The 42,175-nt window shown below is 73.4% G+C and carries 34 protein-coding genes and 1 riboswitch (1 of these 35 running past the window's edge); of the genes, 13 read left to right on the forward strand and 21 right to left on the reverse strand.

Annotated elements, in window-relative coordinates; genetic code table 11:
• The 3 genes in view from ABZ883_RS13835 to ABZ883_RS13845 are tightly spaced (at most 1 nt apart) and all read right to left on the reverse strand, a layout consistent with a single transcriptional unit that may run on beyond the window.
• Positions 1-113 carry the start of a DUF3710 domain-containing protein gene (locus ABZ883_RS13835; protein ID WP_360905823.1) on the reverse strand. The gene continues 655 nt to the left of window position 1, outside the view, so the window shows 113 of its 768 coding nt (coding positions 1-113); it begins with the start codon at positions 111-113; its stop codon lies beyond the left edge, outside the window.
• Between the two features lies 1 nt (position 114).
• Complete coding sequence (dut, locus tag ABZ883_RS13840; RefSeq protein WP_360905824.1) at positions 115-639, reverse strand: dUTP diphosphatase; 525 nt, start codon at positions 637-639, stop codon at positions 115-117.
• Positions 636-1,238: a PaaI family thioesterase gene (locus ABZ883_RS13845; RefSeq protein WP_360905825.1), complete on the reverse strand. Its 603-nt coding sequence runs from the start codon at positions 1,236-1,238 to the stop codon at positions 636-638. Before ABZ883_RS13845 ends, dut begins: the two co-directional genes overlap by 4 nt.
• Positions 1,239-1,334: 96 nt before the next feature.
• On the opposite strand from ABZ883_RS13845, the gene ABZ883_RS13850 reads away from it, so the two are divergent.
• On the forward strand, positions 1,335-2,219 hold the full coding sequence (locus ABZ883_RS13850) for an SDR family oxidoreductase (RefSeq protein WP_360905826.1): 885 nt from the start codon (positions 1,335-1,337) through the stop codon (positions 2,217-2,219).
• 26 nt (positions 2,220-2,245) lie between these two features.
• Entirely contained in the window at positions 2,246-2,698 is a 453-nt protein-coding gene (locus ABZ883_RS13855; protein WP_360905827.1) for a DUF3093 domain-containing protein, read from the forward strand.
• A 16-nt stretch (positions 2,699-2,714) separates the two neighbouring features.
• Here ABZ883_RS13855 and ABZ883_RS13860 read toward each other — a convergent pair whose 3' ends face one another.
• From ABZ883_RS13860 to ABZ883_RS13875, 4 genes are all read right to left on the reverse strand, one after another.
• Positions 2,715-3,473: a hypothetical protein gene (locus tag ABZ883_RS13860; RefSeq protein WP_360905828.1), complete on the reverse strand. Its 759-nt coding sequence runs from the start codon at positions 3,471-3,473 to the stop codon at positions 2,715-2,717.
• A gap of 15 nt (positions 3,474-3,488) precedes the next feature.
• Positions 3,489-3,788: a DUF4193 domain-containing protein gene (locus tag ABZ883_RS13865; protein ID WP_319659100.1), complete on the reverse strand. Its 300-nt coding sequence runs from the start codon at positions 3,786-3,788 to the stop codon at positions 3,489-3,491.
• 408 nt (positions 3,789-4,196) lie between these two features.
• Complete coding sequence (locus ABZ883_RS13870; RefSeq protein WP_360905829.1) at positions 4,197-5,363, reverse strand: HAMP domain-containing sensor histidine kinase; 1,167 nt, start codon at positions 5,361-5,363, stop codon at positions 4,197-4,199.
• A 129-nt stretch (positions 5,364-5,492) separates the two neighbouring features.
• Positions 5,493-6,146, reverse strand: coding sequence for a response regulator transcription factor (locus ABZ883_RS13875; protein WP_360905830.1), 654 nt, complete (start codon positions 6,144-6,146; stop codon positions 5,493-5,495).
• Between the two features lie 445 nt (positions 6,147-6,591).
• Between ABZ883_RS13875 and ABZ883_RS13880 the strand changes: the two genes are divergently transcribed.
• On the forward strand, positions 6,592-6,765 hold the full coding sequence (locus ABZ883_RS13880; RefSeq protein ID WP_319659104.1) for a hypothetical protein: 174 nt from the start codon (positions 6,592-6,594) through the stop codon (positions 6,763-6,765).
• 77 nt (positions 6,766-6,842) lie between these two features.
• Here ABZ883_RS13880 and ABZ883_RS13885 read toward each other — a convergent pair whose 3' ends face one another.
• Positions 6,843-7,643: an inositol monophosphatase family protein gene (locus ABZ883_RS13885; protein ID WP_360905831.1), complete on the reverse strand. Its 801-nt coding sequence runs from the start codon at positions 7,641-7,643 to the stop codon at positions 6,843-6,845.
• Positions 7,644-7,684: 41 nt separating this feature from the next.
• Entirely contained in the window at positions 7,685-8,818 is a 1,134-nt protein-coding gene (locus ABZ883_RS13890) for a ferrochelatase (RefSeq protein ID WP_360905832.1), read from the reverse strand.
• Between the two features lie 184 nt (positions 8,819-9,002).
• Between ABZ883_RS13890 and ABZ883_RS13895 the strand changes: the two genes are divergently transcribed.
• The 3 genes from ABZ883_RS13895 to sepH all read left to right on the forward strand — a co-directional run bounded on the left by ABZ883_RS13895 (position 9,003) and on the right by sepH (position 12,947).
• Positions 9,003-10,250, forward strand: coding sequence for an MFS transporter (locus ABZ883_RS13895; protein ID WP_360905859.1), 1,248 nt, complete (start codon positions 9,003-9,005; stop codon positions 10,248-10,250).
• A complete protein-coding gene (locus tag ABZ883_RS13900) occupies positions 10,207-11,529 on the forward strand; it encodes a D-arabinono-1,4-lactone oxidase (protein WP_360905833.1) in 1,323 nt (440 codons plus the stop codon). The genes ABZ883_RS13895 and ABZ883_RS13900 overlap by 44 nt, the downstream gene beginning before the upstream one ends.
• A 341-nt stretch (positions 11,530-11,870) precedes the next feature.
• On the forward strand, positions 11,871-12,947 hold the full coding sequence (gene sepH, locus ABZ883_RS13905; protein ID WP_360905834.1) for a septation protein SepH: 1,077 nt from the start codon (positions 11,871-11,873) through the stop codon (positions 12,945-12,947).
• 153 nt (positions 12,948-13,100) lie between these two features.
• Here sepH and ABZ883_RS13910 read toward each other — a convergent pair whose 3' ends face one another.
• Positions 13,101-13,943: a sulfurtransferase gene (locus tag ABZ883_RS13910; protein ID WP_360905835.1), complete on the reverse strand. Its 843-nt coding sequence runs from the start codon at positions 13,941-13,943 to the stop codon at positions 13,101-13,103.
• Positions 13,944-14,069: 126 nt separating this feature from the next.
• Here ABZ883_RS13910 and ABZ883_RS13915 point away from each other — a divergent pair, with 126 nt between their 5' ends.
• Complete coding sequence (locus tag ABZ883_RS13915) at positions 14,070-14,852, forward strand: VOC family protein (protein ID WP_360905836.1); 783 nt, start codon at positions 14,070-14,072, stop codon at positions 14,850-14,852.
• Between the two features lie 47 nt (positions 14,853-14,899).
• Here ABZ883_RS13915 and ABZ883_RS13920 read toward each other — a convergent pair whose 3' ends face one another.
• The gene (locus ABZ883_RS13920) at positions 14,900-16,318 is read right to left on the reverse strand and encodes a hypothetical protein (RefSeq protein WP_360905837.1); all 1,419 of its coding nucleotides are present in this window, start codon (positions 16,316-16,318) and stop codon (positions 14,900-14,902) included.
• Positions 16,319-16,472: 154 nt separating this feature from the next.
• Between ABZ883_RS13920 and ABZ883_RS13925 the strand changes: the two genes are divergently transcribed.
• The 3 genes from ABZ883_RS13925 to ABZ883_RS13935 all read left to right on the forward strand — a co-directional run bounded on the left by ABZ883_RS13925 (position 16,473) and on the right by ABZ883_RS13935 (position 26,541).
• Positions 16,473-21,641, forward strand: coding sequence for a hypothetical protein (locus tag ABZ883_RS13925; protein WP_360905838.1), 5,169 nt, complete (start codon positions 16,473-16,475; stop codon positions 21,639-21,641).
• Between the two features lie 42 nt (positions 21,642-21,683).
• Positions 21,684-21,980 carry a WXG100 family type VII secretion target gene (locus tag ABZ883_RS13930; RefSeq protein WP_360905839.1) on the forward strand — a complete coding sequence of 99 codons (297 nt, stop codon included), beginning with the start codon at positions 21,684-21,686 and terminating at the stop codon, positions 21,978-21,980.
• 91 nt (positions 21,981-22,071) lie between these two features.
• Positions 22,072-26,541 (forward strand): FtsK/SpoIIIE domain-containing protein, encoded by a 4,470-nt coding sequence (locus ABZ883_RS13935; protein ID WP_360905840.1) that lies wholly within the window; start codon positions 22,072-22,074, stop codon positions 26,539-26,541.
• A gap of 59 nt (positions 26,542-26,600) precedes the next feature.
• Here ABZ883_RS13935 and ABZ883_RS13940 read toward each other — a convergent pair whose 3' ends face one another.
• The 6 genes from ABZ883_RS13940 to ABZ883_RS13965 form a co-directional block, all read right to left on the reverse strand.
• Positions 26,601-27,212 carry a hypothetical protein gene (locus ABZ883_RS13940; protein ID WP_360905841.1) on the reverse strand — a complete coding sequence of 204 codons (612 nt, stop codon included), beginning with the start codon at positions 27,210-27,212 and terminating at the stop codon, positions 26,601-26,603.
• A gap of 48 nt (positions 27,213-27,260) precedes the next feature.
• On the reverse strand, positions 27,261-27,536 hold the full coding sequence (locus ABZ883_RS13945; RefSeq protein WP_360905842.1) for a hypothetical protein: 276 nt from the start codon (positions 27,534-27,536) through the stop codon (positions 27,261-27,263).
• Positions 27,537-27,706: 170 nt separating this feature from the next.
• Positions 27,707-28,357: a thymidine kinase gene (locus ABZ883_RS13950; RefSeq protein ID WP_360905843.1), complete on the reverse strand. Its 651-nt coding sequence runs from the start codon at positions 28,355-28,357 to the stop codon at positions 27,707-27,709.
• A 43-nt stretch (positions 28,358-28,400) separates the two neighbouring features.
• The gene (locus ABZ883_RS13955) at positions 28,401-29,591 is read right to left on the reverse strand and encodes a nucleotide pyrophosphatase/phosphodiesterase family protein (protein WP_360905844.1); all 1,191 of its coding nucleotides are present in this window, start codon (positions 29,589-29,591) and stop codon (positions 28,401-28,403) included.
• Positions 29,591-30,175 (reverse strand): DUF5998 family protein, encoded by a 585-nt coding sequence (locus ABZ883_RS13960; RefSeq protein ID WP_360905845.1) that lies wholly within the window; start codon positions 30,173-30,175, stop codon positions 29,591-29,593. Before ABZ883_RS13960 ends, ABZ883_RS13955 begins: the two co-directional genes overlap by 1 nt.
• A gap of 28 nt (positions 30,176-30,203) precedes the next feature.
• Positions 30,204-32,933 carry a GNAT family N-acetyltransferase gene (locus ABZ883_RS13965; RefSeq protein WP_360905846.1) on the reverse strand — a complete coding sequence of 910 codons (2,730 nt, stop codon included), beginning with the start codon at positions 32,931-32,933 and terminating at the stop codon, positions 30,204-30,206.
• A gap of 133 nt (positions 32,934-33,066) precedes the next feature.
• Between ABZ883_RS13965 and ABZ883_RS13970 the strand changes: the two genes are divergently transcribed.
• On the forward strand, positions 33,067-33,348 hold the full coding sequence (locus ABZ883_RS13970; RefSeq protein ID WP_360905847.1) for an HPr family phosphocarrier protein: 282 nt from the start codon (positions 33,067-33,069) through the stop codon (positions 33,346-33,348).
• A 213-nt stretch (positions 33,349-33,561) separates the two neighbouring features.
• Here the strand turns inward: ABZ883_RS13970 and ABZ883_RS13975 are convergent, their stop codons facing one another.
• Positions 33,562-34,254, reverse strand: a complete 693-nt coding sequence (locus ABZ883_RS13975) for a GntR family transcriptional regulator (RefSeq protein ID WP_360905848.1) — start codon at positions 34,252-34,254, stop codon at positions 33,562-33,564.
• A 248-nt stretch (positions 34,255-34,502) separates the two neighbouring features.
• Complete coding sequence (locus tag ABZ883_RS13980; protein WP_360905849.1) at positions 34,503-35,288, reverse strand: M23 family metallopeptidase; 786 nt, start codon at positions 35,286-35,288, stop codon at positions 34,503-34,505.
• A 14-nt stretch (positions 35,289-35,302) separates the two neighbouring features.
• Positions 35,303-35,466, reverse strand: a riboswitch (cyclic di-AMP (ydaO/yuaA leader).
• Between the two features lie 289 nt (positions 35,467-35,755).
• Here ABZ883_RS13980 and ABZ883_RS13985 point away from each other — a divergent pair.
• The gene (locus ABZ883_RS13985) at positions 35,756-36,607 is read left to right on the forward strand and encodes a methyltransferase domain-containing protein (protein WP_360905850.1); all 852 of its coding nucleotides are present in this window, start codon (positions 35,756-35,758) and stop codon (positions 36,605-36,607) included.
• A 71-nt stretch (positions 36,608-36,678) separates the two neighbouring features.
• On the opposite strand, the gene ABZ883_RS13990 is transcribed toward ABZ883_RS13985, so the two are convergent.
• Positions 36,679-38,049 (reverse strand): pitrilysin family protein, encoded by a 1,371-nt coding sequence (locus ABZ883_RS13990; RefSeq protein ID WP_360905860.1) that lies wholly within the window; start codon positions 38,047-38,049, stop codon positions 36,679-36,681.
• Between the two features lie 17 nt (positions 38,050-38,066).
• Positions 38,067-39,419 carry a pitrilysin family protein gene (locus ABZ883_RS13995; protein WP_360905851.1) on the reverse strand — a complete coding sequence of 451 codons (1,353 nt, stop codon included), beginning with the start codon at positions 39,417-39,419 and terminating at the stop codon, positions 38,067-38,069.
• A gap of 205 nt (positions 39,420-39,624) precedes the next feature.
• Here ABZ883_RS13995 and ABZ883_RS14000 point away from each other — a divergent pair, with 205 nt between their 5' ends.
• A complete protein-coding gene (locus ABZ883_RS14000; protein WP_360905852.1) occupies positions 39,625-42,075 on the forward strand; it encodes a DNA topoisomerase IV subunit A in 2,451 nt (816 codons plus the stop codon).
• The last annotated feature ends 100 nt before the right edge of the window (positions 42,076-42,175 follow it).

Genomic DNA, 42,175 nt, shown 5'->3' on the forward strand with positions numbered 1-42,175 from the left:
CGGGACTCCATGGAGTCGTCCGACTCCTCGGCGTCTTCGGCCAGCTCGTCAGGGCTCTCGGCCTCGAGCTCGTCGAGGGCGTCTTCGCGCTCCTTGCGACGACGACGGAACACGTCACTGTCCTTCCCGGTCAGCGATGACCGATGCGTATCCATGGCCGGACGGACCGACCGGCGGGCCGTCCACCGCGGCATGACCCCCCGTGGAGCCGAAGCCCCCCGTCGCCCGTACCGAATCGGGCAGTTCCGCCACCTCGTGGAAGCGGACCCGCTCGACCTGCTGGACGACCAACTGCGCGATGCGGTCCCCCGGGGCGAACCGCACGGTCTCGCGCGGGTCCAGGTTGACCACGATCACCTTGATCTCCCCACGGTACCCGGCATCAACCGTTCCTGGGGCATTCACGAGTGCCACTCCGCACCTCGCGGCGAGGCCGGAGCGCGGATGCACGAAGGCCGCGTACCCCTCCGGCAGGGCGATCGAAACGCCCGTCGGCAGCACCGCCCGCTCACCGGGGGCCAGCTCCGCCGCCCGGGTGGTGACGAGGTCGGCGCCGGCGTCGCCGGGGTGCCCGTACGAGGGAATCGGGACGTCCGCGTCGAGCCGTCTGATCAGCACGTCCAGCGGCGGGCGGCTCACGGGTTCACCTCGACGGCGCGGGCGGCTCCGGCCCGGCCGGGATCCCCGACGACGGCCCGGATCTCCTGCGCGCGGCCGTGCTCGGTGAAGTGCGCGGGCTTGACCTCGACGAACAGCGCGTCCGCGCGCACCGCGACTTCGCCGTCGGGGCCGCCGATCCGGCCCGTGGCGGTGCAGTAGATCTTGCGCCCGGCGACCGCCGTGCAGCGCGCGTCCAGGTGGAGGGTGGCGCCGACGGGGACGGGCCGGACGTACTCGGTCTCCAGGCGGCCGGTGACCGCGATCCGGCGCAGCAGCCAGTTGAGGGAGCCCAGCGTCTCGTCCAGCGCGGTCGCCAGCACACCGCCGTGCGCGAGGCCGGGAGCGCCCTGGTGCGCCGGTTGTACGGTGAACTCGGCGGTGACCGAGACGCCCTCGCCGGCGCGCGCCTCCAGGTGCAGGCCGTGGGGCTGGGCCCCGCCGCAGCCGAAGCAGTGCTCGTAGTGCGCGCCGAGCGGTTCGCCGGGCGCGGGCGCGTCGGGGTGCCGCCGGGGCGGCGACGCGTCCTGCGGCGGCGTCAGGCCCGGGCGGGCCGGGACGTCGGGTGTGGCTCCGTTCACGCGGGAGACCCTACCCTCCTGCGGGATCCTTTCCCGCCGCCCGCCCGTTCTCCCTCCGGCCACGCGGCACGTGTCCCCCATCCCTTGGAGCACCCCATGACCCCCAGGTCCGTCGTCGTCACCGGAGCCGGATGCGGGATCGGCCTGGCGATCACGCTCGAACTGGCCCACGCCGGCTACGACGTCATCGGCACGGTGCGCACCGAGGAGAAGGCCGAGGCCCTGCGCGCGGCCGTGGCCAGGACCGGTGCGTCGGTGCGCACGGTGCTGCTGGACGTCGCGGACGCCACGTCGTCCGTGCGCGCGTTCACGGAGATCGCCACGGTGACCGACGGGGGTCCCTGGGCGGTGGTCAACAACGCCGGCATCGCGCAGCCCGGCGCGATCGAGGACGTCGACGACGAACAGGTGCGCCAGCAGCTGGAGATCAACCTGGTGGCACCGGCGCGCATCGCCCGGCTCGTGCTGCCGACCATGCGCGCCCGGCGCGCGGGCCGCATCGTGAACATCTCCTCGGTCTCCGGCCGGGTCTCGACGCCGCTGCTCGGCTGGTACTGCGCGAGCAAGCAGGGCCTGGAGGCGGTCACGGACGCGCTGCGCATGGAGGCCGCGCCGTTCGGGGTGAAGGTGGTGCTGGTCGAGCCCGGGTCCTTCGGGACGGACATCTGGGAGCGCGGCGCCTCACGGCTGCCGCAGGGCACCACGTCGCCGTACCGCGACCAGTACGAGGGTGTCGAGGACCGGCTGAAGCGCGAGCTGCCGGGCCCCCGCCCGGTGGCCCGCACGGTCCTCAAGGCGCTGTCGGCGCCCCGCCCGCTCCCCCGCTACCTGGTGGGCAACGACGCCCGCTCCTCGGCCGTCCTGAACGCCGCCCTGCCGACCGCGGCCACCGACTGGGCCAAGCAGGTCGCCGTCGGCCTGCGCACGGCGCCGCGCGCCGCGCAGGCCCTGTCGCGCCTGCGGTCCCGCGGCGGGTACTGACCGGGCGGCATGACAAGCTGGGTGGCATGACCGGCATGACCTATGACGAGCGGCTGACCGCGCCGCGTTCGTGGTGGCTGCTCGCCTTCGGCGCGGGTGTGTCCCTGGCGCTGATCCTGCTGCCCTTCGGGGCGCTGCCGCTGCTGGGCGGCCTCGTCGGGGGCACGGCGGCCGGAGCGGTCGCGGTGAGCTCGTACGGCTCGGCGCGGCTGCGGGTGGTGGCCGGGTCGCTGGTCGCGGGCGACGCACGGATCCCGGTGGGCGCGCTCGGCGAGGCGACCGTGCTGGACCACGAGGAAGCGCTGGCCTGGCGCTCGTACAAGGCCGATCCGCGCGCGTTCATGCTGCTGCGGTCGTATGTGCCGACGGCCTTGAGGATCGAGGTCACCGACCCCGCGGATCCGACGCCCTATCTGTACCTCTCCACCCGGGCCCCCGAGCGGCTGGCCGCCGCGCTGCGGGAGGTGCGGACCGCCTGAGGCGTCCGCGGCGGCCTCAGCCGTCCGCGCCGGGCTCGCCGGCCCCCAGGGCGGACGGCGGCTCCTCGGCGGAGAGCAACGCCCAGGGCACCTGCCGTTCGCGCAGGTCCTTGCGGATCTGCTCGGCGAGTTTCCTGGTGTCGCGCCGGTTCATCACGGCGCCGACGGCCGCGCCGACCATGAACGGGGCCAGCGTCGGCAGATTGCGCAGGCTGCGCTTCATGAGCTGCTGGCGCAGCTCGCGCTTCATCCGGCCGCCGAGCGCCACGTTCAGCGTGGACGGCTTGGAGAAGTCGATCCCGCGCCGCTCGGTCCACTCGGCGACGTACATCATCGCGCGCTGCCGCAGCGTGCCCGGGGCGCGCAGCCCGTAGACCTCGTGCAGCTCGGCGATGAGCTTGTACTCGATCAGGGCGACCCCGATCGTCTCGCTCGCCAGTTCGGCGGGCATGGCGGGCGGAGTCGGCAGCATGGCGGCGGCGCCGATGCCGGCGCCGACCGTCGCGGTGCCCATCGTGGCGGCGTTCACGAGCTTGTCCGCCAGCTCCTCGGGCCCGAGCCCGGGGAAGTGCCGGCGGAGCGTCTCCAGGTCCCGTACGGGTATCCGCGGGGCCGCCTCGAGGAAACCCTCGGCGAGGGTCGTCAGTGCCGCCCTGGCGCGGGCACGCCCGCGGGCGGCACGGCTCGGAGGCCCGGCCTGGGCGTCGTCGACCGCCGGTTCCTCCGATGCGCCCGCGAGCGAGGCCGCGCGGCCTCGCTCGTCGTCGCTGTCCACGATCCCGGTGTCCCGTCAGGCCGCGCAGTCGCGGCAGATCGGGTTGCCGTTCTTCTCCGAGGCCAGCTGGCTGCGGTGGTGCACAAGGAAGCAGCTCATGCAGGTGAACTCGTCGGCCTGCCGGGGCAGGACCCGGACCGAGAGCTCCTCGTTGGAAAGGTCGGCACCGGGCAGTTCGAGGGACTCGGCCTGGTCGAACTCGTCGACGTCCACCGTGGACGTGGACTTGTCGTTCCGGCGGGCCTTCAGTTCCTCGATGCTGTCTTCGTTGACATCGTCGTCGGTCTTGCGTGGTGTGTCGTAATCAGTAGCCATGTATCGCTCTCCCCCTCTGGGTGTCTGCGGTGTCTCCAGCGCACGTAACGCATGGGAGGCCGGTCTTGTGCCCGGCCCGAAGCGGAGATTTTGCCTTACATCAAGTGCCGTTACTCAATCGACACCCAACCGCACCCCCGAAGAGGTGATCGGATCCACTGCCGGTCATGACCGGAAAGGGCCGTGTTGTCGCACCTTGCTCACGCCTCCACGTGTACTTCCCGTGATCATGACCTGCGGAAACATGGATTTTTCCGCTCTTTTCCCGGACTTGCGATCACGCAGCGTACCCGCGGCCGGAATCGTATGTGTAATCGCTCACAGCATGCCGCCGCCGGGATCAGACCGCAAAATTCAGCGCAAAGCGAACACGGCCCCGGGAGTGTCGAGGAACGCCTCCCGGGTACCTCAGACGGGGATCGCGACCCGCATGACCAGGCCACCTCCCTCGCGGGGCACCGCGGAAATGGTGCCTCCGTGGGCCCGGGCCACCGAGCGCGCGATCGACAGGCCGAGTCCCACGCCCTTGTCGCTCCCGGTCCGTTCGGTGCGCAGCCGCCGGAACGGCTCGAAAAGGTTGTCGATCTCGTACGCCGGGACGACAGGGCCGGTGTTGGTGACCGTCAGCACCGCGAGACCCGGTTCGAGGCCCGCGGTGACCTCGACCCAGCCGTTCTCGGGGACGTTGTAGCGGACGGCGTTCTGCACGAGGTTGAGCGCGATGCGCTCCAGCAGCACGCCGTTGCCCTGCACCACCGCCTCGTGCAGTTCGCTGCGGAGCGCCACGCCCTTGGCGTCGGCCTCGCTGCGGGTCTGCTCCAGGGCCTGGGAGGCCGCCTCGGCCACGTCCACGGGCTTGCGGTCCACGATCTCGTTGTCGCTGCGGGCGAGCAGCAGGAGGCCCTCCACGAGCTGTTCGCTGCGCGTGTTGGTCGCCAGCAGGGTCTTCCCCAGCTGCTGGATCTCCGGACCGGCCGCGGAGTCGGACAGCTGGACCTCCAGCAGGGTCCGGTTGATCGCCAGCGGGGTCCGCAGCTCGTGGGAGGCGTTGGACACGAAGCGGCGCTGCGCGTCGAAGGACCGCTCCAGCCGTTCCAGCATCTCGTCGAAGGTGTCGGCGAGCTCCTTCAGCTCGTCGTCCGGCCCGTCCAGGTGGATACGGCGCTTGAGGTCGGAGGAGACCACGGCCTGCGCGGTGCGGGTGATCCTGCCCAGCGGGTACAGCACGCGGCCCGCCAGCAGGTACCCGAAGGCGAAGGCGAGGACGGCGAGACCCACCAGGGCGAACAGCGACCGCCGCAGCAGGGTGTCGAGCGCGACCTCGCGCTGGTACTGCATGCAGGCGTTGATGGCGGCCGTGAAATCGTCGCTCGACCCCGTTACCGGCAAATCACAGCTGGCCGTCGTGGTGCGCACCTGACCGCTCACCAGCCGGAAGGGCAGCATGTTGCCGTCGTGCAGGGCCTGTGCGGCCAGCAGGTAGATGATCCACAGCAGGATGACGCCGGCGATCAGGAACATGCCGCCGTAGAGCAGGGTCAGCCGTATCCGGATCGTGGGGCGGAACAGCGGCACGCGACCGGCCGGCGACGTCGGCTCCCACGTGGGCTTCGGTGGGACGCGCGGCGGGGCCGGGGGCGAGGACGCCTGCGACGAGGACGACGGCCGGGGCGAGGGGGACGCCGGGGAGGTGGCCACGGCGCATCAGATCCGGTAGCCGGAGCCGGGCACCGTGACGATCACGGCGGGCTCGCCGAGTTTGCGGCGCAACGTCATGACGGTGACCCGGACCACGTTGGTGAAGGGGTCGGTGTTCTCGTCCCAGGCCTTCTCCAGGAGCTGTTCCGCGGACACCACCGAGCCCTCGCTGCGCAGCAGCACCTCCAGCACCGCGAACTCCTTGGGCGCCAGGTGCACCTGCCGTCCCTCGCGCACGACCTCGCGGCGGTTGGGGTCGAGCCGGATGCCCGCGCGCTCCAGCACCGGCGGCAGGGGGGCGGTCGTCCGCCGGCCGAGCGCACGCACGCGGGCGATCAGCTCGGTGAAGGCGAAGGGCTTGGGCAGGTAGTCGTCGGCGCCGAGCTCCAGGCCCTCGACGCGGTCGCTCACGTCGCCGGCGGCGGTGAGCATCAGGACCCGGGTGGGCAGGCCGAGCTCGACGACCTTGCGGCAGACGTCGTCCCCGTGGATCACGGGCAGGTCCCGGTCGAGGACGACGACGTCGTAGTCGTTGACCCCGATCCGCTCCAGAGCCGCTCCGCCGTCATAGACGACGTCCACGGCCATCGCCTCGCGGCGCAGTCCCGTGGCCACCGCATCGGCGAGCAGCTCTTCGTCCTCGACGACCAGTACGCGCAAGGCGCCGTTCCTTCCGTGAACATTCCCAGCGGCCTGTGCGCAGGCCGAACGCGTCTCCATCCTGCACCTGGAGGCCGTAAACCGGCGGTAAGAGCGCGTCCCCGGGCGGCGCGCGACGGACCCGCCACCCCGCCCGGAGGCGTCACCGCACGTGACGCGTGCCACACCGTGCGCACCGGCGAGCGGCATCCGCGCCGGTCGCGGCCGCGCGCGGCGCGGAGGGGAGGACAGCACGGAATTCCCCGGGTTGCGGAGGTTTCCGCTCCGGCAGGCCTGGGGAGGACGACTGCACACCCCCGATCGCGCCCCCTGGGCGTTCGCAGTCGACTTGTGGCGACAGCCGTCGCGTGATCCGCGGGGACCTCGGAACGACCTGACCGCAGCCGATCGACCCGTACCCACCCACACCCTGTGTCACCTATCGACGACGAGGGGGCGCCACCTGATGGACGCATTCACCACTGGCATCCTGCAGCGCATACACAGCACTGAGTCGGACCTGCTCGCCGCCCGGGAGGCGGGGGACGAGTTCCTGGCCGAAGTCGAGGAGGCCGAACTGGCCGATCTGCGCCGCCTCGCCGCCGACCACGGCGTACAGGTGCTGCCCAAGATCGCCTGAGGCATCCGGACACAAGCGCAACGCCCCGGACACCGGACAAGGTGCCGGGGCGTTCGCGCGCCCCGGCACCCACCCGGTCAGTCGTGCCAGGCGCCGAGCTCCTCCAGGAGCGCCTGCAACGGCTCGAAGACCCCCGTCGGCGCCGCCACCGTCAGCTCCCGCGACAGCGGCTCCCCCGGGCGGCCCCCGGTGAGAGCGCCCGCCTCGCGGACGAAGAGGTCGCCCGCCGCGTAGTCCCAGATGTTCAGCCCGCGCTCGTAGTAGGCGTCGAGCCGGCCGCAGCCCACGTCGCACAGGTCGATGGCGGCCGATCCGGCCCGGCGGATGTCCCGCACGCGCGGGATCAGCCGGCGCGCCACCTCGGCCTGCCCGGTGCGCACCTCGGTGCTGTACCCGAAGCCCGTGCCCACCAGCGCCTGCTCGAACGGCGGCGCGGGGCGCGGCCGGGCGCGTACGTCGCCCACCCACGCGCCGCGGCCGAGGACGGCGCGGTAGCTCTCGCGCCGCATGGGCGCCTCCACGACGCCGACGACGGTCTCGCCGTCGACCTGGGCGGCGATGCTGACCGCCCAGCCCGGCAGGCCGTAGAGGTAGTTCACGGTGCCGTCGAGGGGGTCGATCACCCAGCGGATGCCGGTGGTGCCCGGCGCGCTGGCGCCCTCCTCGCCGAGCAGTCCGTCGTCCGGCCGGCGCTCGCCGATGAAGGAGGCGATGAGCTTCTCCGCGGCGATGTCCATCTCGGTGACGACGTCGATCGGGCTGCTCTTGGTCGCGGCCACCCCGAGGTCGGCCGGGCGGCCGTCGCGCAGCAGCTCCCCGGCCCTGCGGGCGGCCTCCACGGCCACGGCCAGGAGTTCGTCCTTCAGCTGGTCGGTCACGGTGCTCCTTGTGCTGCGGATTCTGTCGGTGTCGGTGTCGGTCACTCGGCGCCCGCCGCGGCGGGACGCGGGCTGCGGGCCGGGCAGCAGCCCACCGGGCAGACGTCATGGCTCGCGCCGAGCGCGCCCAGCGCGCAGCGTTCGGGGGTGAGGCCGCGCTCGGCCGCGGCCCGCTCCAGGGCCAGTTCGCGCACGGCGGCGGCGAACCGGGGGTCGGCGCCGACCGTGGCCGAACGGGCCACGGGCAGCCCGAGCTCGGCGGCCTTGGCGGTGGCCTCGGTGTCGAGGTCGTAGCGGACCTCCATGTGGTCCGAGACGAAGCCGATCGGCACCATGACGGCGGCCGTCGCCCCGGAGGCGTGCAGTTCCTCCAGGTGGTCGCAGATGTCGGGCTCCAGCCACGGGATGTGGGGGGCGCCGCTGCGGGACTGGTAGACGAGCTTCCACGGCCGGTCGACGCCGGTGGCCTCGCGGACGGCGTCGGCGATCACCTGGGCGGCGTCCAGGTGCTGGGCGACGTAGGCGCCGCCGGACCCGTCCTTGGTGTGCGCTTCGACCGGGCCGGAGGTGTCGGCGGCGGCGGTGGGGATGGAGTGCGTGGTGAAGGCGAGGTGCGCGCCCGCGCGCGCCTGTTGCGGCAGTTCGTCGAGCGCGGCCAGCACACCGTCGACCATGGGCCGCAGGAAGCCCGGGTGGTTGAAGTAGTGGCGCAGCTTGTCCACCCGCGGCACCGGGCGGCCCTCGGCCTCCAGCGCGGCAAGGGAGTCGGCCAGGTTCTCGCGGTACTGCCGGCAGCCGGAGTAGGAGGCGTACGCGCTGGTGGCCAGCACCAGGATGCGGCGGTGGCCGTCGTCGGCCATCTCGCGCAGGGTGTCGGTCAGATAGGGCGCCCAGTTGCGGTTGCCCCAGTACACGGGCAGGTCGAGGCCGTGCTCGGCGAAGTCCTTGCGCAGCGCCTGGAGCAGGTCGCGGTTCTGCGCGTTGATGGGGCTGACCCCGCCGAACAGGAAGTAGTGCTGCCCCACCTCCTTCAGGCGTTCGCGCGGGATGCCGCGCCCCCGCGTGACGTTCTCCAGGAAGGGGACGACGTCGTCCGTCCCCTCGGGGCCGCCGAAGGACAGCAGGAGCAGTGCGTCGTACGGAGCGGCGGTGTCGGCCTCGGTGTGATCGGACATGTCTTTGATCCTCCCACCGCCCGCAGACGGCCGCGGAACGGCACGGACCGCACCAAGGGCGGCGGCGGGCGGCCGGAAAATCGCTTGCGCTCCGTTTGTAAGCTGTGATGAGCAGCCACATTCCTTACCAGTGCCAGTGCACCCCGCACCCAAGTACATCGGCGACGAGGCCGAGGAGCGCCCCTTGCCCAGTCCCTATCGCGCGATCTTCTCCGCCCCCGGGACCAGGGGCTTCGCCGCCGCCGGCCTGATCGGCCGGATGCCGCTGTCCATGCTCGGCATCGGGATCGTGACGATGATGTCGCAGGTCACCGGCCGCTACCGGATCGCGGGCGCGCTCGCCGCCGTACTGGCCCTGTCGGGGGCGGCGCTCGGGCCGCAGGTCTCACGGCTGGTGGACCGGTACGGGCAGCGCAAGGTGCTGCGCCCCGCGGCCGGCATCACGGTGCTGGCCGTCGCCGCGCTCCTGGTGTGCGTGCGGGAGGGGACGCCGGACTGGACGCTCTTCGCCTGTGTCGCCGTCGCCGGGCTGACGCCGAGCCTGGGCGCCATGGTGCGGGCGCGGTGGGCGGCCATCCACGGGGGCTCGCCGGACCTGCTGCACACCGCGTACTCCTTCGAGTCCGTGGTGGACGAGATCTGCTTCATCGTGGGCCCGATCCTGTCCATCGGGCTGTGCACCGTCTGGTTCCCCGAGGCCGGCCCTCTGCTGGCCGCGCTCTTCCTCGCCGCCGGCACCTTCCTGCTCACCGCGCAGCGGTCCACCGAGCCGCCGCCGCACCCGAGGGAGCAGCACACGCGGGGCTCCGCGATGAGCTCGCGCGGTCTGCAGGTCCTCGTGGTGACCTTCGTGGCGACCGGGGCGATCTTCGGCGCGGTGGACGTCACCACCGTGGCGTTCGCCCAGGAGCAGGGCCACAAGGCCGCGGCCAGCCTCGTTCTCGCCGTGTACGCATCAGGATCTTGCCTCGCGGGAGTCCTTTTCGGCCTGATGAGACCGCGCGGTACGGCCTCGCGTCGCTTTTTGCTGGGCGTGGGGGCCATGGGCGTGAGTATGATCCCGCCACTACTGGTCGGGAACTTGCCGTTCCTGGCCGTGGCGCTGTTCGTCGCGGGCCTGTCCATCGCGCCGACGATGGTCACCACCATGGCGCTCGTCGAGCAGTTGGTACCGCGCGCGAAGCTGACCGAGGGCATGACGTGGACGAGCACGGGGCTCGCGGTCGGTGTGGCGCTCGGGGCCTCGCTCGCCGGGTGGGTGATCGACGCGGCGGGGGCCCGGGCGGCGTTCGCGGTACCCGCCTCCGCCGCGGCACTCGCCGTGGTGGCGGCCTTCCTGGGGTACCGCCGGCTGGAGCCGGCGCCGGAGCTGGAGGGATCGCGTACGCATGGCTACGACGAACAGAACCGCCGGGAAGGCCACATGGCATAACTGGGCGGGCAACGTGCGGGCCGTCCCGGCACGGGAGGTGTCCCCGGCCTCGGTGGAGGAACTGGCCGCCACCGTGCGGAAGGCGGCCGAGGACGGCCTGCCGGCCAAGGCCGTCGGCACCGGGCACTCCTTCACCTCCGCCGCGGCCACCGCGGGCGTCCTGATCCGCCCGGAGCGCATGAGCTCCATACGCTCCCTCGACCGCGCGGCGGGGACCGTGACCGTCGAGGCGGGCGTCCAGCTGAAGCACCTGAACGCGTTCCTCGCCGCCGAGGGCCTGTCGCTCACCAATATGGGCGACATCATGGAGCAGACCGCGGCCGGGGCGACCAGCACCGGCACCCACGGCACCGGCCGCGACTCGGCCTCCATCGCCGCCCAGATCACCGCACTGGAACTGGTGACGGCCGACGGCTCGGTGCTCACCTGCTCCGCCGAGGAGAACGCGGACGTCTTCGCCGCGGCCCGGATCGGGCTGGGCGCCCTCGGCGTGGTCAGCTCGCTCACCTTCGCGGTGGAACCGCTCTTCCTGCTCACCGCGCGCGAGGAGCCGATGCACTTCGACCGGGTGCTCGCGGAGTTCGACCAACTCGTCGAGGAGAACGAGCACTTCGAGTTCTACTGGTTCCCGCACACCGACGGCTGCAACACCAAGCGCAACAACCGCAGCCAGGGTCCCGCCGCGCCGGTGCCCCCGGTGCGCGGCTGGCTGGACGACGAGTTCCTGTCCAACGGCGTCTTCCGGGCCGCCTGCGCGGTGGGCCAGGCCGCGCCGTCGCTGATCCCGGGGATCGCGCAGGTCTCCAGCCGCGCCCTGTCGGCGCGCACGTACACCGACATCCCGTACAAGGTCTTCACCCACCCGCGCCGGGTGCGCTTCGTGGAGATGGAGTACGCCGTCCCGCGGGAGGCGGCGGTGGAGGTCCTGCGGGAGCTGAAGTCGATGGTCGACTCCTCGGCGCTGCGGATCAGCTTCCCTGTGGAGGTACGGGTCGCGCCGGCGGACGACATCGCGCTGTCGACGGCCTCGGGGCGCGCGAGCGCCTACGTGGCGGTCCACATGTACCGGGGAAGCCGGTACCAGGAGTACTTCACCGCCGTGGAGCAGATCATGACGGCGCATCAGGGCCGTCCGCACTGGGGCAAGGTCCACACCCGGGACGCCGACTGGTTCGCCCGGGCGTACCCGCGTTTCGGTGAGTTCACCGCGCTGCGGGACCGGCTCGACCCGGACCGGCTGTTCCGCAACGACTACCTGCGGCGGGTGCTGGGGGCGTAGATCGCAGAGCTCCAGTTGTGGAGATTTCGTAACGGCCCCCGGCCAACTCCCTTGACCCGCTCAAAGTTCGACGGCGCGGCGCCCCATCGGCGTGGCCCAAATGGAGTACTGTGACAAATCCTGGCTCCGGGGGGAGACGGCGCACTTCATCCCGGGGTGCTGTCGAGCGACCCGGAGACACGTGACGCCGAGTGATGCAGTTGGTCACTCAGCGTTGCAAAGAGGTAACCGTGCCATAACGGCGCGTCACGGCACATGCCCGACACGCCGGGAAACTCAGCAAGGTTGTGGCAGGCTGCACCCGGGCAGGTCACACTCGTCCATCGGGAGCAGCGACGCACGTGACGTCGGCAGGCACCACCCGGGAGGTAACCGTGCCCGAACTGCGTGTCGTGGCCGTCAGCAACGACGGCACACGACTGGTGCTCAAGGCTGCCGACAGCACGGAGTACACACTCCCGATCGACGAGCGCCTGCGTGCCGCCATCCGCAACGACCGGGCGCGGCTGGGCCAGATCGAGATCGAGGTCGAGAGCCACCTGCGCCCGCGCGACATCCAGGCGCGGATAAGAGCGGGCGCCACCGCCGAGGAGGTCGCGCAGCTCGCCGGCATCCCCGTCGAGCGGGTGCGGCGCTTCGAGGGCCCCGTCCTCGCGGAGCGGGCCTTCATGGCGGAGCGGGCGCGCAAGACCCCGGTCCGCCGTCAGGGCGAGAGCACCGGACCGCAGCTCGGTGAGGCCGTCGCCGAACGGCTGCTGCTGCGGGGTGCCGAGAAGGACTCCGTGGTCTGGGACTCCTGGCGGCGCGACGACGGCACCTGGGAGGTGCTGCTGGTCTACCGCGTCGCCGGCGAGCCGCACTCGGCGAGCTGGACCTACGACCCGCCGCGGCGGCTGGTCCAGGCCGTCGACGACGAGGCCCGTGCGCTGATCGGCGAGGCCACGCAGGAGCCCCAGGAGCCGAGCTACCCCTTCGTGCCGCGGATCGCCCGGCTGCCGCGGGACCGGGCGCTGGAGCGGCCGGAGCGCGCGAGCGGCGCCGAGGAGCGGGCCGAGGAGGAACGCGACTCCCTGACCAGCCTTCTGGAGGCCGTGCCGAGCTTCCGCGGCGACATGGTCGTCCCCTCGCAGACCGCGTCGCCCGCGGCGCCGGAGATTCCCCCGGCGGCCGCCGCGGGGACCGACGGCGTGGTCGACGACCCCGAGGCGGAGGAGGCCGCGCCCCCGGCTCCCGCCGCGAGCGCGGGGTCGGCGTACGCGGACGTTCTCATGCCCCGGTCCGTGGGCGCCCACCGGGACCGGCTGGTCGGCTCCACCGACCGGCAGGCCGAGGCGGACGGGGTGCGGCCGGGACGGCGGGCGACGGTCCCCAGCTGGGACGAGATCGTCTTCGGGAGCCGGCGCAAGAAGCAGGACTGACCCGGCCGCACCGCCGCCGGCGCACGGGATGTGATGGAGCGTCACCGGGCGGGTCCGTGAAGACCGCCCGGTCTCCCACCCGCCCCCGGGCCGGTGCCTCGCGGGGCCACGCGAGGTGCCGCGCCGTGGGCGGGCAGGTGGGAGACCCGGGCCTCAGCCCGGCTGGGGGCCCGTCGCGACGGGCCGGCCGGTGTGCGACCACTCGCTCCAGGAGCCGACGTACAGGGCGGCGGGCACACCCGCCGCGGCGAGCGCGAGCACCTCGTGGGCACCGGAGACGCCCGAACCGCAGTAGACCCCGACCGCGGTGCCCTCGGCGGCACCGACGCCCAGGAAGCGGGCGGCGAGGTCGCCGGGCGGGAGGAACAGCCCGGTGGCGGGGTCGACGTTCTCCGTCGTGGGGGCGCTGACCGCACCCGGGATGTGCCCGGCGACGGGATCGACGGGCTCGACCTCACCGCGGTAGCGCTCGGACGCCCGCGCGTCGAGCAGTACGCCGCCGCGGGCCAGTTCCGCCGCGCCGTCGGCGTCGAGCAGCGGCAGCCCGCCGGGGACGGCCGTGAAGTCCCCGTTCTCGCCGGCCGGGACGTCCGTCTCCAGGGGAAGCCCTGCCGCCGTCCAGGCGGAGAGGCCGCCGTCCAGCACCCGTACCCGCTCGTGCCCGGCCCAGCGCAGCAGCCACCAGGCGCGGGCGGCGCCCCAGCCCTGCCAGTCGTCGTAGACGACGACGTCGCGGTCCCGGCCGACGCCCGCGCGCCGCATGGCGGCCGCGAACACCTCCACGTCCGGCAGCGGATGGCGGCCGGCGTCACCGGGTGCCCCGGCGAGTTCGGACTCCAGGTCGACGTAGTGCGCGCCGGGCAGGTGGCCCGCCGCGTACTCGGGGCGTCCGGGCGGCCCGCCCATCCGGTAGCGCACGTCGAGCAGGACCGGCCCGCCGTCTGACGCGCCCTTCGGCTGCGCGGCCAATTCGGTTACGGTAATGACAGGATGCATAAGCCCATTGTGGTCACCCGGCGCGGGGACCCTGCGGCGCGGCCCCCGTAGCGGCGCGCCCTGTGGTGCGAGCATTGCTGTGGTACCTCCTCCGCACCCCCGAGCGCCGCTTCCAGGAGAGAACCGATGACCGAGGTAGGGAACCGCCACCCGCACGGGACACCGTGCTGGGTCAGCCTGCTGGCACGCGGTGTCGAGGCCACGCAGGAGTTCTACGGCCACCTGTTCGGCTGGGAGTTCCACCCCGGTCCGTCCTCGCTGGGCACCTATGTGCGCGCCACGCTGGACGGGAAGAGCGTGGCCGGCATCGGCGAACTGCCCCGGGACCGGCATCTGCCGCACGCGTGGACCACGTACTTCGCCGCCGACGACGCCGACAAGACCGCCGAACTGGTCCGGGGTTGCGGCGGCACGGTCGGCGTGGGCCCGCTGGACGCGGACGACGCGGGGCGGCTGGCGATCGCCCTGGACCCGCTGGGCGCGGTGTTCGGGATCTGGCAGGCCGTCCGCCACCGGGGCATCGAGACCTCCGGCGAACCGGGCTCGCCCGTCTGGAACGAACTGGTCACCCGTGAGTCGTCGATGGTCGCCGCCTTCTACTCGCTGGTCTTCGGCTTCGAGACCCAGCACATCGTCTCGACGGACTTCGACTACCTCACCCTGCAGCTCGACGGCCGCCCGGTGGGCGGCATCCACGGAGTCGGCCAGGGTCTGCCGCGCGATCGCGGCGCGCATTGGATGGCGTACTTCGAGGTGGCCGACACCGACGCGGCGGCCCGCCAGGTGGTCCAGCTCGGCGGCAGCGTCCTGCGCGCGCCGCGCGACTCCGCGTACGGGCGGGTCGCGACCGTCACCGACCCCGAGGGCGCGGTGTTCACCCTGATCCGCACCGAGCCGCTGCCGGCCTGAGCCGGTCCACCGGCCGTCTCGCGGGCGGCGCGCACGGCCCCCGGCGGTCAGCCCGTGCCCGCGTGCGCCGGCGCGCTCTGGACCGGGACGAAGGCCTTGTGGCCGAGGATCCCGGTGTCGACGGTGCCGTCCTCCTCCGCGTACCAGCGCCAGTGGGCGCCCGGGACGTCCCCGATGGCGAGCACGATCCAGCCGCCGTCCCGGGAGGAGAGCCGGGCGAGCGCTGGCAGGTCCTTCTCGGCGGGCGGCCGGGCCAGCACGAGGACGCCGGTCACGGGGCCGGTGCGGGTGGCACTGCGGATGAGGCCCGCGCCGACTTCCGGCGCGGGGACGGCCATCGGGGACCGGGATCCGCCGCTGACGTCCTCCAGGCCGGGGACGCGCAGCAGTCCGTGCTGGGCGTGCAGGTCGGGCAGTACGGTACGGGCCGGGTCGACGGCCACCACCGTCAGCTCGTCGTCCCGGCCCGCGCTCTCCAGCAGGCTGCGCACCATCGCCGCCAGGGTGTCCCGGGCCACCGGCAGGTCGCCGAGGATGCTGAGGGTCCCGTTGAGCTGGCCGAGGTCGACCAGGACCTGGGCGTGGCCGCGCTCGGTCACACCCACCCGGGCCAGGAGCGGGAGGGGCAGGCCGCCGGCCAGGTCACCGTCCTCGACAGAGGTGGGAACTCCCGCGCGCTCCCAGCGGGTTGCGTCGAGGGCGTTCCACCCTTGCGGGGCGGGCTCGGCGGAGGTGACGGCGGCGAGCATCTTGGTGGGGAGGGCGAGCACGCTGTAGACGCGGGTGCTGCCGGTGCCGTTGCCGGTGCCGGGCGCGGCCGACAGCTCGCGCAGGGTGTGCCGTACGACGGCGAGCGTGCGGGTGTCGGTGACCAGGGAACGTCCCAGGGCGGCCCGGCGCCGGCGGCGCAGGGCTCGCTGGGCGGCGCGCGGCAGGCGCGGGCGCAGCACCCGGGCGGCGGCGCGCACGGCGGTGCCGGCGCGGCGGGCGATCCGGGCCAGGGGACGGCGGGCGGTGATGAGGACGGTCAGCAGGGCGAGTCCGACGCCGCCGAGAACGAGAGGGCCGACCGGAATCCGCGCGCCGGCGGCGGCCGTGACGGTGGAGGTGTGTCCCGGGATCAACACCGCGGGGGCGGCCGTGACCCCGGGCAGGCGCGGAGCGGAGCCGGGGGCGTCGGGGAGCGCGCGGCCGATGTCGAGGCCGAACCGGTCGCGGTCGCCGAGGGTGCGCTCGGCCATGGTGAGCAGGGTCTGCGCCTGCCCGCCGTTCCGCTCGGGGAAGGTGACGGCGTGGTACCCGACGCCGTCCGCGGCGTCCGCGGTGACGGCCACCGCGCCGGCCGCACGGGCCGGGGCCGCCGACGCCGTCCGCGCGGGCAGCAGGGCGGTCGCGGCGACGGCGGTCCCGAGGGCCAGGACCAGCGCGGCCGCTGCGCGGGTGGCCGAATCGTGTGCGGAGCGCAATCCCCATCCTCCTGAGCAGTTCCCGCCCGCAACACTACTGTCATGAACAGTTCACTCGGGCGGGGGAAAGTTGAGTCGTGAACTGAGCCTAGCCATACCGGAGTTACTCCTGGCACGGCCGAGTGATGAACGATCGGGGAAGGGCGGCCGCGCTATGGCGAGACGGCACACCAGCGGGTGGGAAGCGCTCGGTTTCGGCAGCGACCCCACCCCGGGCGACCCGGAGGCCATCCGCACCCTCTCGCGGACGTACCGGGACCTCGGCGACCAGGCGGACCAGGCCTACCGGTTGCTCGGCACCGACGCGGCGATCCGGCACGGCAAGGGCCAGGCGATGGCCGCCCTGCAGGACAAGATCAAGGACATGCCGCGCTTCCTGGACCGGACGCGGACGTCCTTCCACTCGGCGGCCGACGCGTACTCCGTCTACGCCGGTGTGCTCGCCGAGGCGCAGAGCCTGCTCGACCGGGCGATCGACCAGGGCGGGCCCGTCGCGACGACCGCCTCCGTCGTCGTCCCCGACCTGCCGCAGAACGCCACGCCCGAGGAGACGACCAGTCACGGCGAGCGGGTGACGGAGGTCAGCAACGCCAAGTCGGAGCTGTCCGCGGCGACGGCGCTGGCCCAGCAGGCCCAGCAGATGCGCGCGGACGGGTCCGCCGCGGCGTCCCGGGCCCTGGACGAGGCGGCCGACCAGGCCATTCCGGCACGGAACATCTTCCAGAAGATCGGCGACTGGCTCGCCGACCACCCCATCTTCGAGATCATCATCGGCATCTTCGCCGGGCTCGTCGCGATCTTCTTCCCGGTGGTCGGCATCCTGATCGGTGCCCTCGCCTTCGGACTGTCGGTGATCCGGATGGTGTCCCAGGGCCATCTGGAAATAGGCGAGTTGATCGTCGGCCTGCTCACCATCGTCCCGGGCGGGGTACTGCTGGGGCAGCTGGGCAGGCTCGGCAACGTCGTCTCGAAGTTCGCGCCGCTGGGCAAGGCGCTGGCGACGGCGGGCCGGGGTGCGGGCACCATGTCGGCAGCGGTCAAGGGCTGGATGAAGACCTCGACCTTCACCCGCAAGGTGCTCACCCCGCTGGGCCGGGGCGTCAACTACGACGGACTCAAGGTCAGACCGGCCTTCGTGGTGACGCAGAAGGCGGTCGCGGAGGGAACCACCGAGTTCGCGCTCGGCGCGACCGCGACCGTCATCTCGGACCTCGCCGCGGGCAAGCAGCTCGACGCGGGGAGGATCCTCGCCGGCGCCGCGGTGGGCGCGGCCGTCGGCGGCGGCTTCGCCGTGCTCGGAGGAACGAAGTTCGCCAACAACCTCAAGGACGCCTTCACCACGGAAGGCAAGTTCAAGAGCAACATCGGCAAGGCGTTCTCCGCGTCGAGCTTCACCCCGGGCAGCCTCCTGCACGTCAACGGCCGGGAGATGCCGCAGAAGACCGGCTTCCACGGCATCACCAGCAAGACCGAGGGCGACCAGACCACCGGCGCGCTGAAGACCAAGGTCACCACGCCGGACGGCACGACGACCGAGACCAAGACCGAGCCGCCCACGCCCAAGCCGGCCGCGACCGCGGACGGCAACCCGCCGCCGGAGCCGAAGACCACGACGAAGACCACCACCCCGGACGGCTTCACCTCCAAGACCTCGGGCGGCACCAACACGATCGAGAGCCCTCAGGGCGACAAGGTGACGTACAACGGCACCCAGACCAGTGTGGACACCCCGGCCGGGAACGGCTCGCACCTCACCACCACGCTGACCGACCACGGGTTCAGCACCGCGAACGGCCCGTTCGGCGGGGGCGTCACCCAGGGAGCCGACGGCACGGTCGCCTTCAGCGGCACCGTGGAGGCCGGGACGCACGGCCCGAACCCGCCTGCCTTCACGGTCGGCGCGGGCGGCGACATCCACACCGGGGGCCTCACGGTCCACGACGTGGGCGGCACCACCACGGTGTCCGGGGACGGGGTCTCGGTGCAGCACCAGGGCCAGGTCACCTCGGTGTTCCACGGCGCTCCCGGCAATCCCCCGGTGGTCACGCACGACGCCGGGGCCGGGGCGGGCGGGACCGTCGACGTCAATCTGGCCGGGCACCACGTCACGGCTCCCGCGGACGGCATCGGCGGCGGAGTGGACCTGCCGGGCCACCAGCACGTCGCACCGCCGCAGGCCGGCGGCGGTGTCCCGGTCCAGGACAACGGGGTGACCGGCACGCTCCATCCGGACGGCACCGTGACGGTGAGCTCGATCGGCGGGCCGGCCACGCACCTGAGCGGCGACGGCTTCACGGTCGTCCCCGACCCCCATTCCCCGCACACCACCGTGCAGTTCGACAGCAGTGCCGGGCATTACGGACTCGATTCCGCGGTGCACGTGACGACGCAGGGCGGTCCGTCCGTCAGCGCGGACAGCGACGGCATCGTGACCGTGCAGGGCGGCCCGGGCGGGGGCGGGGGCACGGCGTTCTTCACTCCGGACGGCGTCACGCTCACCGGCGCCGACGGTGCCCACTTCAGTGTCGGCCAGGACGGCGCCTTCACCACCGGCGGCATCGACCGGGGCGCGGACGGCACCATCACGACGGGCGGCACCACCGTCCACGCGGACGGCACCGCCGACTTCACCCAGGGCGGGTTCCAGTACCACGTCGGCCCGGACGGTGCGATCACCCCCGTCCCCGGCCAGACCGGCCCTCCGGGGCCGGACGGCGTCCCCACCCAGCCCCCGCCACTGGCGCAGGCGGCCCCCGGTCACCCGGTGACCCACGGCAACCTGACGGTCTCCGTGGACGGCCACGGAACGCCGACGGTCGGCGTGCGGGGAACGAGCACCGTGGACGGCGGCGGGCACGTCGTCACCACGACGGCCTCGTTCTCCGGCGGCACCACGACCCTCGACTCCGGCGGGTTCCACGTGACCACCGGCCCGAACGGCACGACCGCCACCGGGCCCGGGTTCACCGCGCACAGCGGCCCCGGCGGCATCACGGCGGGAGCTCCCGGCGCGCCGCCGGCGGTGTCGGTGACGCTCGGCCAGAACGGCGGGGCCACGGTCGCCGTCGGCGGCAGCACGACGACGCTCGGCCCGAACGGCGCCACCACGCACGTCAACGGCGGCCTGGTGGCCACCGGCGACGGCACGGTCTCCAGCGCGCCGGTCGGGCAGGGCACCACCGTCGACAGCGGCGCGGGCGGCGCGGCCGCGACCGTGAACGACGGCCAGGGCGGCGCGTTCACCGTCCGCCCCGGCACGGACGGCGCCCACCACCCGACCGCGGACATCACCCACCCCGACGGTCAGGGCAACCCGGTCCGGGCCCAGGTGGGCGGGAACGGGATCAGCTCCCAGGGCGTCACCGTGCAGGCCGGGCCGGGCAACAACGGCGTCAGCTTCCGCCAGCAGGGCGCCGGCGGGACCACCACCACCACGACCTCCTCCGCCGACGGCTCGGTGCACGTGACCGGCCCCGACGGCACCGTCGAGGCCGGCGGGCAGTCGGTCACCGTCACCAACACCTCCGGGCAGAGCGTCAGCAGCGACCACGGCACGGTCACGGCGGCCGGCAACGGCCACACCACCACGCTCACCCCGGACGGGAACGGCCACTTCACCACGCGGACGGTCGACGACAGGTCCGGCACCGGCCACACCGTCGACGGCAACGGTCAGCTCAGCGTGGAGAATTCGCCCAGCGGGGCGACGATCACGGCGACGCACGACGGCGGTGCGGTCCACACCCCGCCGGGCAAGGGCCCGGCGTACATCGGCGGCCCCCCGCTCGTCGGCGGCGACAACACGCTGACCAACGGGGCGGCCGGCACCACCGTCACCACCCAGGGCGCCCACTCCTACGCCGCGCCCGGCAGCACCGTCACCCACAACGGCGACGGGCACGTGACCGTCGAACACGGCGCGGGGACCGGGAGTTACAGCCCCGGCGGTGTCACACACCTGGGCCCCAACCCGAACGGCCCGGTCGACGCGCACGGCAGTCCCGTCGACACCGGCGGCAACCCGATCGGCAACGGACCGGGGCAGACGCCCGTGTCCACCGTGACCGGCGACGGCCAGGGCGGCGTCACCGTGCGGACGCCCGGCGGGGGCCCCACCATCCACCACACCGGCGGTTTCGGCGGCCGGTCCACGGTGGACACCGGCAACGTCACGGTCACCAAGTCCGACAGCGGCTTCCCCAACGCGACCACACCGGCCGAGAAGTCCGGCGTCCTGCCCGGCAAGGACAGCCCCTTCGCCCCGCAGGGACCGCCCGCGACCTTCACCGTCGGCGCGAACCACCCGGGCGGCCCGACCGTGCAGGTGCCGATCTGGGGCGGCGGCTCAAGCGTCACCAGCGGCGGCCTCCACGTCGGCCACACCGGCAACGGGACCTTCCAGGTGGGCGGCCCGGGCGGCGCGGGCGACTCCGTCACCGTACGGCCCGACAACAGCCTCGTCGGCGGCCCCGGCGTCCATGTCACCGACCACCCCGCCGTCACCCCGCCGCCGGGGCAGCAGGGGCCGTCGGTCCCCGCCCACCAGACGGCCACGCTCAGCGACGGCACCACGGTCACCACCCTCGGCGGTCCCGCCGCGTTCACCCCGCCCGGCGGGGCCCCCGGCACCACCGTCGACCACGGCACCGCCACCACCACCGACCCCGGCAGCGGTGTGACGATCACCCAGAACCCGCACGGCTCGGCCGACTTCCGGTACGCGGGCAACGGCGAGACCAGCACGCTGCACGTCGGCCACAGCGGGGTCACCGGGTCGGTGGACAGCAACGGCACCACGCACACCTTCACCGCGGGCGACAGCAGCGCCGTCACGGTCCGGGACGCGGGCGGCACCAAGGTGGCCGGCATCGACGGCTCCGGCGGCTTCACCGAGCAGCACTCGCCCGTGGACGACTACGACTTCAACGTGGGCAGCACCCTGAAGCCCGACGACTACCGGGAGTTCGCCTGGGAGGCCGCCCGCGGCGCGCTCAAGGGCGTCATCCAGAACTTCTCCGTCGCCGGTGTCCAGATCGCCCTGGGCGCGGACCCCACGACCGCGCTGGAGAACGCCGGCCTCGGGGTGGGCACCTCGGTCGCCAACGGCGTCACCAACAAGCAGCTGGAGAACAGCCACATCTTCAACACGAAGGGCCCGGAGGTCCTTTACACCGACATCCCGGTGAAGTTCATCAACACCGCCAACGACAACCAGAACCGGGAACTGCTCAACCCCCCGCAGCCGGAGGGCCCGGTGTCGCTCACCCCCGAGGAGCTCGCCCACATCCGGGCCGAGCAGAGCGGGCAGACCCCGGGCCACTGACCCGACCGACCCGCCCGCACCACCAGGAGAGGACCAGCCCCCATGCCCCAGTTCGACGTCAAGACCGAGATCACCGACTCCACGTCGGCGACGGTCACCAACGAGTACGACCAGGCCATCGCCCAGCTCCGCAAGATCAAGACCGATATCGACAACCTGCTGGCCGACGGCTACCGCACGCCCGCCGCCGAGACGAAGTTCCGCCCCTTCTTCGAGTCCTTCCACAAGGGCTACAACGACGTCATCGAGGGCCTCCCCGGCATCTCCCAGTACGTCAAGAGCGTCGGCGAGGGCTTCACCGAGACCGACAACCAGCTCGGCAACAGCCTCCCCCACTGACACCCCGAAGGGGCGGACGGGCCGGACATGCCTGCGGTCCGGCCCGTACCGCTCCGCCCGTTCGCTCCGGAAAGAACCGAGGATCAGCCCCATGCGCCTGACCGTCACCGTCGTCGACCCGGATCCCCGGTCGGGCCGGGCGGCCGACATCGTGATCGACACCGAGCCCGGTGTCCCGGTCGGCGAACTCGCCGGAGAGATCGCCCGGTCGGTGCGCGGTACGGCTCCCGACGACGACCCGCCCGCCCTGTACGCGGGCGCCGAGCGGCTTCCCGGGGAACAGGCCGTGGCCGCCGCCGGACTGCGCGCGGGCGGCCTGCTCTCCCTCGGGACGCCGCTCGACGTGCCGCGGGGCGGCCAGGAGCCCGAGGGCGTGGCCGAGCTGCGCGCCATCGGCGGCACGGGCGCCGGATCGGTGTTCCGGCTGCCGCCGGGCAACTTCGACATCGGCTCCGTCGCGACGGCCCGCGTCCGCCCGCCCGCGGGCGACCTCCCCGCCGTCGCCGCCCATCTCGTCGTCGCCGTGAACGGCGGCGTCTCGGTACGCGCCGCGCACGGCCAGGCCCTGCGGCTGGACGGCACCGAGCTGACCGGCGGCGACGACTGGCGGGACTGGCCCGTCGGCGGCGTGCTCACCTGCGGGCCCGTCCTGCTGGAGCGGGCCGCACCCACCGCGCCCGACGCCGCCGTGGTCCCCTCGGCCGACGGGACCGGGCTCGACTACAACCGGCCGCCCCGGCTGCTCCCGCCCGCCCCGAAGAACCGTTTCACGCTGCCACGGCCGCCCGGGAAGCAGGCCCGCAGCAGACTCCAGCTGCCGATGATCTTCGCCCCGCTCGTCATGTCCGGTGCCATGACGGCGCTGACCGGCAACTCCCGCATGCTCCTGTTCGGCCTGCTCTCGCCGGTCATGGCCCTGGTCAGCCAGCTCACCGCCAAGCGGCGCGGCAAGGAGACGTACGCGGAGCAACTCGCCGTGTACAAGGAGACCAAGGCCGAGCTCGACCAGGAGGTCGAGGAGGCGGTGCTCGCCGAACAGGCCGCCCGCCGCGCGGCCTGCCCCGACCCGGCCACCGCCCTGCTGATCGCCGCCGGCCCCCGGCGCCGGCTGTGGGAACGCCGGTGGCGGGACGACGACTTCCTGCTGCTCCGGTTCGGGGTGGCCGACCGGCCCGCCTGGGTCGAGCTGGACGACCCCGCCGAGGCCGAGCACCGCCGCCGGGTCACCCGCACCACGCACGCCGTGCCCGTCGCGGTCCCGTTCCGCGAGGCGGGCGTCGTGGGCCTGGCCGCCGACGTACGGGCCTCCGACGCGGCGCTGCGGGTCGGCGGCGCCCCCGCCGACGGCAGCGGCGCCGACATCATGGCGTCCCTGGCACGCTGGCTCGTCGCCCAGGCCGCGGTCCTGCACAGCCCCTCCGACCTGCGGATCCACGTGCTGTCCGGCTCGTCGGGCGCGGACCGCTGGTCCTGGGTCCACTGGCTGCCGCACTGCGCACCGCAGGGCGAGGACACCGTGAGCCTCGTCGGCTCCGGCGCCGAATCCCTGGGGCGCCGTGTCGCCGAGCTCAGCGCGCTGATCGCCGCCCGCAAGGCCGCGGGCCGCAACGCCCCGCGCGGTGGCGCCGCCGGGGAGCCCGACGTGCTCGTGGTCCTGGACGGCGCCCGCCGGCTGCGCGCCCTGCCCGGTGTCATCCAGATCCTCCGCGACGGCCCCGAGGTCGGCGTGTACGCGCTCTGCCTGGACGACGAGGAACGGTTGCTGCCCGAGGAGTGCCAGGCCGTCGCGGTCGCCGGGGTCGGCGGTCTGTGGATCCGCCAGGCCGGCGTGGAACCGGTGACCGGCGTCCTCATGGACGCGCCCGAGCCCGCCTGGTTCACCGGCGTCGCCCGCGCGCTGGCTCCCGTGCGGGACGTCGGCGACGACGGCGAGGAGGGCCTTCTGCCCACGTCGGCGCGGCTGCTGGACGTCCTCGGCCTGGAACCGCCCACCGCCGAGGCCGTCGCCGCCGGGTGGGCGGTGTCCGCGCGCAGCACCAGGGCCGTCCTCGGGGAGGGCGTCGACGGGCCGTTCGCCGTCGACCTCAAGGCGGACGGGCCGCACGGATTGATCGCCGGCACCACCGGCTCCGGCAAGTCCGAGCTGCTGCAGTCGCTCGTGGCGTCGCTGGCCGTCGCCAACCGGCCGGACGAGCTGAACTTCGTCCTCGTCGACTACAAGGGCGGCAGTGCCTTCGCCGAGTGCGAGGACCTCCCGCACACCGTCGGCATGGTCACCGACCTCGACACCCATCTCGTCGAGCGCGCCCTGACCTCCCTCGGCGCCGAACTGCGCCGCCGTGAGCACATCCTGGCCGACGCGGGTGCCAAGGACATCGACGACTACACGGACAAGCGCGCCCGCCGCGGCGAACTCGGCCCGATGCCGCGACTCGTCCTGGTCATCGACGAGTTCGCCTCCATGGTGCGCGAACTGCCCGACTTCGTCTCCGGACTCGTCAACATCGCCCAGCGCGGCCGGTCGCTCGGCATCCACCTGATCCTCGCCACCCAGCGCCCCTCCGGCGCCGTCACCGCCGACATCCGCGCCAACACCAACCTGCGGATCGCCCTGCGCACCACCGACCCGGCCGAGAGCCGCGACATCATCGACGCCCCCGACGCCGGGCAGCTCTCGCCCCGCACCCCTGGTCGCGCCTACGCCCGGCTCGGCCACGCCGTCCTGCTGCCGTTCCAGACGGGCCGGATCGGCGGCCGCCGCCCCGACCTCACCGCCGCCGCCGAGGGCGGCCACCCGGCTCCCCTCGTCACCGAACTGCACTGGGAGGAGCTCGGCGACCCGCCGCCCACCCGCCGCGGGGACGGGGAGCAGCGCACCGTCCAGACCGTCACCGACCTCGCCGTCCTGGTCCAGGGCATCGGGGCGGCCACCGAACTGCTGGGCATCCCCGAGCCCCGCCGCCCGTGGCTGCCGCCGCTGCCGGACTCGTACGCGCTGCCCGAGGGCGGCGGCCCGTCCTACGACGCCGAAGGCCGCCTCACCCCGGTCGTGTTCGGCCAGGTCGACGTGCCCGCGGAACAGGCCAGGACCGATCTCGCCTTCGACTTCGACCAGATGGGCCACCTCCATCTCATCGGCGCCCCGCGCAGCGGCCGCTCCCAGGCGCTGCGCACCCTGGCCGCCGCCGTGGCCCGCGACCACAGCACCGCCGACGTCCACCTCTACGGCCTGGACTGCGGCAACGGCGCCCTGCAGGCACTGGCCGGGCTGCCGCACTGCGGTGCCGTCGTCGACCGCGGTCAGGTCGAGCGCGTCGTCCGGCTGCTCAACCGGCTGGTCGCCGAACTGAACAGCCGCCGGGCCCAGCTCGGCCGCGGCGGGCTCGCCGACCTCACCGAGCTGCGCCGGCGCCGCGGCCCTCTCAAGCGCCCGCCCCACCTGCTGGTCCTGGTGGACCGCTTCGAGGCGTTCGAGCGCGACTTCGGCAGCTACGACCAGGGCAGCGTCATGGAGAAGATGCTCCTGCTGCTGCGCGAGGGCGCCGCCGTCGGCATCCATCTCGTCCTGACCGGCGACCGGATCCTGACCTCGTCCCGGTTCGTCTCCACCACCGAGGACAAGCTCGTGCTGCGGCTCAACGACCGCAACGACTACTCCGCCGTCGGCGTGCCCTACCGGGAGATACCCGCCGAGCTGCCCGCCGGCCGCGCCATCCGACTCAAGGACACCTGCAGCGTCCAGATCGCCCTCGTCGACGCCGACCCCAGTGGCGCGGCGCAGGCGGCCGCCCTGGACCGGATCGCCAAGCTGACCGCCGAGCGGGACCGGGCCGTGCCGGCCCAGCTCCGCCCGTTCCGGGTGGACGTGCTCCCCGACCGGTTCTCCTTCGAGGACGCCCTGGCCCGTGTGCCCCGGGACGCCTCCCCGTTGTGGGCGATGGTCGGTGTGGGCGGCGACGAACTGTCCGCCGTGGGCACGGACCTGGCTGCCGTCCCGACGTTCGTCATCGCCGGCCCGCCCCGCTCGGGGCGCAGCACGGTCCTGCTCACCATGGCCCGGTCGCTGCTCGCCCGCGGGAACAAGCTGGTCGTCGTCGCGCCCCGGCCGTCCCCGCTCCGCGCGCTGGCCGGCCGGCCGGGCGTCGTGGACGTCCTCACCGACCCGGACGTGGCCCTGGCCGACTTCCGCAGGGCGCTGCACGGTGTCGACAGCCCGACCGGTGCCATCCTGCTGGACGATGCCGACATGCTGGCCCACTCCGAGATCGACTCCGACCTCACCACCTTCGCCCGCGGCGCGGCGGGCGACGGCTGGGGCCTGATCGCGGCCGGCAACAACGAGGCGTTCCTCAGCAGCATGACCGGCTGGCAGGTCGCGCTCCGCCGCAACCGCTGCGGGGCGATCCTGGCCCCGCGCAACCTCAGTGACGGCGAACCCGTCGGCGCCCGGCTGCCGCACGGCCTGCTGGGGGCCGACCCCGAACCCGGCAGGGCGTACCTGCACCTCGGCGACGGCAAGTACGTCACCGTGCGCGTCCCCGAGCCGGGCGGCGCGCGCTGATCACGGCGACGGGCCCGGACCTCCCCCGAGGACGTCCGGGCCCGTCGCGCTTCCGCCGCTCAGGACGGGGTGATCACGCCGAAACTGAACGTCGAGGTGATCGCGTCGAACACGTCGTACAGCGGCTCGGCCAGCGGCAGGTTCGGGCTGGAGCAGGTGATGACCAGTACCTGCCCGCTCTCGTCCGGGAACGGCACCACCGTGTGCATGATCAGCAGCCGGGTCCTGATCCCGTGCGCGACCTCGGCCTCCTCGATGCCCTTCACCCGGCCCACCGGCCCGATCCCCGGAAGCTCCACGGTGCCGAACGTCCGCGTGGTGCCCTCGCCCTGACGGCCGCCCGCCGCCGAGAACTCCTTGCTCAGGTCCTGCAGCGAGAAGCTCCGCCCCGGCGGCGGCGTGACCTTGAAGATCATCACATTCGCCATCAGCAGGCCGTCCTCGTACATCGTGAACGTGCCGGCCGCGTACACCGCCCCGCGCCGCCGCGCGCCCTGCGCGATCCGCCGCACCGTGCGGAAGGTCTCGTTGACCCGGTCCCGCTCCGCCTTGTCCGGCGTCTGCCTCAGCAGCGCGGCCCGGATGCCGGCCAGTGCCTCGCCGGACAGGTCGTACTCCACCCAGCCGTCCGGTATCCGAAGGCCGAAGGCCAGGGTTCCCTCAAGGGCCATCGCCGCGTGCTCCTCTGTCGTTCCCGTGTGGGCCGGTGGTGGGGTCGGCTACTTCGCGGTCAGGGAGTCCGCGCTCTGGTTGTCGTAGTCGGTGAACGCCTTGACGATCTGGTCGCAGGCCTCTTTGAGCTGGTTGCCCTGGCGCTTGAGCTGGGTCCGCCCGTCGCTCCACGCGCTCTCGAAGTTGCCGCCGGAGTGCGCCAGCGGCGCCCCCACGGCCGTCTCGTCGAAGCCCGTGGGCTTGGTGTCGATGAGTTCCATCACGCGGCCCAGGAGCCCGCTCAGATCCTCCAGCTCGTCACCCGGAATCTGGATCTCTGCCATGGGGGCCTCCCTCTCGGCCGACGGGGACGCGGTACATCGCCGTCAAGAACCTAGTGGCCGCAGGTGAGTTCGGGTCCCGGCGCGGTTGAACCCCGCCTGAATCGTTGTCAATCTCTATGCGCACGGCGGACGATGAACGCGCGCACGGGCCCCGCGCCGTCCGGCGGGCCTCAGTCGGAGGCGACCGGCAGGACGTCCGGCGAGAGGGCGGAGGCGCGGGCCGAGGCGGCGGTCACCCGGCGGCGGTGGTGCCGGCGGCACAGGACCTCGTAGCCGATCTCGTCCCCCGGACCGTGCACGTCGCCGACGACCACCTGGGCGCCCGCGACGACCATCTCGCCGCCCACCGTACGGGCGTTGTGCGTGGCCCGCGCCCCGCACCAGCACAGGGCCTCCACCTGCAGCTGCTCCAGCCGGTCCGCCAGCTCGACCAGGCGCTGCGAACCGGGGAACAGCCGGGTGCGGAAGTCGGTGGTGATGCCGAAGGCGAAGACGTCCTTGTCCAGGTCGTCCACGATCCGGGCGAGCTGGTCGATCTGCTCCGGCGCCAGGAACTGCGCCTCGTCGACGATCACGTAGTCCGCCTTGCCGCCCCTGGACAGCAGGTCCACGACGTAGCCGTACAGGTCCATCCCCTCGGCGGCCTCCACCGCCTCCGTGACCAGGCCCAGCCGCGACGACAGCTTCCCCTCCCCCGCCCGGTCGTCCCGGGTGAAGATCACGCCCTGCAGTCCCCGCGCCGAACGGTTGTGCCCGATCTGAAGCGCCAGTGTGCTCTTTCCGCAGTCCATCGTTCCGGAGAAGAACACAAGCTCAGGCATGAGAGGGCGACGGCCTTTCGGGGGTGGGGGGCAAGCAAGGGATTCAGGAGCGTACTTCGAGCAGGGGGACCAGTTGCTCGACGGGGGTCATCGAACCGTGCAGGCCCACCATCGAGGACTCCCCCGGCTCCCTGCGGGTGGCGACGACGGCGATGTCGTCCCGGGCGACGGCGACGACATCGCCGATGCGGCCGCGCACCCGGTCCTCCACGTGCGGGCCGAACCAGCCCGCCGCGACGGCCTCGTCGCGGGTGGCGACCCACATCTGCTCGCCGAGCACCTCGCTCCACACGGCGTACACGTCGGCGGCGGCACCGGGGACGGCGTAGACGTGCCGGGCCCGGGCCTCGCCGCCGAGGACGGCGACGCCGGCGCCCAGCTCCCAGTCCTCGTCGAAGTCGATCCGCGACTCCGGGTCGAAGGGGATGTCGATCATGCCGTGGTCGGCGGTGACGTAGAGCGCGCTGCGCGGCGGCAGCTGCTCCGCGAGCCGCTGGACCAGGCGGTCGGCCGTCATGAGCTGGCCGCGCCAGGCGTCGGAGTCGACGCCGTGCCGGTGGCCCATCGAGTCCAGCTCGCTGTAGTACGTGTAGACCAGCGCCCGGTCGGCCGCGGCGAGCCGCTCGGCGGTGAAGTCCATGCGGTCGTCACCGGTGAGCCGCCCGTGGAAGGTGCCGCCGCTCAGGGCGATCTTCGTCAGCGGGGTGTGCTGGAACGTCGGCGAGGTGACCTGGCAGGTCTCCACACCGGCGTCCTGGACGAGCTGGAAGACGGTGGGGTGCGGCTGCCACTCCTGGGGCGACGTCCAGGGCTGCCAGCGCAGCTGGTTCATCAGCTCGCCGCTGTCCGGGTTGAGGACGGTGTACCCGGCCAGCCCGTGGGCGCCGGGCGGCAGGCCCGTACCGACCGACGCGAGCGAGGTCGCGGTCGTCGAGGGGAAGCCCGCGGTGAGCGGCTGCCCGGTGCCGCCGGTCGAGGTGCCCAGCAGCGAGGTGAGGAAGGGGGCCTCGTCCGGGTGGCGCCGGATCAGCTCCCAGCCCATGCCGTCCACGAGGAAGACGCAGACGCGGTCGGCCGGGGCCAAGCGCAGCGCGGTCGGCGGGGTGCTGGTCACGCCGAGGCCGGCGGCCACCGCGGGCAGCAGGTCGCTGAGCGAGGCGGTGCCGTAGCGCGGGGCGGGCGCGTCGGCGGGGTCCAGCGGCGCGGACTCGTACGGGGGGACGGGATGGGCCATCAGGCGGCCGTGCTCGCTGTCGCCTCGGAGAGGGCCTGCGCGAAGGCGAGGGTCTGGCGGACGGTCTCCGGGCCGTCCCCGGCCTCGCTGACCCGCAGGCTCAGGTCGTCGGCCGTGGAGGAGCCCGTGTAGCCGTGGTCGGCCTCGCAGTTGGGGTCGCCGCAGGCGGCGGGCTCCAGGTCGATGCGGCTGACCGCTCCCCAGCCGATGGTGAGCACGACCTCGCGGGGCAGGGTGCCGGCGGTGTAGGACTCGGGGTTGGCGACCACCCGGCTGAGCACGACCGAGGAGATGCGCTCCAGCTTGACCGACTCGGTGGAGGTGGTGGCGTACGGCGTCGGGGAGGTGTCGTCGGCGCCCTGCTCGTCGGTGTGGCTGACGATGAAGCGCGTGCTGGTCAGGACGAGCACGGTGACGTGCCGGCGGACCTCGTTGGCGTCGAAGGTGGTCTCCTGGTGCACCAGGTACGAGTGGACCGGCTCCCCGCCGACGGAGGCCTCCACGGCCTCGGCCACGAGGGTCGGGTAGTAGCCGCTGCGCTCGATCGCCGCGCGCAGCCCCTGGGTCGTACCGGTCTTCGCCATGCTCACCATCCTAGTGCGGCGCATGTGTTCAGAAGGACGACAGTGCGCGCGGTCCGAGGTCCGTTCGAGCAGGGGGGCGCGCGAGGCGGACGGACGCGCCGAGGACCGTGAGCCCCTCCGCGGCCACGACGACCGGTTCGAGGTCGACGGACACCACCTCGGGCAGGTCGTCGACCAGGAGCGAGACCCGCAGCAGCAGCTCTTCCAGGGCCGGGGTGTCCACCGGCTCGGCGCCGTGCCAGCCGAAGAGCAGCGGGGCGGCCTTGATGGAGCGCACCAGCTGGGCGGCGTCCCGGTCGGTCGCCGGGACGAGGCGGTGCGCGGTGTCGCCGAGCAGTTCCGAGGCCGCGCCGGCGAGGCCGAACGACAGCACGGCGCCCGCGCCCGGGTCGACGGTGGCGCGCACCACGGTGTCCACCCCGCGCGGCGCCATGGCCTGCACGACCAGGTGCAGCTCCCCGGGCTTGCCGAGGCGCGCGGTCAGCTCCTCGTAGGCCCGGCGCAGGTCGTCGGGGTCGGCGAGGTCGAGGCGGACGGCGCCGAGGTCGGCGCGGTGGCGCAGGTGCGGGGCGGTGGTCTTCAGCGCCACGGGATAGCCGAGGCGGCGGGCGGCCGCCAGGGCGGCGGCCACGTCGGGCGCGGGCAGCGCGGCGCGCACGGCGATGCCGTAGCGGGCCAGGAGCGCGGCGGTGGCGGGCTCGTCCAGGGTGACGCCGGGGGCGCCGTCGACGGCCCGTTCCCCGGTGCCCTCCAGCAGCCGCGCCACGTCGCGGCGCGCCGCTGCCTCGTCGACGTCGTCGAACTCGGGCACCCGGCCGGGCGTCCCGGCGTCCCGGCGCCACTGGGCGTGGCCGGCCGCCTGGGCGAGGGCCTTCACGGCGCGCTCGGCGGCGGCGTAGGCGGGGATCCCGGGGACGGCCAGGCGGGTGCCCATGGCCTCCAGCGCGGTGTGCACGACCGCCACGGGCTTGGTGCCGCCCGCCTCGGTGACGGCGCGCTCCAGGGCGGCGGCGAGCTCGGGGTCGTCACCGGTCTCGGGGTGGCCCTGGAGTTCGTCGCCGACGCGCGGGATGGCCGTGACGACGACGGCGTCGTGGGCGGGGTCGCGCAGCGCGGCGGTGAGCGCGGCGGCGAAGTCCTCGGGTGTCGCGGAGGTCGTGAGGTCGGCGGGGCGGCCGGGTTCCAGCCCGGCGGTCAGGCACGCGTCGTAGGTGAGCAGGCCGAGCGACTCGGAGTTGCCGAGGACGGCGACGCGGGGCCCGGCCGGCAGCGGCTGGCAGGACAGCAGCAGTCCGGTGTCCAGGAGCTCGGTGACGGTGTCGGTGCGGATGACGCCGGCCTGGCGCAGCAGCGCGGAGACGGTGCTGTCGGGGATGGGGGTGACCGGCACGGTGTGGCCGGGCGGCGTGGCCGCGGAGTGGCGGGCGCCCTTGACCACCACGACCGGCTTGACGGCGGCGGTGCGGCGGGCGAGGCGGTAGAACTTCCGCGGGTTGCCGAGGGTTTCCAGGTAGAGCAGCGCGACGTCGGTCGCCGGGTCGTCGTGCCAGTACTGGAGGATGTCGTTGCCGGAGACGTCCGCGCGGTTGCCCGCGGAGACGAAGGACGACAGCCCGGCACCGCGCCGGTGCAGCCCGGACAGCATGGCGATGCCGATGGCCCCGGACTGGGTGAACAGCCCGAGCCGCCCGGCCCGCGGGATCTCGGGGGCCAGCGAGGCGTTGAGCCGGATGTCGGCGGCGGAGTTGAGGACGCCGAAGGCGTTGGGCCCGATGACGCGCATGCCGTACGAGCGGGCCTGGCGGACGAGGGCGCGCTGCCTGCGGCCGCCCTCCACGCCGGACTCGGCGTAGCCGGAGGACAGGACGAGCAGGCCGAGGACGCCGTGCCGGCCGCACTCGGCGACCACTTCCGCGACGTTCTCCGCGGGGACGGCGATCACGGCGAGGTCGACCTGTCCGGGGATCTCCGCGACGGAGCGGTGGGCCGGGACGCCCTCGGGTTCGAGGACCCGCAGGCCGGGATCGAAGGAACGGTTCACCGCGTGCACCTGCCCGGTGAAGCCGCCCTCGGTGATGTGCCGCAGCGTGCTGCGGCCGACGCCGCCGGGCCGCCGTCCGGTGCCGATCACGGCGATCGAGTTCGGGCTGAGCAGCCGCGCCACGGACCGGGCCTCGGCCCGCTGCTCACGGGCGCGCATGACGGCCACCGACTGCTCGGTGGGTTCGAGGTCGAACTCGAGCCGGACGACGCCGTCGGTGAAGCTGCGCTGCTGGGTGTAGCCGGCGTCCGTGAACACCTTGATCATCTTGCGGTTGGCGGGCAGCACTTCGGCGATGAAGCGCCGGATGTCGCGCTCACGCGCCACGGCCGCGACGTGCTCCAGCAGCGCGGAGGCGACCCCGCGACCCTGGTGCGCGTCCTGGACGAGAAAGGCGACCTCGGCCTCGTCGCTCTCGGTCCGGTCGTAGCGGACGGTGGCGATGAACTCCCCGCCCACCAGGGCCGCCAGCCCCACCCGGTCGCGGTAGTCGTGGTGCGTGAAGCGGTGCACGTCCCGGTCGGACAGCCGCGGGTAGGGCGCGAAGAAGCGGTAGTACTTGGACTCGTCCGAGACCTGCTCGTAGAAGCTGACCAGCCGCCCCGCGTCGTCGGGCCTGATGGGCCGGACATGGGCGATCCCACCGTCGCGCAGGACGACGTCCGCCTCCCAGTGGACCGGGTACTCACGCTCTTCCGTGGACGGCGGGGTCGTCATGGGGCCAGCGTACGGGCATCGACACGCGCGGGATCGGTGCGACGATGTCAGGGACGGAAGGGAAGGACCGACCGGTGGACCCGGCATGGCAGACTGGTCTAGACCTCCCTGGAACGACCCGAAGGACAACACCATGGCTGAGCGCCGCGTCACCGTCGGCTGGGCCGAGGGACTCCACGCCCGTCCCGCAGCGATCTTCGTCCGCGCCGCGACCGCCGTCGGCGTCCCCGTCACCATCGCCAAGGCCGACGGCGCCCCCGTCAACGCCGCCTCGATGCTCGCCGTGCTGAGCCTGGGTGCCGCGGGCGGCGACGAGATCGTCCTGGCCTCCGACGCCGAGGGCGCCGACGCCGCGCTCGACAGCCTGGCGAAGCTGGTGTCCGAGGGCCTGGAAGAGCTTCCCGAGACCGTCTGACGCGGTCGCCCGGCACGCCGGGACCGGTGCCGCGACATCCGGCCGGATGTCGCGGCACCGGCTTTTCCGGCCACCTGTCGAATTCGGTGCCGCACGCCGCAGAAACCATCAGCCACCGCACGCCGGTCAGAATTCGGCCCGATTGTCCCCGGCGTATACGGCAGCGCTGTTAAAACCAATGACCCGGCGTGTGTCCGGCATGTTTCCCTTTCCTCACCGAAGGGTCGCGCCACGGCCCGTGCGCTCCGGGCGGCGCAACCGGTGCACCGTCGCGGCGCGCTCCACATGGCCGGCCATCGCCGCGCGGGCGCGCTCCGCGTCACCCCGGGCGACGGCGTCCACGACGGATGCGTGCTCCTCCCACGACTCCGCCGCGCGGCCCGGTGAGTCCACCGCGTACACCCAGGCGATCTTGCGCCGCAGCTGCGTCAGCAGCGTCACCAGGGTGGGGCTGCCGGAAGCCTGCGCCAGCGTCTCGTGGAACCAGCCGTCGAGCGGCGGCAGGTCGGACAACTGCCCCTGCACGGACCGCTCCTGGCCGAGCCGCACCAGCCCGCGCAACACCTTGACGTGCGCCTCCGTACGCCGCTCGGCGGCGCGCGCGGCGCCCAGCGGCTCCAGCAGGCCGCGGATCTCCAGGAGGTCCGCCGCCTCCTGGTCGGTGGGCTCGGCCACGGACGCCCCCGCGTGCCGGCGGGTGCGGACGAAGCCCTCGGACTCCAGGGTGCGCAGCGCCTCGCGGACCGGCACCCGCGACACCCCGTAGCGCTTGGCGAGCTGCTCCTCGGTCAGCCGGCTGCCCGGCGCGAAGTGCCCGCCGACGATGTCGTCACGAATCGCCGCGCACACCGCCTGGGCGGAAATACGGCGCCCCGCGCCGCCCGTCCCGTTCACGTCCGGTCCCACATCGCCGGTTTCCTTTCCCCGCGTGCCGGCGGCTGCCGCTCAATTCCACGTGACGCAGGTGCCGGCGCTTTCCTGGCGACCCTATTCCAGCACGTGGCCGAATCCGCTGGCAGCCCCGAATTCATGGAGCGTTTTTGGACACACCTCCGCGCGCGCCGAAGGCCCCGGCCTGGGGGAGCCGGGGCCTTCGGGGTGGGGGGAGGGAGAGGGACTGGTGGACCGGGAGGTCAGAAAGCGGTCATAAGCGGTCAGAAGAGGACGCCGTGGGAGCGCAGGTACGCCACCGGGTCGACATCGGAGCCGTACGCCGGGGTGGTCCGGGCCTCGAAGTGCAGGTGCGGGCCGGTCACGTTGCCCGTGGCGCCCGACAGGCCGATCCGCGTGCCGGCGGACACCGCCTGGCCGACCGAGACGGCGATCGAGGACAGGTGGCCGTACTGGGTGTACATGCCGTCCGCGTGCCGGATCACGACGTTGTTGCCGTACGAACCGCCCCAGCCGGCCTCGACAACCGTGCCGGCACCGGCGGCGTGCACCGGCGTGCCGATGGCCGCCTGGAAGTCCACGCCCGTGTGGTAACCGGAGGACCACAGGCTGCTGGTCGCGTGGTACGGGGTGCCGATGGCGCCGTGGACCGGCAGCATCCAGGAGGTCAGCGAGGTACGGACGCGGGAGCGCGAGGCGTGCGCCGCGCCGTCGCGGGCCGTGGCCTTCGCCTTTGCTTCCTTCGCCTCCTTCGCTTCCTTTGCTGCCTTCGCGGTGGCCTCGGCCTTCTTGGCCGCCCGCACCTTCGTCACGTGCGCGACGTGTGCCGCGTGCTGCTTTGCGGCCTTCTTCGCCGCGGAGACCGCCGCCTTGCGCTGCGCGTCGGCCTGCTCGGCGAGGTGGTCCGCCAGGTCGCCGCTGACGGCGGCGCACTTGGCGAACGCGGAACGCTGGGTGTCCGCGGCCTGCGCGGAGGCGGTGAGCGTACCGGCGGTGACGGCGGTGAACGCGGCGGCGCAAGCGACGGTGGTACGTATGGTGAACGCCATGGGCAGGCGGGGATCCTTTCCTTCCTTCTCGCCTACCGGGTTAGCTGACGGGTTCGGAGCAGGAAGGTCTCCTACGGGCACCCCGGTGAGGGCAGGCCCGATTCACCCCAGGGGACGACTCATATGGGTCCCCGGCTCCCCAGGCTCACGCCCGACGGGGACTCGGCGATCGTTGCTCCGGTGCCGCGGGAGGCGGCTGATTCCGCCGGACAACCCGAGGACGCTAACCGTGCCCTTACGGTCGTTCCAAAAAAATCCGGGCTTTTGTGCGGGATGCCACACCGACCCCCAACCGTCACCAACCGTTCCCCGAACGGCAAAACCCCAGTTCCTGCCGGGTGCATCGGCGCCCCGCGCGGGTGCCGGCCACCGCCTGGCACCACGCCCGCCGGGGCACGTGACCGGAGTCACTTGCCGGGTCCGCCGAAGGACCGGCCGGCACTCGGCGCCCTGCGCAGGGTCCCCGCGTGACCACGACATCAGGCGCGACGTCGCCCGCGGCCCGCGCCGCCGAGGACTTCCTGCGCTCCTTCCACGACCGGAACCCCGGCTTCCAGTCGGCGGGGGTCGAGAAGGCACTCACCCGTGACGGGCGCACCAGCCACGCGGTTCTCGCCGCACACGTTCCCGGCGCGCGGCGCGTCCTCGACCTGGGCCGCGCGGACGGCGCGCTGCTGGAGCTGCTCGCGGGCCAGGGAGCCGGGGTCCTCGCCGGCATCGACCTGTCGGAGGGAGAGCTGGCCCTCGCCCGCCGGCGGCCCTCGCTGGCGGACGCCGACCTGCGGCAGGGACGCGCCCAGGAGCTGCCCTTCGCCGACAACTCCTTCGACGCCGTGGTGTCGCACATGGCGCTCATGCTCATGTCCGACCCCGAACAGGTCACGGCGGAGGCGGCGCGGGTGCTCGCCCCGGGCGGCACGCCGGCCCTCGCTGTCGGCGGAGGAGCCGTCCCCGGTGAGGGAGCGGATCTCTTCCTGACGCCGGCCGTGCCGTACTTCCGGGCGGCTCCGCCCGAGCGGGGCCTGCCACGGCTCGGTGACCGCAGGACGCGCGGGCGGGAGGGGCTGGACGCGCTGCTCAGTCCGCTCGGGTTCACCGCGCTGTCCTGGCGGACCGTGGTCATCGGCATGGACGGCACCCCCTCGGAGGTCTGGTCCGCCCTCACCTCCACGTACTACGACATGGAGGTCCTGGACGAGGAGCGGACCGCGGACCTGCGTGCCGCGTTCCTCGACCGCGCCGCGGCCCTGACCGGCTCCGACGGGCAGCTCCCGTGCGGCATGCGGGTCAACGTGGCGGCGGCCCGGTGGGAGCCCTGAGCCCGTGTGCGCCGCGACCCCGGGCGCCGCTGGGGCGTCCGGGGCCGCGGGGCGGGCGGCGTGGCGTGGCGTCAGGCGCCCGTGACGACCGTCACGGGGCCGATGCCGAGGTCGCGGACCGGGTCGGCGATCACCGAGGCGTCACCGACCAGGACGACCACGAGGCGGTCCAGCGGGAACGCGGCGACGGCCGCGGCCGTGGCCTCGACCGTGCCGGTGGCCGCCAGGCGCTCGTACAGCCGCGCCTGGAAGTCGTCGGGCAGCGACTGCTCGACCTGGTCGGCGAAGGTGCCGGCGACGGCCGAGGCCGTCTCGTAGCGCAGCGGGGCGACGCCCACGAGGTTCTGGACGGCGACGTCCCGCTCGTCGTCGGTGAGCCCCTCCGCCGCCAGGGTGCGCAGCACCTGCCAGGTGTCGGCGAGCGCCGGCGCGGTGACGTCGGTCGCCACGGAGCCGCTGATGCCGAGCAGCGAGATACCGGTACCCTCCGGCGTGGAGAGCAGGACCTGGCCGAAGGCGCGGACGCCGTAGGTGTAGCCCTTCTCCTCGCGCAGCACGCGGTCCAGGCGCGAGGTCAGCGTGCCGCCGAGGCAGTACGTGCCGAGCACCTGGGCCGGCCAGACCGGGTCGTGGCGGTCCGCGCCCGCGCGCCCGATGAGCACCTGGGTCTGGACGGAGCCGGGGCGGTCGACGACGATCACGCGGGCGGTGTCGTCCGCGGTGATCGACGGCAGCGCGCGGCGCTCGGCGGGCTTGCCGCTCCACTCCCCCAGGGTGCTGCCGAGCAGCGCGTCGAGGTCGATGCCCGTGAGGTCGCCGACCACGACCGCGGTCGCGGTGGACGGCCGTACGTGCGCGTCATAGAAGGCGCGGACGGCCGGCGCGTCGATCCGCGAGACGGTCTCCTCCGAGCCCTGACGCGGCCGGGAGCACCGCAGTTCGGCGGGGAAGAGCTCCTTGGACAGCGCCATGGCGGCGCGCCGCGCGGGGTTGGCGAGCTCGTGGGGGATCTCGTCGAGGCGGTTGCCCACCAGGCGCTCGATCTCGCTCTCCGGGAACGCCGGGGCACGCAGCGCGTCGGCGATCAGGCCCAGCGCCTTGTCCAGGCGCGAGGCGGGGACCTCCAGCGAGACCCGCACGCCGGGGTGGTCCGCGTGCGCGTCGAGGGTGGCGCCGCAGCGCTCCATCTCGGCCGCGAACTCCTCGGCGGTGAGCTTGTCCGTGCCCTCGGACAGGGCGCGGGCCATGATCGTGGCGACGCCGTCCAGGCCCTCGGGCTCGGCGTCGAGCGGCGCCGCGAGCAGCACCTCCACGGCGACGACCTTCTGGCCGGGGCGGTGGCTGCGCAGCACGGTCAGCCCGTTGGGCAGCTGGGAGCGGTCCGGGGCCGGGAAGTCCCAGGGCTTGGGGTCGCCCGGCCGGGGCTGCGGGTGGAACGTCATGGTGCTCTGGACGTCGGTCACTGGTCCGCGCCCTCCTCGTCCTGGTCGGAGTCCTCGCCGGGGGCCGCCGCGGAGCCCGTGGGCTCGTACACGAGCACGGCGCGGTTGTCGGGCCGCAGCGTCGCCGCGGCGATGGCACGCACCTCGTCGGCGGTGACCTCCAGGACCCGCTTGACCGCGGTCAGCGCCAGCTGCGGGTCGCCGAACAGCACGCTGTAGCGGCACAGTTCGTCGGCGCGGCCGCCGACCGTGGCGAGCCGGTCCAGCCACTCGCGCTCCAGCTGGGCCTGGGCCCTTTCCATCTCCTCCGGCGTCGGCCCCTCTTCGGCGAAGCGGGCCAGCTCCTCGTCCACGGCGGCCTCGATCGCGGGCACCTCGACACCGCTGGACGTCTTGACGTCCAGCCAGCCGAGCGACGGCGCGCCGGACAGCCGCAGCAGGCCGAAGCCGGCCGCGACCGCGCTGCGGTCCCGGCGGACCAGCCGGTTGTGCAGCCGGGAGGACTCCCCGCCGCCCAGGATCGTGAGCGCCAGGTCGGCGGCGTCGGCCTCGCGGGTGCCGTCCTTCGGCAGCCGGTACGCGGCCATGAGGGCGCGGGAGGGGACGTCCTCCTCGACGACCTCGCGGAGCTGCCCGCCGATCACCCCAGGGAGTGAACCGTCGCGCGGCGCCGGCTTGCCGTCGTGGGACGCGATGGTGCCGAAGTACTTCTCGGCCCAGGCCAGCGTCTGCTCCGGGTCGATGTCGCCGACCACCGCGAGCACGGCGTTGTTCGGGGCGTAGTACGTCCGGAAGAAGGCGCGCGCGTCCTCCAGGGAGGCGGCGTCCAGGTCGGCCATCGAGCCGATGGGCGTGTGGTGGTACGGGTGCCCGTCCGGGTACGCCATGCCGGTCAGCCGCTCGAACGCGGTGCCGTAGGGCACGTTGTCGTAGCGCTGGCGACGCTCGTTCTTCACCACGTCGCGCTGGTTGTCCAGGCTCTCCTGGTCCAGCGCGGACAGCAGGCTGCCCATGCGGTCGGCCTCGAGCCACAGGGCCAGTTCCAACTGGTGGGCCGGCATGGTCTCGAAGTAGTTGGTCCGCTCGAAGCTCGTGGTGCCGTTGAGCGAGCCGCCGGCGGCCTGGACCAGCTCGAAGTGGCCGTTGCCCTTGACGTTCGCCGATCCCTGGAACATCAAGTGCTCGAAGAGGTGGGCGAGTCCGGTACGGCCCTTCACCTCGTGACGGGAACCGACGTCGTACCAGAGGCAGACCGCGGCGACCGGGGTGAGGTGGTCCTCGGAGAGCACCACACGCAGGCCGTTGGCCAGGCGGTGCTCGGTCGCGGTGAGGCCGCCGGATTCTGCCTCCGGCGTGGCCGTGTGACCCATGGGCAAGCTGTCCTTCCCGTCGCGTACTCGTTGTTTCGTGCGTAGACCTGCCACTCTAGGCAGCGGACAAACAGCCTGCGAAGTTCCCGTCACCGGCGCGCAGGAGCCGGGGGGTGGTCGGGGCTGTCGGTGGGGCGGTCCACAATGGTCCGCGTCAGTCACGTGTCCACACCCGATGAGGTCCAGCCGAAGGAGCAGCGCCCTGATGGCCCGCCGCACCACGAAGACCCCGCCGCCGGACGATTTCGAGGAGCGGATCCTCGACATCGACGTCGTCGACGAGATGCAGGGGTCCTTCCTCGAGTACGCCTACTCGGTCATCTACTCGCGCGCGCTCCCCGACGCCCGCGACGGGCTCAAGCCGGTGCACCGCCGGATCGTGTACCAGATGAACGAGATGGGGCTGCGTCCCGAACGCGGCTTCGTGAAGTGCGCCCGTGTCGTCGGCGAGGTGATGGGCAAGCTCCATCCGCACGGCGACGCCTCGATCTACGACGCCCTGGTGCGCATGGCGCAGCCGTTCTCCATGCGGGTGCCGCTGGTCGACGGCCACGGCAACTTCGGTTCGCTCGGCAACGACGACCCGCCGGCCGCCATGCGCTACACCGAGTGCCGCACGGCCCCGGCCGCGATGCTCATGGTCGAGTCGATCGACGAGGACACGGTCGACTTCGCGCCGAACTACGACGGGCAGGAGCAGGAGCCCGTCGCCCTGCCTGCCGCGTATCCGAACCTGCTGGTCAACGGGGCCTCGGGCATCGCGGTCGGCATGGCGACCAACATGCCGCCGCACAACCTGGGCGAGGTCGTCTCCGCCGCCCGGCACCTGATCCGCTACCCGAACGCGGACCTCGAGACGCTGATGCGCCACGTGCCGGGCCCCGACCTGCCCACCGGCGGCCGCATCGTCGGCATGGACGGCATCCGGGACGCGTACGAGAGCGGGCGCGGCACCTTCAAGATCCGCGCGACGGTCTCGGTCGAGGAGGTCACCGCCCGCCGCAAGGGCCTGGTGGTGACCGAGCTGCCGTTCACCGTCGGCCCGGAGAAGGTCATCTCCAAGATCAAGGACCTGGTCGGCTCCAAGCGCCTCCAGGGCGTCGCCGACGTCAAGGACCTCACCGACCGCGAGCACGGACTGCGCCTGGTCATCGAGGTCAAGAACGGCTTCCACCCCGAGGCCGTCCTGGAGCAGCTGTACAAGCTCACGCCGATGGAGGAGTCCTTCGGCATCAACAACGTGGCCCTGGTCGACGGCCAGCCGCTCACGCTGGGCCTGAAGGAACTGCTGGAGGTCTACCTCGACCACCGCTTCGAGGTGGTCCGCAGGCGCAGCGAGTTCCGCCGCGGCAAGCGCCGCGACCGGCTCCACCTGGTCGAGGGCCTGCTGGTCGCGCTCGTCGACATCGACGAGGTCATCTCGATCATCCGCTCCAGCGACAACGCGGCCCAGGCCAAGGAGCGGCTCGTCGAGCGCTTCTCGCTGTCGGAGATCCAGACCCAGTACATCCTCGACACGCCGCTGCGCCGGCTGACCCGCTTCGACCGGATTGAACTGGAGTCCGAGCGGGACCGCCTCACCGCCGAAATCGAGGAGCTGACCCGGATCCTGGAGTCCGACGCCGAACTGCGCAAGCTGGTCAGCACCGAGCTGGCGGCGGTGGCGAAGAAGTACGGCACCGAGCGCCGCACCGTCCTGCTGGACTCGACGGCAGCGCCGATCGCCGCTGTGCCGCTGGAGGTCGCCGACGACCCCTGCCGCGTCCTGCTGTCCTCCACCGGGCTGCTGGCGCGCACCGCGAACGGCGAGGCCCTGGCGCCGGGCGACGGCAAGCGCGTCAAGCACGACGTGATCGTCTCGGCGGTGCCGACGACCGCGCGGGCGGACATCGGGGCGGTCACCTCGACCGGGCGGCTGCTGCGGATGGCGGTGATCGACCTGCCGATCCTCCCGGAGACGACGGGCGCGCCGAACCTGGCGGGCGGCGCTCCGCTGGCGGAGTTCCTGTCGCTGGAGCCGGACGAGCAGGTGGTGTGCCTGACCACGCTCGACGAGTCCTCGCCGGGTCTGGCGCTCGGCACCGAGCAGGGCGTCGTCAAGCGCGTCGTGCCGGACTACCCGTCGAACAAGGACGACTTGGAGGTCATCGCCCTCAAGGAGGGCGACCGGATCGTCGGCGCGGTCGAGCTGCGCACCGGCGAGGAGGACCTGGTCTTCATCACCGACGACGCCCAGTTGCTGCGCTACCCGGCGGGCCAGGTGCGCCCGCAGGGCCGCCCGGCGGGCGGCATGGCCGGCATCAAGCTCACCGAGGGCGCCAAGGTGATCTCCTTCACGGCGGTGGACCCCTCGGCCGACGCCGTGGTCTTCACCCTCGCCGGCGCCCGCGAGGTGCTGGACGGGGCGGAGGAGAGCACGGCCAAGCTCACCCCGTTCGACCAGTACCCGCGCAAGGGCCGGGCGACCGGCGGCGTGCGCTGCCAGCGCTTCCTCAAGGGCGAGGACGTGCTGCTGCTGGCCTGGGCCGGTGTCGCCCCCGCCCGTGCCGCCACCTCCGCCGGTACCCCCGCCGACCTTCCGCCGAAGGACCCGCGCCGGGACGGCTCGGGTGTGGCGCTGACCAAGCGGGTCGCGGTGGTGGCCGGCCCGGTGTGACGGGCGCGTGACAGCGGAAAGGGGCGCGGCACCGGTACGGTGCCGCGCCCCCCGGCGGTCCCGGGCGGGGCGCGCCCCCCCCCCCCCCCCCCCGGCGGGC

Source organism: Streptomyces sp. NPDC046977 (genome assembly GCF_040644455.1).
Lineage (GTDB): Bacteria > Actinomycetota > Actinomycetes > Streptomycetales > Streptomycetaceae > Actinacidiphila.

Bases quoted from the DNA above. Each gene is read 5' to 3' on its own strand.
- ABZ883_RS13980 (WP_360905849.1), bottom strand. From the start codon at position 35,288: ATGGCGTTCACCATACGTACCACCGTCGCTTGCGCCGCCGCGTTCACC.
- ABZ883_RS13955 (WP_360905844.1), bottom strand. From the start codon at position 29,591: ATGGCCCATCCCGTCCCCCCGTACGAGTCCGCGCCGCTGGACCCCGCC.
- ABZ883_RS13900 (WP_360905833.1), top strand. From the start codon at position 10,207: ATGGCTACGACGAACAGAACCGCCGGGAAGGCCACATGGCATAACTGG.
- ABZ883_RS13990 (WP_360905860.1), bottom strand. From the start codon at position 38,049: ATGACGTTCCACCCGCAGCCCCGGCCGGGCGACCCCAAGCCCTGGGAC.
- ABZ883_RS13850 (WP_360905826.1), top strand. From the start codon at position 1,335: ATGACCCCCAGGTCCGTCGTCGTCACCGGAGCCGGATGCGGGATCGGC.
- ABZ883_RS13925 (WP_360905838.1), top strand. From the start codon at position 16,473: ATGGCGAGACGGCACACCAGCGGGTGGGAAGCGCTCGGTTTCGGCAGC.
- ABZ883_RS13945 (WP_360905842.1), bottom strand. From the start codon at position 27,536: ATGGCAGAGATCCAGATTCCGGGTGACGAGCTGGAGGATCTGAGCGGG.
- ABZ883_RS13865 (WP_319659100.1), bottom strand. From the start codon at position 3,788: ATGGCTACTGATTACGACACACCACGCAAGACCGACGACGATGTCAAC.
- ABZ883_RS13965 (WP_360905846.1), bottom strand. From the start codon at position 32,933: ATGACGACCCCGCCGTCCACGGAAGAGCGTGAGTACCCGGTCCACTGG.
- ABZ883_RS13930 (WP_360905839.1), top strand. From the start codon at position 21,684: ATGCCCCAGTTCGACGTCAAGACCGAGATCACCGACTCCACGTCGGCG.
- ABZ883_RS13995 (WP_360905851.1), bottom strand. From the start codon at position 39,419: ATGGGTCACACGGCCACGCCGGAGGCAGAATCCGGCGGCCTCACCGCG.
- ABZ883_RS13910 (WP_360905835.1), bottom strand. From the start codon at position 13,943: ATGCATCCTGTCATTACCGTAACCGAATTGGCCGCGCAGCCGAAGGGC.
- ABZ883_RS14000 (WP_360905852.1), top strand. From the start codon at position 39,625: ATGGCCCGCCGCACCACGAAGACCCCGCCGCCGGACGATTTCGAGGAG.
- ABZ883_RS13940 (WP_360905841.1), bottom strand. From the start codon at position 27,212: ATGGCCCTTGAGGGAACCCTGGCCTTCGGCCTTCGGATACCGGACGGC.
- ABZ883_RS13960 (WP_360905845.1), bottom strand. From the start codon at position 30,175: ATGGCGAAGACCGGTACGACCCAGGGGCTGCGCGCGGCGATCGAGCGC.
- ABZ883_RS13970 (WP_360905847.1), top strand. From the start codon at position 33,067: ATGGCTGAGCGCCGCGTCACCGTCGGCTGGGCCGAGGGACTCCACGCC.
- ABZ883_RS13950 (WP_360905843.1), bottom strand. From the start codon at position 28,357: ATGCCTGAGCTTGTGTTCTTCTCCGGAACGATGGACTGCGGAAAGAGC.
- ABZ883_RS13915 (WP_360905836.1), top strand. From the start codon at position 14,070: ATGACCGAGGTAGGGAACCGCCACCCGCACGGGACACCGTGCTGGGTC.
- ABZ883_RS13855 (WP_360905827.1), top strand. From the start codon at position 2,246: ATGACCGGCATGACCTATGACGAGCGGCTGACCGCGCCGCGTTCGTGG.
- ABZ883_RS13935 (WP_360905840.1), top strand. From the start codon at position 22,072: ATGCGCCTGACCGTCACCGTCGTCGACCCGGATCCCCGGTCGGGCCGG.
- ABZ883_RS13890 (WP_360905832.1), bottom strand. From the start codon at position 8,818: ATGTCCGATCACACCGAGGCCGACACCGCCGCTCCGTACGACGCACTG.
- ABZ883_RS13880 (WP_319659104.1), top strand. From the start codon at position 6,592: ATGGACGCATTCACCACTGGCATCCTGCAGCGCATACACAGCACTGAG.